Here is a 55,597-nt window from a genome sequence, read left to right as displayed (position 1 = left end):
GACGGCGGCGCGGTACTCCATGCCGGTGCCGACCAGCGGCGCCTCGCTGCGCAGCAGCGGGACGGACTGGCGCTGCATGTTGGAGCCCATGAGCGCGCGGTTGGCGTCGTCGTGCTCCAGGAACGGGATCATCGCGGTGGCGACCGAGGTCATCTGACGCGCGGAGACGTCCATGTAGTCGACCTCGGACGCGCGGGACAGTTCGGTCTCGCCGCCCTTGGTGCGGACCAGGACGCGCGCCTCGGCGAAGGTGCCGTCGGGGTTGAGCAGCGAGTTGGCCTGCGCCTTGACGAACCTGTCCTCCTCGTCGGCGGTCAGGTAGTCGATCTGGTCGGTGACCTTGCCGTCGATGACCTTGCGGTACGGCGTCTCGATGAATCCGAACGGGTTCACCCGGCCGAACGCCGCGAGCGAGCCGATGAGGCCGATGTTCGGGCCTTCCGGCGTCTCGATCGGGCACATGCGGCCGTAGTGCGACGGGTGGACGTCACGGACCTCCATGCCGGCGCGCTCACGCGACAGACCGCCGGGACCCAGCGCGTTCAGGCGCCGCTTGTGGGTCAGGCCCGCGAGCGGGTTGGTCTGGTCCATGAACTGCGACAGCTGCGAGGTGCCGAAGAACTCCTTGATCGACGCCACGACCGGGCGGATGTTGATCAGGGTCTGCGGGGTGATCGCCTCGACGTCCTGGGTGGTCATCCGCTCGCGGACGACGCGCTCCATGCGGGCCAGGCCCAGGCGGACCTGGTTCTGGATGAGCTCGCCGACCGGGCGGATGCGCCGGTTGCCGAAGTGGTCGATGTCGTCGACCTCGACCGGCAGGGTCCGGCCGTTCGCCGCCGTGCACTCCTCCTCGCCCGCGTGCAGGCGGACCAGGTACTCGATGGTGGCGACGATGTCGTCCTCGGTCAGGGTGCCCTGGTTCATCCCCAGGTCCAGGCCGAGCTTCTTGTTCACCTTGTAGCGGCCGACCTTCGCCAGGTCGTAGCGCTTCGGGTTGAAGTACAGGTTGTTCAGCAGCGTCTGCGCCGACTCCTTGGTCGGGGGCTCGCCCGGCCGGAGCTTGCGGTAGATGTCGAGAAGGGCCTCGTCCTGCCCGGAGGTGTGGTCCTTCTCGAGGGTGATGTTCATGGACTCGTAGGAGCCGAAGCGCTCGCGGATGCGGGCTTCGTCCCAGCCGAGCGCCTTCAGCAGGACCGTGACGCCCTGCTTGCGCTTGCGGTCGATGCGAACGCCGACGTTGTCGCGCTTGTCGATCTCGAACTCGAGCCATGCGCCCCGGGACGGGATGACCTTGCAGCCATAGATGTCCTTGTCGGACGTCTTGTCCAGCTGGCGGTCGAAATAGACACCGGGGGAGCGCACGAGCTGCGACACGACGACGCGCTCGGTCCCGTTGATGATGAAGGTGCCCCTTGGCGTCATGAGCGGGAAATCGCCCATGAACACCGTCTGGCTCTTGATCTCACCGGTGGTGTTGTTGATGAACTCCGCCGTGACGAACATGGGGGCGGAGTAGGTCATGTCCTTGTCCTTGCACTCGTCAACCGAGTACTTGGGCGGCTCGAACCGGTGATCCCGGAACGAGAGGGACATGGTCCCGGAGAAGTCCTCAATGGGACTGATCTCTTCGAAGATCTCTTCGAGACCCGACTGGGTGGGAACGTCCCTACGACCCGCATCCTGAGCCGCCTTGACCCGGGACTTCCACCGCTCGTTGCCGAGCAGAGTGTCGAAAGACTCTGTCTGGAGAGCGAGGAGATCGGGTACTTCAAGCGGTTCGTTGATGCGCGCGAAGGAGACGCGGTTCGGACCGGTCAGGGTCTTCGAGGCGTTGCGCGAGGCTGCCAAGAGTGGTCCTTCCGAGGGCTCGCGGCGGACTGTCGACGTGCACGCCAATGCATCCCCGAAAAACCCGTGAGACCTGGTTTCCAACTGGCTCTGGAACTACTGGAGACCGGCTCTTCAAACCAAGATCACGGCATGGTTGCACGGAGGATAGCTAAAGGGCAGCGCAAAGGGGCAGTGTAGCCCAGAGCTACACCGCTTGCAAGCTTACGTTCGCTATGCACATCACAGTTGCCTCGCAGCATCGCCCCTCCGGGCGGCCAAGTCAAGGCCGCACAGGGACTTTTCGGGCCCTGAGCAGCAGTGACAAGGCTCATAGTTTCGAGACGAGCATCACATGGAATAACCATAAATCCGCCCGAAAATCAGATAGGGCCACCCCTCCTCTCGGAAGGGCGGCCCAAGGACCACTAAAAAGATCTTGACCGGGGTCGGTGCGGCCTCAGCCCAGGATGTCCAGCTTGGACACCAGCCATTCCCCGTCTTTCTGCACCATAGTCAGACGAAGCCGGTGCTGCTCGATGTGCGCGTCGGCGTCTTTCTTGGTGGTCTGCTGGTTGAGAAAGACCAGAACCTTGACCTGACCCTTGTTCACGGACTCCACGCCGGCCTTGCTCGTCAGGCCGACGGTGACGGCCTGCTGGGCCGGAGCGTCCGCCAGCAGCTTGGCGGCGCTCTTCTCGTACGCCTCGCGGAAGTCCCCGGTCGACTCGCCCAGCACCTGCTTGGTGTCGCTCTCGATCGTCCGGTAGTCCCAGGACGAGATGTGCTGGGCGGTGGCCGCGGCCGTGCGCACCGCCTTGTCGACCTCGTCCTTGGAGAGCCTCTCCCCCGAGCCGCCGCGCAGCACGAAGGTGCCGACGGCCAGGGCGACGACCACGACCGCCATGACGATCACGGACCACAGCGGGGCGCCGGTGCGGACCTTCGGGGGCTTGAGGGACTTCTTCCGCCCTCCCTGCCCGCTCTTCTTCGCCAGGCCGACCTTCCGGGGCTTCCGGTCCTTCTTCGCCCCGGGCGCCTCGTCGATCTCCGTCTCGGAGTCCTCAGCGTCCTCGGCGTCCTCGAGGGCTGCGGAGTCTTCCGAGTCTTCGGAAGCCTCGTCGGCGCCGTCGGACTTCTCGGACTCCGCCGGGGCCTCCTCGTCGCCGATCAGCGAGAGCTGGCCGTCGATCTCCTCGACCGTCTCAGCGGTCTCAGCCGGCCTGTCCTCACCGGTCTCCGGGAGGTCCTTCTTCTCGGCCTTGTCGAGCTTCACTGGATCACTCCGAATTTCGAGGCCAGCCATTTCCCGTCGACCTTGCTCATCTCGATCAGGAAACGCATGTTGCGGGGAGCGCCGTTGGGCACGGCCGGGCTGGTGACGACCGCCGAGACGGCCACGATCACCTCGGCGGAGTCCTCGTCGTAGTCGGTGACTCCGGAGCCGAGGACCTGCGCCTGCGAGGTCGCCTGGTTCTTGGTGATCTCGTCGATGAACGTCTTGGTCTGCGCCGCGTACTGGTCCTTGAACGTCCCGGTGCTCCCGCTGAGGACGCGCTGGGTGTCCTTCTCGATCGTCCGGTGGTCCATGGACATCAGGTTCAGCCCGACCTGGCGGGCCGCCTGGAGGATCTCGTCCCGGGTGTCGGCCTCGTTCGCCGAGGCGATCGCCTTGGAGACCGGCGGGTAGACCCCGGCGCCGAGCAGCCCGAGGGCGACCACGGTGAGCACCGCCACCGTGATCGTCCGCCAGAGGCCGCCCTTCACGACAGCGGGCCCAGAAGCAGCCACTTCCACGAATCATCCCCCAACAGGTTCTCGGCTCCTCCGGAGGAACCGACGGTGTAGGTCACGCCGTTCGGTCCGACGTACTTGCCGGATGTCGGATCGTAACCGGTGACGAAGACCGATTTGGTCGAGTTCGTCTGGTAAACCAGGCGGCTCTCCGACTCGGTGCCGTCGTCCTCGGCCGAACGGGTGCTGGCCGCGGGCGGCTCGCCGGCACCGTCCAGCGCGCCCGGAGGCAGCTTGATGTAGGGCCGCGGCTCGGGGGCGTTGCGTGCCCCTCGGACCGCGGTCTGGGACTTCTTCGGCGCGGTGCAGCCGACGTCGGTGCGGGCCGGGGTCTCCTTGGTGTTCTGCGGCCAGCGGGGCTTGGTCTTCTCGTAGCCCTCGGTGCAGGGCGCCGGGGTGTCGATGTTCAGCGCCAGGCCCATGTGCTGGTAGCCGTCACCGGGCAGCACGGTCTGGGAGCCCGCCACCGTGAACGGGAGCGAGATCAGCAGTGAGCGGATCCCGTCCTGGTTCGCGGTGAGCATCTGGGTGGTGCTGGTCAGGTTGGCCAGCAGCACCGGCAGGTCGTCCGAGACGTTGTCGATCAGGTCGTCGACCTCCTCCGCCGCGGGGCCCGCGGCGTCGATGGTCTCTCTGATGTTGCCGTCGTTCTCCCGGATGGTGTCGGTGAGATCGGCCAGCTCCCGGGCGAAGGTCCTGATCGACGTCCCCTTGTCCCGCTGGGTGTTCAGCACGATCTTGCTGTTGTCCAGGAGGTCGGCGGTCGTCTCGAAGTTCTCGTCCATGTCCTGGATGAGCTTGCCGCCCTCGTCGATGATCGTCTGGAGGTCGGAGCCCGTTCCGTTGAACGCCTTGTCCAGTTCGTCGACGATCGTCCGCAGGTTCTCGGGGTCGACCGACGCGACCGTCTTGTCGACGTTGAGCAGCAGGTCCGAGGTCTTGACCGGGATCCGGGTGTTGCCGGCGGGGATCGTGTAGGGGGATCCCTCGTCGAGGAAGGGGCCCTGGTCCGAACGCGGCTGCAGGTCGATGTACTGCTCGCCGACCGCGGACCGGTTGGCCACCACCGCGAGGGTGTCCCGGGGGATCTTCGCGCCCTTGTCCAGCTCCATCTCGATCCGCACGCCGTTCTGGACGAGCCTGATCGGGCCGACCCGTCCCACCGTCACGCCGCGGTAGGTCACCTCGGAGTTGGTGAAGGCGCCTCCGGAGTCCGGCAGCTCGACGTAGGCCGTGTAGGTCCGGTCGAGCAGGCTGCCGCCCACCCCGAGATACCGGACGGCCGTGTAGCTGACGCCCAGCACCGTGATGAGCGCGAACACCACCAGCTGGATCTTGGTACCACGAGTGAGGATCATGAAAGGCCTCCCAGCACCACGGAGTCGACGTCCGGGTCGGTGCTCTCCATCCCGATGGTGGGCAGCGGGGAGCTGCCCTGCCCCGACTCGTCCCCGGCGCCCAGGACGCCGGGCGGGGTCTGGGTGATGCTGACGTCGGGAGGCGACAGCAGGTCCCGCAGCGCCTCTCCCTGCTTCTTCGCCGACTTCTTCAGCGCCGGGTCGAGGTCGGTGCCCGTCAGCAGGTTGTGCGCGAGCTCCTCGATGTCCAGAGAGACCGTCATGTTCATGTTCGCGAAGTCGCCCTTCACCGTGTTGGAGAAGTCGTTCGTGAACGGGTAGGTGAACAGGGCGCCGAGGTTCTCCGGCAACCTGTCACCGGCCTTGTTGAGGTTCTTCAGGATCGGCTGGAGGTTCTTCAGGTTCGTCAGCAGGTCCTTCTTGGAGCGCTGGACGACGTTGGTGGTCACGTCGCCGAACTTCGCCAGGCTGACCAGCATCTTGGTCAGGTCCTGCCGGTTCTCCTCCAGGATCGCCAGGGCCGGCTCGCTCTGCTCGATCGTGTCGGCGATCGTGCCCTTCTCCGCCTCCAGCTTGACCATCAGCCGGTCGATCTTGTCGAGCGCTTCGGTGATGGTGTGCCGCTGCCGGTCCAGGGTGCCCACGAAGACGTCGATCCGCCGCAGGACCGACTTGATCGACTCCTCGCGGCCGGACATCGCCGCGTTGAGCTCCTTGGTGATGGTGGAGATCTGCTCGATGCCGCCTCCGTTGAGGAGCAGCGACATCGCCGACAGCACCTCCTCGACCTCGGTGTTGCGGTTGGTCTGGCCGATCGGGATCACGTCGCCGTCGCCGAGCTCGCCGCTCGGCCCCTCCATCGGGGGCGCGAGGGAGACGTACTTCTCGCCCAGGAGGCTGGTCTGGGCGATGGTCGCCAGCGCGTTGTCCGGGAGCCGGGCCTCTTTGTTGATCTTGATGGTGACCTCGGCCTGCCAGCCGTCCAGTTCGATCTTCTCGACCCGGCCGACGGACACGTCGTTGACCTTCACCGTCGACTGGGGGACCAGGTCCAGCACGTTGGCGAAGTGGATCTTCACCTCGTGGGGGTCGTCCCCCAGGTCGGGCCCGCCCGGCAGCGGGATGGAGGAGACTCCCTGGAAACCGCACCCGGTGAGGAGCAGGCTTCCGGCGAGCGCGAGTGCCAGCCGCTTCATGAGGTACCTCCCAGCAGGAGGCCGCCGAGGGTCTTGTCGGCAGGACCGGAGTTGTTCGAGGTGGTCGTCTTCTTGTCGGACTTCTTCGCGTTCTTCTTGGGCTTGTTCGGGCCGTAGGCGTCCGGGGGCAGCGGCTCGGGGTTGTAGGTGGTGGTCAGAGCCGTGATCCACGAGATGTCCAGGTGCAGGTTCAGGCCCAGACCGCCGGAGATCGGCTTCAGCGTCTCCAGGCACTCGGCCGCCGGGGTGCCCAGCGAGTAGGCCAGCGAGCAGATCCAGTCGGCCGGGTTCTTGAACTGCAGGAAGTTGGTGCGGGTGTGGATCGTGCCGGAGATCGGATCGTAGGCGCGGGTCATGTTGCTGATGGCCACCGGGGCGGTGCCGGCGAAATCCTCCAGCTCGTCCTGGCGCTTGACCAGGATCGCGGTGACCTCGGCCAGGTCGCTGACGTTCTTGGACAGCGACTTGCGGTTGTCCTTGACGAAGGAGGTGACGTTGCGCAGCGTCGGGCCGAGGATCTGGAGCACCTGGTTGAGCTCCTCCTTCTCCCCGTTCAGCTGCGCGGACACCTGACCCAGGTGGTCGGTGAACTGCCGCACCGTGGCGTCGTTGTCGGCCAGGGCCTGGGTGATGCCCTCGAGGTTCTCGATCGAGGCGGTGATGTTGTCGCTGTTGTCGCCCAGCGTCGACAGCACCTCGGCGCCGTCCTCGATGGCCCCGCGGAGCTCCTCGCCGTTGCCGTCGAGGTTGCGGGCGGCGACCTCCAGCATCTTGGAGAGCGAGCCGTCGGCGTTGGCGCCCTCGGGGCCGAGCGCCTTGCTCAGCTCGTTGAGGCTGTTGGCGACCTCGTCGACCTCGACGGGGACCGCGGTGCGGGCGACGTCCAGCGTCGCCTTGTCCTGCAGGACGGCGCCGTTGGTGAACACCGGGGTGAGCTGGACGAACCGGTCGGACACCAGCGACTGCGAGACGATGACGGCCTGGGCGTCCGCGGGGATCTTGTACTTGGCCTCGTAGTGCAGTTCGACGCGCACGGCCTGGCCCGCCGGGGTGATCTTGTCGACCTCCCCCACCGGGATGCCCAGGATGGTGACGTCCGCGCCCTCGTAGAGGCCGACTGTGTTGGTGAAGTAAGCGGTGAGCCGCTTGACGGGGGCGCTCGGCCAGAACACCACCACGGCGGCGACGGCCAGTGCCACCACCACGAGCGGCACCAAGGCTTTGAAGAAAGTTCGCACTGGTGACCTCACGGAAGCAGCGGGAGGGAGCCGTTGCCGGACGACTTCTCGGTGGAGGTGGACTTCTTCTTCTTGTCCTTCGACGAGGCCGCCGGCTTGTCCTTGGAGGGGTCGCCGACGCTCATCGGGAGCGGGATGAAGTTCTGGATGTAGCTGTCGAACCACCGGCCGGAACCGGTGACGTCGGCGAACTGCCGCCCGTAGGAGGCCATCAGCTGCAACGACCTGTCCAGGTTGTCCCGGTTGTCGAGCAGGACCTTGGTGACCTTCTGCAGGTTGGCCAGCAGGGGCTTGATCTCGTCTTCGTTCTCGTCGATCAGCGCGTTCAGCTGCTGGGCGAGCTGGTAGGTGTTCACCAGCAGCTGGTGGATCACGTTGCGCCGGTTCTGCACCGCCACGAGCAGCTTGTCGCCGTCCTGGAGGAGCTTGACGAGTTCACCCCTGCGGTCGTTGAGGACCCCGGTGACCTCCTTCGCGCGGACGAGCAGCTCGTTCAGCTCGTCGTCGCGCTTGGAGATCGTCTGGGAGATCCGGCGCAGACCGCGCAGCGAGGCCTTGATCTCCTCGGGCGAGTTCTCGAACGTGGTCGCCAGGGTGTCGAAGGACTCCGCGAGCTGCTTCGTGTCGATCGCGTCGATGTTCGTGCTCAGGTCGGCGATCGCCGGCACCACCTCGTACGGGGTGGAGGTCCGGGAGACCGGGATCGGCCTGCCCGGGTCCTGGCGGCCGGAACCGCGCGGGTCCACCGCGAGGAAGTGCGAGCCGAGCAGAGTCTTGATCTTGATGTCGACCTTGGTCTCGTTGCCGATCCGCACCTCCTTGTCGATGCGGAAGTCGACGCGCACCCGGCCGCCGTCCAGTTCCATGCCGGTCACCTTGCCGACCTTGACCCCGGCGATGCGCACCTCCTCGCCCTCGCGCAGGCCCGCCGCCTCGGCGAAGTGAGCGCGGTAGGTCGTCCCGCCGTTGATCAGCGGGAGGGAGTCGATGTTGAGCGCGACGGTCAGTCCCACCGCGATGCCCGTCAGCGCGAGGACGCCCAGGACGGTCGGGTTCTGTTCTCTGAACGGGACCTTCACTGCTTGCACCTCGCGTTCTCGTTGACGAGCTTCGGCGTGTAGTACGCCGGGGCGCCGGGCAACACGATCCGCGCGTCCATGCTGCAGAGGTAGTAGTTGAACCAGGAGCCGTACGACGAGATCCGGTTCAGTTTCTCCAGCCGATCGCTGGTCTGCTCGATCGTGGTGTCGATCGTCTTGCTCTTGTCGCCCAGGGTGCGGGTCAGCTCGCTCAGGCCGTCGATGTCGCTCTTGAGGGAGGGACGGGCGTCCTTGAGCAGATCGGCGGTCACACCGCTCAGCGTGTTCAGCGACTCCAGCGAGTCGAAGATCGCCTCGCGGTCGCCGGCGACCCCGCTGACGAAGCCCTGCAGCTCCTTGATCATCCGGCTGGTCTGGTCGGTGCGGTCGGCGACCGTGCCCAGCACCTCGCTGAGGTTGGTGATGACCCGGCCGATGACCTCGTCGCGGTCGGCGAGCGTGTTGGTCAGCGACGCCACGTGGGTGAGCAGGCTGTTGATCGTCCCGCCCTCGCCCTGCAGCACCTTGATGATCTCGTAGGAGAGCTGGTTGACGTCCTCGGCGTCCAGCGCCTTGAACAACGGGCGGAAGCCGTTGAACAGGACGGTCAGGTCAAGCGACGGCTCGGTCTGCTCGACCGGCAGGAGCTCGCCCGCCCCCAGCATCTCGTTGGAGGCGCCGGGGCCCTCCGACAGCGCCAGGTAGCGCTGGCCGACCAGGTTCCGGTAGCGGATCTGGGCCAGGGTCCCCTTGGGCAGGCCGGAGACGAACGGACCCGACCGGTCCAGCTCGAACCGCACCTGGGCCAGGCTGCCCTTGTACAGCTCGACCGAGGTGACCTTGCCCAGCCGGACGCCGGCCACCCGCACCTCGTCGCCCTCCAGCAGGCCGGTCGCGTCGGTGAAGACCGCGCCGTACTCGCGGGAGTCGGTGAACCGCACGTTGGCGATGGTCACCGCCAGGACGCCGGTGAGCAGCGACGTGAAGAGCACGAACACCAGCAGTTTGATGCCAGAGGAGGCGGTGCGCCTGTTCTCGCTCACTTGATGGTCACCACCGATCCGGTCGCGAGGGGGCCGAACAGCAGGGTCGCGAAGTCGGGGACGTCGGAGACGTCCTCCCGCAGCACGGGCGCCACGAGCGACTTCACCGTGTCGTTCTGGGACGCGTCCTCACCGGGCTGGACGAAGAGGCCGGACATGCCGCGCTTCTTCCACCAGACGTCGTCCTCGGTGCCGTCCAGCGCGACGTAGTCGGGGAAGGGCACCTTGGGGTTGGGCAGGCCGTAGCAGCGCGGCTTGCGGTAGTCGTTCGCCTCCGGCAGGTCCAGCGGGTTCTTGTACGCCGGACGCGGCTTCACGATCTCGATGTACAGGTTGGACGCCGGCTTCCGGCCGTTGCCGAACGCCTCGTTGGCGCGCGGGATCATGATCCCCATGCCGTCCAGGACGCAGGGGAACGACGGCGCGTAGGTGGCCAGCAGCTTCACCACGTCCCTGCTGGCCAGGTTCACGCCGATGATCTTGTTGCCGTTGTCCAGCATGAACCGGTGGGCCTTCTCCGACGTGGAGGTGACCGCGGGGATGAGCGCCTCGATGGCCTCCTCCTTCTCCACGATCGTGGTGCTGGTGACGTTGATGTTCTTCAGCACCCGCACCAGGTCGGGCGTCGCGTCGGCGTAGATGTCGGAGACCTCGCCGAGGGCCTTGATGTCGGAGACCAGGAGGTTCAGCTTGGGGTTGAACTTGCCCAGCAGCCGGTCCAGCTGCTCCAGGTTCTCGCCGAGCTGGTCGCCCCGGCCGTCCAGGGCGGTGGCGACCGCGGTGAGCGTGGCGTTCAGCTTCTCCGGCTGGACCGCCTGCAGCAGCGGCATCAGGTTGTTGAGCACCTGGTCGATCTCGATGGACTCGGCGGACTTGTCCTGGTGCAGGACCGCGCCGTTGCGGATCGGCTGGGACGGCTGCGCCGGGGCGGCCAGGTCGATGTACTTCTCACCGAAGAGCGTCTTGGGCAGCAGCCTGCCGGTCGCGTTCGCCGGGATGAAGCCGGCCTTGTCCTTCTGGATCGCCAGGTCCATCACCGCGCCCTCGTCGGTGACGCTGATCTTGCGCACCTCGCCGACGATCAGGCCGCGGATCTTCACGTCCGAGTGCTCCAGCAGCTGGAGCCCGGCCTTGTCGCTCATGAAGCGCACCTTGACCACCGGGGTGAAGGCCCGCTGGTAGAAGGCCAGGCACGCCACCACGAACACGGCGCAGACGACGATGAAGGCGATGCCGTACAGGCGGGAGCGGAGTTTGGCTCCCGTTCCAGGGGATGCATGTGTCATCGGTTATCCCGCCACTCTCACACTCGTGCCGGCGCCCCAGATCGCCAGGCCCAGCAGCAGGTCGAGCACGTTGACCATGATGATGCTGGTGCGGACCGCGCGGCCGACCGCGACGCCGACGCCGGCCGGACCGCCGCTGGCGTTGTATCCGTAGTAGCAGTGGATCAGCATGACCAGCGTGGCGAAGATCAGCACCTTCCCGAACGACCAGAGGATGTCCTCCGGCAGCAGGAAGAGGCTGAAGTAGTGGTCGTAGGTCCCGGTCGACTGGCCGTAGACGAAGGTGACCATCAGCCGGGTGCCCAGGTAGGACGCCAGCAGGCCGATCACGTACAGCGGAATGACCGCGATCAGGCCGGCGATCAGCCGGGTGGACACCAGGAACGGGATCGTGGGAACCGCCATGACCTCCAGCGCGTCGATCTCATCGGAGATGCGCATCGCGCCGAGCTGGGCGGTGAAGCCGCATCCGACCGTCGCCGACAACGCCAGGGCGCTGACCAGCGGGGCCAGCTCCCGGGTGTTGAAGTAGGAGGAGATGAAGCCGGTGAAGGCCTCCGACCCGATCTGGTTGAGGGCGTTGAATCCCTGCAGGCCGACCTCGGTGCCGGTGAAGAAGGTCATGAAGCCGACGATCGCCGCCGAGCCGCCGACCACGGCCAGGCCGCCGGTGCCCAGGGACACCTCGGCCAGCAGCCGCATCACCTCGGTCCGGTAGCGGGTGGCCGCCCGGAAGAACCAGGCGAAGACCCGTGCGTAGAAGGACAGCTGCTGGCCGAGGTCGTCCAGATGGTCCACGGGCTTGCGCAGAATGGACACCGTCACGAGCCCTTCGCCGGGACGAACTCGAAGTAGATGGTGCTGATCAAGAAGTTCTCCAGGAACAGCAGCACGAACGTGATGACGACGGTCTGGTTCACCGCGTCGCCCACGCCCTTGGGACCGCCCTTGGCGTTGAGTCCCTTGTAGGCCGCGACCAGGCCGGCCGTGATACCGAAGACGAAGGCCTTGAACTCCGCCTGGTACAGGTCCGGCAGCTGCGCCATGCCGCTGAAGGAGGCCAGATACGCACCCGGCGTACCGCCCTGCAGCATGACGTTGAAGACGTAGCCGCCCATGATGCCGACGACGCTCACCATTCCGTTGAGGAACAGGGCGACGAAGGCGCAGGCGAGCATGCGGGGCACGACGAGCCGGTGCAGGGGGTTGATGCCCAGCACCTCCATCGCGTCGATCTCCTCGCGGATCTTGCGGGCGCCCAGGTCGGCGCACATCGCCGAACCCGCCGCGCCGGCGATGAGCAGCGCGGTCACGATGGGGCTGGCCTCGCGCACGATCGCGATGACACTGGTGGCGCCCATGTAGGACTGGGCGCCCAGCTGGCGGATCAGCCCGCCCATCTGCAGCGCGAGCACCGCGCCGAAGGGGATCGCCACGAGGGCGGTCGGGATCACGGTGACCCCGACGATGAACCAGGCCTGCTGGATGAACTCGCGCCACTGGAAGGGCCACTTGAACATGGCCCTGAAGACGTCGAGTACCAGGCCGAAGAACCGGCCCGGTTCCTTGATGAGAATGTTGACCGCGCCGTCGGCGACGGGGCGCAGCCTGCTGGAGGCTGCGCCGGGTCCTGCCGTCGTCATTACCGGATGCCCCCGGCGGGGGTCGCGCCCATGCTCGCGACGTAACGGGGCCACTCGTCGACCCAGTTGCGGCCCAGGTCGTCGATGAACGAGCCGGGCGGCGGGGTGACGCCGTGGGCGCGCAGCCAGGAGCCGGGCGCGTGCTGGGTCGGCCGGACCCTGCCGTCGGAGGGCATCAGCTGCGGCGGGATGGGCGGCAGCTTGCCGGGGTCGTTGCCCGCGGCGGCCTCGGCCTCGAGCTCGCTCACGTCCTTCTCCTCGGACATGCCGATCGGACCGACGCGGCGGGCGTTGAGGAACTGGCGCACGACCGGCTCCTCGGAGGACAGCAGCATCTCGCGCTGGCCGAACATGATCAGTTCGCGGCGGAAGAGCAGGCCGATGTTGTCCGGCACCGTCCGCGCGGTGTTGATGTCGTGGGTGACGATGAGGAACGTCGCGCCGATCTGGGCGTTCAGGTCCACGATCAGCTGGTTCAGGTACGCGGTGCGGACCGGGTCCAGACCGGAGTCCGGCTCGTCGAAGAGGATGATCTCCGGGTCCAGCACCAGGGCGCGGGCCAGGCCGGCACGCTTGCGCATACCGCCGGAGATCTCGCCCGGGAGCTTGCTCTCCGCGCCGATCAGGCCCACCATGTCCATCTTCTCGAGGACGATGCGCTTGACCTCGGACTCGCTCTTCTTCGTGTGCTCGCGCAGGGGGAAGGCGATGTTGTCGAAAAGGCTCATCGAGCCGAACAGCGCGCCGTCCTGGAACAGGACGCCGAACAACTTCCGGGTCTCGTAGAGCAGGTCCTCCGGCAGTTGCGGGAGGTTGCGGTCACCGATCCACACGTTTCCGTGCTCCGGCTTGAGCAGGCCCACCAGGGTCTTCAGGAACACGGACTTGCCCGTGCCCGAAGGGCCCAGGAGGACCGAGATCTCACCTGTGGGAAGTGTCAGGGAGACATCCTCCCAAATGGTCTGTCGGCCAAAGCGTTTGGTCAGTCCTTCGACCCGAATCTCGACGCCCACTCGTCACCTCTCGTCCAGCCGGGGGGATTCCGGATCCATGAGCGAGTAGAAGCTCCACGTCACTCAGCGCGTCCGCCTCGTGGCTACCGGCCGGTAGCTTCCAAGCCGGATCCCCCTAACTTAGTGCTCTCACCACAAAAGGGAAGAGGCCGGAACCAAGTTCTGGGGGCGAAAGCGACGCTGTAAGTTAATCGTTACTTATGCCACATCTGAGACTACTGGGGTGTTGACCAGCACTTCAAGGTGGTAGGGCGGCCCTCGCGAAAGCACCCGGCAACGACAGTTGAGGCGGGAAGCACTACTTATCAGTCAGGTGATAAACGCGTTCGACGTTTCTGGTGGCGGCGGCGACAAAGCGAACGGCCGGCCGCCCCCGGAGGGGTGACCGGCCGTTCGACCGAGGTAAAAGGTGTTACTTGACCGTAACAGAAGCGCCGGCAGCCTCGAGGGCGGCCTTGGCCTTCTCGGCGGTCTCCTTGTTGACCTTCTCCAGCAGCGCCTTCGGCGCGCCGTCCACCAGGTCCTTGGCCTCCTTGAGGCCGAGGCTGGTCAGGGAGCGGACCTCCTTGATGACCTGGATCTTCTTGTCGCCGGCACCCTCGAGGATGACGTCGAACTCGTCCTGCTCCTCAGCGGCCTCGGCCGGGGCGCCGGGACCGGCGACACCGGGGGCGGCAACCGCGACCGGCGCGGCGGCCTTGACGTCGAAGACCTCTTCGAACTGCTTCACGAACTCAGAGAGCTCGAGAAGGGTCATCTCCTTGAAAGCGTCGAGCAGCTCGTCGGTGCTGAGCTTCGCCATGATTTTCCTCCGTCTGGCTTCTTACTTCAGTCTTACGACCACGGGATGGGGACCCGGCCTATTCGGCCGAGGCCTCCTCGGTGACGGTCTCGCCGGCCTCGGCGCGCTTGGCGCGCAGGGCCTCGGAGAGCTGTGCCATCTGCACCGGCAGCGCGTTGAACACCGCAGCCGCGGCACTCTGCTTGGCCTTCAGCGCGCCCGCGAGCTTCGCGAGGAGAACCTCGCGCGGCTCGAGGTCGGCCAGCTTGGTGACCTGGTCGGCGTCCAGCGACTTGCCGTCGAGGTAACCGCCCTTGATCACGAGCAGAGGGTTCGCCTTGGAGAACTCGCGCAGGCCCTTGGCGGCCTCGACCACGTCGCCCTTGACGAACGCGATCGCCGAAGGGCCCTGGAGCAGCGTGTCCAGGCCCTCGACGCCGGCGTCCTTCGCGGCGATCTTGGTCAGCGTGTTCTTCACGACGGCGAAGTTCGCCGTGTCACCGAGGCTGCGGCGCAGCTCCTTGAGCTGAGCCACAGTGAGCCCGCGGTACTCGGTCAGAACGGCGGCGCTGGAGCTCTCGAATTCACCCTTGAGCTCAGCGACGACCGCTGCCTTGTCCGCCCTCGCCATGGGACTCCTTCCAACTGGGACCATCTCCGCGTGTGTGCGGAGAGAAGTCTGATCCGCCGGACAAAGTCCCTGAAACACACAAAACGCCCCGGCGCAGATGCACACGGGACGTCACAGAACGGGAAATCACTGTGAAGCTCGGGTTCACCTACGCGGGCCGCCCTGAGTGTCTCAGGATCCTTCGGCTGCCATGCGGCAGCAACCAGCGGTCTTCGGCAAGCAACAGAGTACGGCATGTCGAGCACACGTACCAAATCCACTGGCGCATGCCGTCGGCATGCGCCAGTGGATCCTGATGTCAGGAGAGCTCGATGTCAGAAGAGCTCGATGTCAGAAGAGCTCGATGTCAGGGGAGCTTGATGTCGCCGACCTGGTCGGCCGGGGGCGCCTCCACCGAGACGGGCTTGCCGTAGTCGCGGAAGACGACCGTCACGTTGAACTGCTTGGCCTCCGACGTGGTCACCTTCGTGAGGATCTTGCGCGGAAGCTCCTTGCCGTCCACCCAGACGTCGAACCCGAGGCTCTCCGAGCCGTTGCTCAGCTGCTCGGCGGTCTGGCGGAGCCCGGGGTCGTAGTCGACCATCGCCTTCTTGACGTCGACCGTGCCCTGGTAGTGCGTGGTCTCCACCCCGTCGATCTCCTCGGAGCCGACCTTCTTCACGTCGGTCGAGGAGGAGAGGATCTTGGTCAGCTTGGCCGGATCGGCCTGGTCGACCTGCTTCAGCAGGTCCTGGGGGTTGAAGCCCGCCGCGTCCGCGGCCTGCCCCAGCGTGATCTTCATCCAGGGCTTGCCGGAGTTCAGGAACTGGCTCAGCTGGGGGTTCTGCACGTAGACGGTCTCGTCCAGCAGGACCACCCGGGTGCCCCCGGTCCCCACCGTCACCCCGCCGAAGGACAGCTGCTCCAGGTTCACCGAGAAGGCCGGCGACGGCTTCGTCCGGAACGACCCGGTGCCGCGCACCGAACCCGACCCGTCGACCGTGAGGTCCGCGGTGAACGTCTCGACCTCCGCCGACCTGGTGGCCGTGCGGTCCAGTACCTGGGAGGCGCTCAGATTGACCGTGTTGTCCGGGCCGCTGGAAGCGGTCGTCTCCCCGTCGCACGCGGTGAGGGACAGCAGGAGGAGGGTGCCTGCCGCGGCACCTGACGCGATCTTCATCATGTTCCCAGTCTCCTCGCCGACGGACTCCGCCACATCCCCCGGCGGAACCAACCTCACCTCCGGGGCTATCAGACCTTAGACGGACAAAGGCCCCCGGGGAATCCCCCGGGGGCCTTCGTTCTCGCGGAGCGTGTTACGCGTTCGCCTCGTCCAGCTCGGCGGTGAAGCCGCGGACCACGGTCGGGTCGACCGGGATGCCGGGCGCCATCGTCGAGGTGACCGTCACCTTCTTGAGGTAGCGGCCCTTGGCGGCGGACGGCTTGAGCCGCATGATCTCCTCGATCGCGGCGGCGTAGTTCTCCACCAGCTGGCGCTCGTCGAAGGACGCCTTGCCGATGATGAAGTGCAGGTTCGCGTGACGGTCCACGCGGAACTCGATCTTGCCGCCCTTGATCTCGGTGACCGCCTTGGCCACGTCCATCGTCACGGTGCCGGTCTTGGGGTTGGGCATCAGGCCGCGCGGGCCGAGCACCCGGCCCAGACGGCCGACCTTGCCCATCATGTCCGGAGTCGCGACGACCGCGTCGAAGTCCAGGAAACCGCCGGAGATCTTCTCGATCATGTCGTCGGAGCCCACGAGGTCGGCGCCGGCCGCACGGGCCTCGTCCGCCTTCGCGCCACCGGCGATGACCAGCACGCGGGCGGTCTTACCGGTGCCGTGCGGCAGGTTCACGGTGCCGCGGACCATCTGGTCGGCCTTGCGCGGGTCGACGCCGAGGCGGGTGTTCACCTCGATGGTCGCGTCGAACTTGGTGACCGTGGTCTCCTTGGCGAGACGGACCGCCTGCAGCGGCGCGTACAGCGCGTCCTTGTCGATCTTCTCCGCTGCGGCGCGGTAGCTCTTGCTGCGCTTCATGCTGCTCCCCTTTCACGGGAGTTCGTGGTCCGGGCCGCGCGGGCCCTTCCACTGAACGGGTGTGTTACTTGACCTCGATGCCCATGGAGCGGGCGGTGCCAGCGATGATCTTCGCCGCGGCGTCGATGTCGTTGGCGTTGAGGTCCTTCATCTTGAACTCGGCGATCTCGCGGAGCTGGGCCTGGGAGATCGAGCCGACCTTGGTCTTGTGCGGGACCGCGGAGCCCTTGTCGATCCCGGCGGCCTTGAGGATCATCTGCGGGGCCGGCGGGGTCTTGGTGACGAAGGTGAACGAGCGGTCCTCGTAGATCGTGATCTCGACCGGGATCACGTTGCCGCGCTGGGCCTCCGTGGCGGCGTTGTACTGCTTGCAGAAGTCCATGATGTTGACGCCGTGCGGACCGAGGGCGGTACCGACGGGCGGCGCGGGGGTCGCGGCACCGGCGTTCAGCTGGACTTTGACGAGGGCTGAGATCTTCTTCTTCTTCGGAGGCATGATCGCCTACCTTCCGTTCCAGATTGTTTCGGCTCCGACTCCTGCACTCACAGGCAACATCCCCGGCTGGAACGTGAGCCGGGGATGTTGGAGCCCTGAACCCCCACCTGCGTGGGGAAGATTGAACCTTGACGACCGCGGAATCCGCGCCGGTCCGCCCCGCCCGAGCGGGGACTCGTCAAGGATACCCGTTAAAGCTTCGAGACCTGGTTGAACGAGAGCTCGACCGGGGTCTCGCGGCCGAAGATGGAGACGAGCACCTTGAGCTTCTGGGTGTCGAGGTTGATCTCGTTGACCGTGGCGGGCAGCGTGGCGAAGGGGCCGTCCATGACGGTGACGGACTCGCCGACCTCGAAGTCGACGGTCGCGGCGAGCTTGGTGCTGGCGGCCTTCGCGGCCGGGGTCTGCTCGGCGGGCACGGGGGCCAGCAGCTTGGCGACCTCGTCGAGGCTGAGCGGGGAGGGCTTGTTCGACAGGCCCACGAAGCCGGTGACGCCCGGGGTGTTGCGGACCGCGCCCCAGGACTCGTCGGTCAGGTCCATGCGCACCAGGATGTAACCGGGCAGGACCTTCTCGTTGACCTTCTGCCGCTTGCCGCCCTTGATCTCGGTGACCTCGTGCTGGGGCACCTCGATCTGGAAGATGTAGTCCTCCATGTTGAGGGTGACGGTGCGGGTCTCGATGTTGCTCTTGACCCGGTTCTCGTAGCCCGCGTAGGTGTGGACGACGTACCACTCGCCCACCTGCATGCGCAGCTCGCGCATGAACTCCTCGTGCGGGTCGACGACGGGCTCGGCCTCCGCCTCCTCGGCGGACTCGACCTGCTCGGCCTCCTCGGCCTGAGCCTCTGCGCCTTCGAGGCCCTCGACGGGCTCGGCGGGCGCGTTCTCGGAGGTCTCCTCCGCCTCCTCGGCCACCTGATCCGACAGCGGCTCCGGCTGGAGCTCGTCGTGGAACTGCGACGACTCGGACACGGCAGTGACTCTCTCTCTAGGTGAAAACCTGGGTCGGAACGGTATGCGCTCTGCCCGCTGCGGGTCCGCTGGGACTCAGCCGGCGAAGAGGGCGTAGATACCCTTCTGAATTCCCCAGTCGAGCAGAGTGACGATACCGATCATGAACAGCACGAAGACCAGCGACACGATGGTGTAGTTGACCAGTTCCCCGCGGGTCGGCCAGATGACCTTGCGGAGCTCACCGACGACCTGACGGATGAAGAGAAGGGGGCTGGTGCGCTTGCGCTTCTCCGGCTTTCCCTTGTCCTCGGTCGCGGCGTCGCGAGTCTCAGTCGCCATCTCACCCTCGTTCGGATTGATCGTCCGACACGGCACGTTCCGCCGCGCGTGGTACTCACCCTATGCGTGCTCACGTGCAGCTGGGAACGTGAAGCTGCTCCGCAGGGCAAGAGGGACTCGAACCCCCAACCGCCGGTTTTGGAGACCGGAGCGCTACCAATTGCGCCATTGCCCTTCAGCAGGCGTGCTCGAGACACGCGCCACTAGAAAGAGAAGCATACGTGCCCGGACGCCTCACGTCGAACTGGAATCCCCGCGCCTGGTCACGGGTAGTCCTTCCGGGTGGCTTCCGGGTGGTTCGTGAGCAGGTCAACAGAGTGAACGGAGCCTGACCGGGCAGGATTACCTGATGGATCGTTCAGCGCGCACCGGCACGCGTTCAGCTGCGGGCAGTGCGCCGTCAGGCGCACGTCCACTCGCGGAGCGCCGGGATCTGTCCCAACTGCCGAAAGCACACCTCCACCTGCACTTCACCGGGTCGATGCGGCACTCGACGCTGGTCGAGCTGGCCCTGCGGCACCGGGTCCAGCTGCCCGAGTCGCTGGTCTCCGAGTGGCCGCCGGCCCTGCGCGCCACCGACGAGCGCGGCTGGTTCCGCTTCCAGCGCCTGTACGACCTGGCCAGGTCGGTGCTGCAGACCCCCGCGGACCTGCGCAGGCTGGTGCGCGAGACCGCCGAGGACGAGGCCTCCGAGGGCTCGGGCTGGCTGGAGATCCAGGTGGACCCGTCCGGGTACGCCCACCGCTTCGGCGGGCTGACCCCGACCCTCGAGCTGGTGCTGGACGCGGTCCGGGAGGCCGAGCGGGCCACCGGGGTGGGCATCGGCGTGATCGTCGCGGCCAACCGCACCCGGCACCCCCTGGACGCCCGGACGCTGGCCCGGCTGGCGGTCCGGTACGCCGGGCGCGGCGTGGTCGGTTTCGGGCTCTCCAACGACGAGCGGCGCGGCCGCCCGTACGAGTTCGAGCGCGCGTTCCGCATCGCCAGGCGCGGCGGGCTGCTCTCGGCGCCGCACGGAGGGGAGCTGCAGGGCCCCGAGTCCGTGCGCCCCTGCATCGACCTGCTGGGCGCCGAGCGGATCGGTCACGGGGTGCGCTCGGTGGAGGATCCGCGGCTCGTGGAGAAGATCGCGGAGCGCGGCGTCACCCTGGAGGTCTGCCCCGCCTCGAACGTCTCGCTGGGGGTCGCCAGGAGCGTCGGGGAGGTGCCGGTCCGGCGGTTGTTCGAGGCGGGCGTGCCGATCGCGCTGGGGGCCGACGACCCGCTGCTGTTCGGCTCGCGGCTGACCGCCCAGTACGAGCTGGCCCGCAGCGAGCACGGGTTCACCGACGAGGAGCTGGCCGAGCTGGCGCGCTGCTCGATCCGGGGCTCGGCCGCGCCTCCGGGGGTGCGCAAGCAGCTCCTGGAGGGCGTCGACGACTGGCTGGCGAAGGTCCCCGGGCCCCGCGCCGCGGCGGACGCCTCAGCCCGGTAGGCCCTCGGCCCCGGCGGTCTCCTCCAGCGAGAGCCCCACGAAGACGGGCTCGTTGACGAGAGTGACGCCGAACGCCTCGCGGACCCCTTCCCGGATCTCGCGGGCGAGGGCCAGCAGGTCCCTGGCGGTGCCCTCGGGACCGGGGTTGGTCAGGGCCAGGGTGTGCTTGGTGGACAGCCGGACCGGGCCCCTGGCGTGGCCCTTGGCGAAACCCGCCCGGTCGATCAGCCAGGCGGCGGAGGTCTTGGTGCGGCCGCCGGGCTCGGGGAAGGCGGGGAAGCCCTCGGCCCGCTCGGACAGGAGCCTCAGCTCCTCCTCGGTGAGGACGGGGTTGGTGAAGAAGCTTCCGGCGCTGCGGGTGTCGGGGTCGTCGGGGTCGAGGACCATGCCCTTGCCCCGGCGCAGGGCGAGGACGGCGTCCCTGGCGTCCTGGAGGGGGACGGCGCCGCCGGGCTCCACGCCGAGCCTCCGTGCGAGTTCGGCGTACTTGACCGGGCGCGACTCCCCGGTCTCCTCCAGCTGGAAGGAGACCGAGAGGACCACGTAGCGGTCGTCTCCCTTGAAGACGCTGTGCCGGTAGGTGAAGGCGCACTCCGCGGGGGTGAAGGCGCGGACGCGCCGCTCCCTCCGGTCGTAGACGCGGACCCCGGCGATGGTCTCGCTGACGTCCTGCCCGTAGGCGCCGACGTTCTGGATGGGTGTGGCGCCGACCCGCCCGGGGATCCCCGACAGGCACTCGATCCCGCTGAGCCCTTCGGCGACGGTGCGGGCGACGAGGGCGTCCCACTCCTCGCCGGCCTGGGCCGTCACCAGGCCGTTCGAGATCGTCACGCCGCGGGTGGAGACGCGGACGACGGTCCCGGGGAACCCCTCGTCGCAGACCACGAGGTTGCTCCCGCCGCCCAGGACGAGGACCGGCTCCCCCGCCTCGTCGGCGGCGCGGACCTGTTCGACCAGGGCGTCCTCGGTGCTCGCCTCGATGAAGGTGCGGGCCGGCCCGCCCAGCCTCAGCGTGGTGTATCCGGCGAGCAGCACATCCTGGCAACGCACGTTCATTCGGGCTCCGTCCCTCCGGTCCGCGTGGCCGTCCGGTACATCCTCTCCAAAGTCGCGCGCGCCCGCCCCGGCGGGGCGGACGCGCGCGGGGTCCTTCCGGTCTCAGGCGAGCCGGACGACCGCCTTGGCCTGGCTGAGCACCTTCTGGCCGCCGGCCTCGCGGGCGGTGAGGCCGACCACGACCTTGTTGTCCTCGAGCTTCTGCTCCACGACGCCGCTGATCTCCACGACGTTGCCGGTCTCGTAGGACACCGGGACCATGCCGGAGAAGCGCACGCCGTAGTCGAGGACGGCGCCGGGGTCGCCGACCCAGTCGGTGACGAACCGGCCGCCCTGGGCCATGGTGAACATGCCGTGGGCGATCACGTCGGGCAGGCCGACGGCCTTGGCGAACTTCTCGTCCCAGTGGATGGTGTTGAAGTCGCCGGACGCGCCCGCGTACATCACCAGGTTGAGGCGCTTGACGGGGTAGGACTGGGCCGGGATCTCGGTCCCGACCTCGACCTCGTCGTACTTCACGGTCGCCGCCATGTCAGGCCCCCCGTTCCACGATGGTGTTGTAGGAGGTCACGACGAGTTCGCCGCCGGCGTCCTTGACCTCGGTGACGATCTTGAGCAGGTGGTTGCCGCCCGCCTTGCGGATGTCGCTGATGGACGCCTCGCAGGTGAGGACGTCGCCGGCGACGACCGGGCGGACGTACTCGAAGCGCTGCTCGCCGTGCACGACCATGGCGTAGTTCAGGCCCAGCTCGGGATCGGCCAGGGCGTCGCCGCCCAGCGCGATCACGATGGGGAAGGTCGGGGGCGCCACCACGTCCGGGTGCCCCGCGGCCTTGGCGGCCTCGGGGTCGCGGTAGATCGGGTTCCGGTCCCCGATGGCGTCGGCGAACTCGCGGATCTTCACCCGGGAGACCTCGTACGGGGGGCTGGGCGGGAACTTGCGCCCGATGAAATCTGTGTTCAGTGCCATGCCGATTCCTTCCAAGGGGAACTGCGGGCTCCTCCTGATTACCTCGGGCAGAAGGTAACAGAACGACGTTCGGCCCGCTCCCGGCAGTACCGGTGAGCGGGCCGAACGGTGCAGGCGCGAGTTTCTAGCGGGTCTCGCGGTGAGCCTGGTGGCACCTGCAGTTGGGGCAGTACTTCTTCAGCTCCAGGCGATCCGGGTCGTTGCGCCGGTTCTTCCGCGTGATGTAGTTGCGGTGCTTGCACTCCTGGCAGGCCAGCGTGATCTTCGGCCGAACGTCGGTGGCAGCCACGATGGAGTGCCTTTCTGCTAGGTATCGGGACGAACATCCTGCGCCAAGTCCCCGGGGGGGACCTGGTGAGCAGGTTGAGTAGCGAGGGCCGGACTTGAACCGGCGACACAGCGATTATGAGCCGCTTGCTCTGCCTGACTGAGCTACCCCGCCATGACAAGCCTCTGACGGCCTCGTTAAGAGTACCTGAAGCAGGCCGCCAGAAGAAACAAAGAACGCCCGAGCCCGATCGCGGGCCGGGCGTTCCTTCGTTTCCAGAGCCCCTTTACGGAATCGAACCGTAGACCTTCTCCTTACCATGGAGACGCTCTGCCGACTGAGCTAAAGGGGCTTGCGTCGTGCTCGCAGGGAAAACCATACACGGTCCTCGACCACTGCGCGAACCGGTCAGGTCCCGCCCCCGTCCGGCGCGCTCGCGTGGTCCTCGCAGAGGGTCCCGGGGTCGGGCATGACCCCTTCGACCAGGAACCGGTCCACGATCCGGCGCGTGCACTCCCCCATCGGGTAGAAGCCGTGCCCCCCGGAGTCGTTGAGCACCAGGACGCTGCCCGGCAGCTCCCCGTACGCGCTCCTGGCCCAGTGGACGGGCGTCGCGGCGTCGTGCCGGTTGTGCACCAGCAGGAGGGGCGGGGAGCCGTCGGCCCGCACCGCCATGCCCGCCTCGGGCAGCGAGGGGACGGGCCACCGCGCGCAGGCCCGCCGCTGCGCCTCGACCTGCCGCCCGAACAGCGGGGCGGCCCGCAGCGCGGCGCGACCCGAGTCGCGGGCGGCCCGCGCGGTGCGCTCCTCGGGGCGCAGGTGGGGGCACACGACCGCCTGGTAACTGCCGGAGAGCGACTCCCGGTTCGGAGCGGCGCCGGAGACCTCCGCGGCCAGCGTGCGCAGGGGGCCGCCGTCGCCGCGCAGCGCGGCGGCGAGCGCCTCGGTGACCGGCGGCCAGGCCTCCTCCCGGTAGGTGGCCAGCTGGATCACCCGCAGCACCTCGCGGCCGGTCAAGACGGTGCCCGCGCCGGCCTTCATGGGGCTGTCCTCGGTCCGGGCGATCAGCCTCCCCACCCTGGCCACGGCCCCGGCGGGGTCGTGGCCGAGCGGGCAGCGGGGCCGTTGCGCGCAGCGGCCGACCATCACCCGGAAGGCGGTCTCGAAGCCGACGGCCTGGGCGGTGGGGTCTCCGGGCCAGCCGGTGGGGTCGACCACGGAGTCGAGGGCCATCCGGCCCACCCGGGCCGGGAACAGGTGGGCGTAGAACCGGCCGAGGAGGGTGCCGTAGGAGGCTCCGTAGAAATGCAGGAGTTCCTGGCCGAGGACGGCGCGCACCAGGTCGAGGTCCCTGGCGACCGAGGGAGTGCGGACATTGGGGAGCAGTTCTCCGGAGGCTTCGGCGCAGCTTTCGGCGAAAAGCGCCGCGTAGTCGTCGGGATTCTCCGCCCCTTCGATTTCGGCGGCCCGCCGAGGGCTGGAAGTGCGGCAGACGACGGGGGTGCTGGATCCGACGCCGCGCGGGTCCATTCCGATGACGTCGTACCGGGCGCGCAACGCCTTGCTGAAGTAGGCGTGCGCCCCGAAGACGAATTCCAGTCCCGAGGATCCGGGCCCTCCCGGGTTGGTGAGCAGCGTGCCGACGCGGTGGGACGGGTCGGCCGCGGGCAGCCGGTTGAGCGCGATCCGGATGGCCCCTCCGGCCGGATTCGCGTAGTCCAGCGGGGCGCTGAGCACCGCGCAGGAGAATCTCCGGTCCACGGCGCAGGGTTTCCAGGCCGGTTTCTGGGTGTAGAAGCCGTAAAGCGGATCGTGGTGTGCGACGGCGTGCGAAAGGACGGGCGGAACCGCGTGGACGGCCGGGGTGTAGGCGGCCGCCAACCCAGTCATCACCAGCCATAGCCGTATTCCCATGGGTTTTTCCTTCAACAGCCGATCGTGTGTGGATCGGTCGTTGAAGGAATGATTCCCCGGGATATTAGGGAAAGGTCCTGGCGCACGGCCGGGACCGGTAGATCATCCTTCTTCCCGGCCCCCGGAGGACTCCGGGAAGAAGTGGACGGCCTCCCGGGTGGCGGCCGCCACGTCGCCGGCCCTGATCGCCTCGACCAGCCCGTCGTGGTCGACCTTCCGCGCGGAGTAGAGACCTTCGGTGAAGTGGTCGCGCAGCTCGTCGCGCAGCACCTCGCCGAGGTCGGCGTACAGGCCGGTCAGCGCCGCGTTGTGGGAGGCGGCGACGACGGCGTGGTGGAAGGCCGCGTCGGTCTGGACGAACCGTTCGGTGTCGCCCTCGTCCCAGGCGCGGTCGCGCTGGTCGAGCGCCTCCTGGAGCAGGGCGAGGTCCGCCTCGGTGCGGCGGGCGGCGGCGAGCGCGGCGGCGGACGCCTCCAAGGTCATGCGCAGCTCCCGGATGTCGGCGTGGCCGATCCCGGCGAAGCGGCGGCGCATCACGCCGGCGAGCTCGCTGGTGGCCGACACGTAGGTGCCCGAGCCCTGCCGGATGTCCAGGAGCCCGTTGTGGGCCAGCGCCCGGACGGCCTCGCGCACGGTGCCGCGGGCCACGCCGAGCTGTTCGGCCAGTTCGGGTTCGATCGGGATGCGGGAGCCCACCGGCCAGCGGCCGGAGGTGATCTGTTCGCGGAGCTGCCCCACCACCTGCTCGAACAGCGGGGTGCGTCGTGCGGCCGACAACGTCATGTCGCCATCGTCTCACTTCCCTAATTCATCCAATGATTTTATGATCCGTCCTATGACCCCCCGTCGGCTACCGCGCGCGCTCCCCCTCGTCCTGCTGGTCCTGCTCACCTCGCTGAACCTGCGCCCGATCGCCACCACGGTCGGCCCGCTGCTGGCGGAGATCCAGCCCTCGCTGGGCATGGACGGCGTGCTCAGCGGGGTGCTGACCGCCCTGCCGAACCTCTGCTTCGCCCTGATCGGCCCGCTGGCGCCCCTCCTGTCCCGCCGGTTCGGGCCGATGTCCGTGCTCATGGCGGGCATGGCCGTCCTGACCGCCGGGCTCGCGGCCCGGGCGCTGGCCCCCGGCGCCTGGACCTTCCTGCTGTTCACCGTGCTCGCGATGAGCGGGGTCGCGGTGGCGAACGTGCTGCTGCCCGCGGTCGTCAGGCACTCCTTCCCCGGCCGGGTCGAGCGGATGACCGCGCTGTACTCGACGGTGCTCACCGGCGGCGCCACCGTCGCCGCCGCGGCGGCGGTCCCGCTGGCCGCCGCGCTGGGCTCCTGGCGGTGGGGCCTGGGGATCTGGGCGCTGCTCTCGGCGGCGGCCCTGCTGAGCGCGGCCCGCGCCCGGGTCTCCCAGCCCGTCCACACCCCCGCGCCGCACCGGCTGCCTCCGCTGCGGCACAGCCGGATCGCCCGCGGCATGGCCGTCTACCTGGCGGTGAACGCGACGACCGCCTACGCCGTCATGGGGTGGCTGCCGCAGATCTACCGGGACGCCGGGATCCCGGCGGACACCGCCGGAGTGATGCTGGCCGTGGCGCTGGGCCTGGTCGTGCCGCTCACCCCGTTCCTGCCCGCGCTGATCGCCCGGCTGCCCGACCAGCGGCCGCTGGTGTGGGTGTTCTGCCTGAGCTCGCTGGCCGCCTACGCCGGGCTGCTCCTGGCCCCCGGCGCGCTGGCCTGGCCGTGCGCGGTCCTGCTGGGACTGGGCGGGGCGGGCTTCCCGCTGGCCCTGACCATGATCGGGCTGCGGTCCCGCTCCCAGGAGGGGGTGGCCCGGCTGTCGTCCTTCGCCCAGAGCCTGGGCTACCTGTTCTCCATCCCCGGGCCGCTGCTGATGGGTGTCCTCCACCAGCGGACCGGAGGCTGGGACGCCCCGGTCTGGTTCCTGGCCGTGCTCGTCCTGCCGCAGCTCGTCCTGGGCCTGCACGCCGCCAGGAGGGGCACGGTCGAGGACGAGCTGATCGGACGGGAGGACGCCGGCGAGGGCGGGGCTCCGGTCACCGGCCGCGTCTGACCGCCCGCAGGAGGACGAACTTGGGGTTGCTCGCGACGGTCGCGCAGTTGCCGAAGAGGCGTCGGAGCTTCACGTGGTAGCCCAGGTGCCGGTTGCCGACGACCCACAGTTCCCCGCCCGGGGCCAGGGCCCGGCGGGCCTCCCGGAACATCCGCCAGGCCGTGGCGTCGGTGGTGGCCTGGTGCGAGTGGAACGGCGGGTTGTTGAGGATGAGGTCGGCCGAGCCCTCCCCGACGCCTTCGAGCGCGTCCGCGGCGGTGAACACCGCCCTGCCGGCCACCCCGTTGGCGCGGAAGGTGTCCTCCGCGGACGCGACGGCCTGGTAGGACTCGTCGGTGCAGACGACCTCGGCGTCGGGGTGGGTCAGCGCGGCCGCCAGCCCGAGCACGCCGTTGCCGCAGCCCAGGTCCACGATCCGGGAGGCTCCCGGCAGCTCGGGCAGGTGCTCGAGGAAGAACCTCGTGCCGATGTCGAGCCTGTCCGCGCAGAAGACCCCGGCGTGGTTGACGACGGTGCGTCCCGAGACCGCGCCGAGCCCTTCGGGAAGGACATAGCTCAACGGCCAGGGGCCGGGCCCCGGGTCGAGCGACGGGTCGGGCGTCGCGAAGACGAGCCGGGCCTTCTTCACCGCCCGCGACGTCCGGGTGGGTCCGATGATCTCCTCGAACAGCCGCAGCGTGGAGGTGTGGATCTCCTTGGCCATTCCCGTCCCCACCACCGCGGCGCCCGCGTGCAGGGCGGGGCGCAGCCTGCGGAGCTGGTCCTCCAGCAGCGCCAGGCTCTTGGGCACCCGCACCACCAGGGTGCCCGCCTTCTCCGGCGGAGCGTCCCGGGTGGTCAGCAGGGACGCCGCCGTCTCCTCGAACCCGGCTCTCAGCAGGTTCTCCCGCGTGGCGGAACGTCCCAGGAAGGACTCGGAGATCTGCACGGGCCGGTGGGCGGCCAGCGCCGTCGTCAGCGCTCCCCAGCGGTCTCCCAGGACGACCAGCGGCCCCCGGGGCCCGCCCGTCTCGTCGAGGTGGCGCAGCAGATACTCGTCCGCCGCGTCCCAGGCGCGCAGGGGATCCTGGGGTCGGTGGGGGAAGCGCGTGAGCTCCCACTCCCCCGAGGCGGTCACCAGCCGGTTCATTCCCAGGAGGTTAGTCGTTCCCAGCTCAACGACCGACACGTAAGATTCACCCCGATTGCCTGCTTTACCCCTATTGGCATTGATGATCAGTAAGGTGGCCGCCTTGCATCCGTTCCGTACCGCAGTGGAGAAGCAGGACCTGGACGCGGTCCGCGACCTGCTCGCCGAGGACGCGACCTTCCTCAGCCCCGTGGCCTTCAAGCCATACGAGGGCAAGGAGATGGTCTTCGCGATCCTCAAGGGGGCCATGCGGGTCTTCGAGGACTTCCACTACGTCCAGGAGATCGGGGAGGGCAGGGAGCACGCGCTGGTCTTCAAGGCGCGGATAGACAACACCCAGATCCACGGGTGCGACTTCGTGACGACGAACGAGGACGGGCTCATCCAGGAGTTCTGCGTGATGCTCCGCCCCATGTCGGCGGTCCACGCGATGTCCGAGGCCATGCGCGCCCAGTTCGAGATCATCGAGCAGGAGATGCGCGGCTGCTGACGCCGAACGGCCGGAGGCGCCTCCCCCGAGGCTCCGTCCGGCCGTCTCCGCGGGGGCAGGGCCCCTCCGGGTCTACTCCCGCACGTAGGGGCGGGCCAGGTACCTGCCCGCGGGGTCGCCCACGACCTTGCCGTCCTCCAGGATCCGGGTGCCGCGCAGGAAGGTGTCGGTGACCTTCGCGGTGAGCTCGAAGCCCTCGAACGGCGTGTACCCCTGGGTGGACTCGGAGTCCTCCGCGCGGACCGTCCAGGTGGCGTTCGGGTCGACCAGGACGATGTCGGCGTCGTACCCGGCGGCCAGGGCGCCCTTGCCGCGCAGGCCGTACCGGGCGGCCGGGTTGTAGGAGCTCAGCGCGGCCACTCGGCCCATCGACACCCCGCGCTTGCGGGCCTCGGTCACCAGGCCGGGCAGCAGGTACTCCGCGCCGCCGAAACCCGACTTGGCGAGGAAGACGTCCTCGCGATCGGAGCCGAACTTCGCCTCGTCCCGGCAGCAGGCGTGGTCGCTGACGACCCAGTCGACGGTGCCGTCGGCCACGTACTCCCACAGGGCCTCGACGTCCTCGCGCGGGCGCAGCGGCGGGTTGACCTTGCCGCCAATGCCGCTGGCCGTGTCGATGTCGGCCAGCAGGTGCCCGACGGTGACCTCGCGGCGGAAGTCGATGTGCGGGAACGCCTTGGACATGCGCACCGCGGCGTCGACGGCCTTGCGGCCCGACAGGTGCAGCAGGTTGATGGTCGGCAGGCCGGTCTCGTGCGCCAGGTAGGAGGCGATCGAGACGGCCAGGCCCTCGGAGTGCGGCGGCCGGGACGCGCTGTAGGCGGCCAGGCCCGACAGTTCCCCGGCGTCCTCCACCATCTTGGTGTAGGCGGTCATGATCTCGGCGGTCTCGCAGTGCAGCGACAGCGAGATCTCATCGGCCAGGTGGGGGAACTTCTCCCGGGCGGCCTGGACGCCCCGCATGACGAACTCGAAGTGCGCGTAGTCGTAGCGCTCGCCCTCGGGGATCATCAGGAACGAGTTCTGGTCGGCAGAACGGCCGTGGAGCCCGTGGCTGCCGTAGAACATGAAGACCTTGAACGAGGTGACGCCGAACTTCTCCACCAGGTCCGGGATCTCCGCGATGTGCCCCTGGGACATCGGGGCGAGGTGGAAGGCGTAGTCGACGTACGCGCGGCCCTCGGAGGCGGCCAGGACCTCGGGGAAGAAGTCGGCGTAGGGGCCTCCCTTGTTGAGGTAGTACTGGCCGGTGCGCATGTAGTTCAGCGCGGTCGTGACGCCGCCCTGCGCGCTGGCGCGGCTCTCGCTGACGGTGTCCTCCGCCAACGGGTTGTAGATGCCCCAGTGCTGGTGGGCGTCGACGACGCCGGGGAAGGCGAGCTTGCCCTTGCCGTCCACCACCTGCGGCACGCCGGTCACGTCGATACCGGGCGCCACCTGCACGATCCTGCCGTCGCGCACCGCGATGTCCGCGGCGACCGGCTCGTCCTGGTCGTGGTCTACGACCAGGACGTTCTTGACGACGAGCTCGAATCCGCTCACGTTCTGCTCCTGTCCTAGGGGGATCCGCCGGGTCAGCTGATGATCTTCTTCTCGCGCAGGGCCGCCACCTCCGCGGCGTCGTACCCGAGCTCCTCGACCAGGACGGAGTCGGTGTCCGCGCCGTGCGCGCGGCCGGTGAACCGGATCCGCCCCGGGGTCTCCGACATCCGCCACATGACGTTGTGCATGAGCAGCTCCCCCAGGTCGGGGTCGGGGACGCGGGTGAGCATCTCCGTCTCCCGGACGTGCGGGTCCTCCACCAGGTCCCTGGCGTCGTAGACGGGCGCGACGGCGGCGCCGGCCTCGGTGAAGGCGTCGACCACCTCGGCCCGGGTCCGCTCGCCGATCCAGCCGCCGACGAGTTCGTCGAGCAGGTCGACGTGCTCGACGCGGCCCCGCCCGCTGGCGAACCAGGGCTCGTCGACGAGTTCGGGGTGCCCGACCAGCCGGATGACGCGCTCGGCGATCGCCTGGGCGCTGGTGGACACCGCCAGCCAGTACCCGTCGGAGGTCCGGTAGGTGTTGCGCGGCGCGTTGTTGGTGGAGCGGTTGCCGTGCCGCGTCTCCACGACCCCGAGCTGGTCGTAGACGGTCGGGGACGGCCCGACGGCCGTCATCAGCGGTTCCAGCAGGCTCATGTCGACGACCTGGCCGCGCCCGTCCTCGGACCTCTCGCGGTGGAACAGCGCCATCATCGCCGCCGAGGACGCCGCGATCCCGCAGACGCTGTCGGCCAGCCCGAACGCGGGGAGCGTCGGCGGCCCGTCCGGGTCTCCGGTGAGGTGGGCGAACCCGCTCATCGCCTCGGCGAGCGTCCCGAACCCGGCGCGTCCCGCGTACGGGCCCTTCTGCCCGAACCCGGTGACCCGCACGATGACCAGCCCGGGGTTCACCTCGTGCAGCCGCTCCGGCCCCAGGCCCCACTTCTCCAGCGTGCCCGGCCGGAAGTTCTCGATCAGGACGTCGGAGCGCTCCGCCAGCCGCAGCAGCACCTCGGCCCCTTCGGGCGCCGACAGGGTGAGACCGATCGTCCGCTTGTTGCGGGAGATCTCCTTCCACCACAGCGCGTGCCCGTCCTTGGACTTGCCGTGCCCGCGCATCCCGTCGGGCTTGGCGGAGTGCTCCACCTTCAGCACCTCGGCCCCGAAGTCCCCGAGGATCTGCGCGCACAGCGGCCCTGCGAGGATGGTCGAGACGTCCAGCACCCGCAGCCCCTGCAGTGGCCCGTCCGGCATCTGAGCCCCCCTGCCGCCCGGGGCCCGCCCCGGACGTTCGTTCCGTCTATGGATACGTCGTTATCTTGAGCGAAACGATAGGGAGCGGCTGCGGCGTAGTCAATGGCGGGCCGGAAAATCCGGACGTCAGGCGGGTTCGGTGAGGTTGGCGCCCGTGTCAGGATCGAAGAGGTGGATCCGGGCGGGGTCGTAGGCGAGTTCCAGGGGCTCGCCCTCGCGGACGGGGGACTCGGCGGACAGGCGGGCCACCAATTGGGAGGAGCCGGGGTCGTCGAGGTCGAGGTAGGCGTATTTCTCGGCGCCCGGGGACTCCACGATGTCGGTGCGGGCGGTGAAGGTGAGACGGCCGCCCTTCTCGCCCGTCGCCTGGAGGAGGCGGGCGTCCTCGAAGGCCTCGGGGCGCAGGCCCATGACGACCTTTCGGGGCGGGTCGCGCCGCAGGGCCGCGGACAGGCGGGGGGTGGGCGGGATGAGACCCAAAGAGGTGCGCAGGCCGTCGGAGGTGAGCTCGGCGGGGAGGAGGTTCATCGACGGGGAGCCGATGAAACCCGCGACGAAGAGGTTACGGGGACGGCCGTAGAGGTCTTCCGGAGGGCCCACCTGCTGGATCACGCCGTCTTTCATGAGGACTATGCGGTCGCCCAGGGTCATCGCCTCGGTCTGGTCGTGGGTGACGTAGACGGTGGTGGTGCGCAGGCGGTTCTGAAGGCGGGAGATCATCGTGCGCATCTGGACGCGGAGTTTCGCGTCCAGATTCGACAGGGGCTCGTCCATGAGGAACGCCTTGGGGTCGCGGACGATGGCGCGGCCCATCGCGACGCGCTGGCGCTGGCCGCCGGAGAGGTTGGCCGGGCGGCGGTCCAGGAGGTCCGTCAGGTCCAGGATGCGGGCGGCGTCCTCGATCTTGGCGTCCGCGCCGGCCTTGTCCATTCTGGCGAGCTTCAGGGGGAAGCCGATGTTCTGGCGGACCGTCATGTGCGGATACAGAGCGTATGACTGGAAGACCATCGCGATGTCGCGGTCCTTGGGCGCCTTCTCGTTGACGCGCTCGCCGTCGACGCGCAGTTCGCCGGACGAGATCTCCTCCAGGCCGGCGATCATGTTGAGGGTCGTGGACTTCCCGCAGCCGGACGGGCCGACGAGGATCACGAACTCGCCGTCGGCGATGGTCAGGTCGAACTCCGCGACGGCGACGGTGCCGTCCGGGAAGCGCTTGGTCACGCCGTCGAGCACGATCTCAGCCATCGCTCATCCCTTCACCGCGCCCGACGTCAGGCCGGAGACGATCCGGCGCTGGAAGAACAGCACGAACACCACGATCGGGATCGTGATGACCACGGCCGCCGCCGCGATCGAACCGGTCGGGTCCTCGAACTGGGAGGCGCCCGTGAAGAACGAGATCGTCGCCGGGGCCGTCCGGGCCGCGCTGGAGGACGTCAGCGAGATCGCGAACAGGAAGTCGTTCCAGCAGACGATGAACGCCAGGATCGCGGTGGTCACCACGCCCGGCGCGGCCAGCGGCACGATGACCAGGCGGAAGGCCTGCAGCGGGGTGGCGCCGTCCATCTTCGCGGCCTTCTCCAGCTCCCACGGGATCTCCTCGAAGAAATTGGCCAGCGTGTAGATCGTCAGCGGGAGCGCGAAGGTGATGTACGGCAGGATCAGCCCCGGCCAGGTGTCGAACAGGCCCAGCGCCCGCTCGATCTGGAACAGCGGGGTCACCAGCGAGATCTGCGGGAACATCGCGATCAGCAGCGAGACGCCCAGGATCGCCGAGCGGCCGGGGAAGCGCAGCCGGGCGATCGCGTAGGCGGCCATCGTGCCGACCACCACCGCGATGAGCGTGGAGATGAGCCCGATCCCGATCGAGTTGACCAGGCCGCGCAGGAAGTCGTCGTTCTGGAAGATGCCCCGGTAGTTCTGGAAGGTCCACTCGCGCGGGACGAACGCGCCGTCGGTGACGCCCGCCGGGGTCTTGACGGACAGCGAGGCGAGCCACAGCACGGGGATCAGCGCGTACAGCAGGACGATCAGGTCGACCAGGGCCCAGCGGGCGCGTCGCGCGGTGCTCACGGCCATCAGCGCCGCCCTCCCGAGCCCGGGGTCCCGGTGCCGAGGACCTTGACGAAGAGGAACGCGACGAACGCCGTGACCAGGAAGATCAGCACCGACATGGTGGAGCCGATGCCGAGGTTCAGCCCGCCGATCAGGTTGTGGTACGCGGTGATCGACACCGAGGCGGTGCCCTGCGCCCCGTTCGTCAGCACGTAGACGTTGTCGAAGATCCGGAAGGCGTCCAGCGTCCGGAACAGCAGCGCGGCCAGGATCGTCGGCCGCATCAACGGCAGCGTGATCATCGTGAACCGCTGCCAGGCGCTCGCGCCGTCCATGGACGCGGCCTTCAGCGCGTCCTCCGGCACCAGCGCCAGACCCGCCATGAGCAGCAGCGCCATGAACGGGGTCGTCTTCCACACCTCGGCCAGGATGATGATCGCGATGGCCGGCCAGTGCTCGGTGAGCGGCGCCTGCCCCGGCGGCAGCAGCCCGGCCAGCCAGCCGGTGCCGGGCGTCCAGGCGTACTTCCAGCCGAACGCCGCCGCGACCGTGACGATGCCGTACGGGATGAGGACGACCGTGCGGACGAGCCCGCGTCCCACCAGCGTGCGGTACATCACCGTCGCCAGCGCCATGCCGAGCACCAGTTCGATGAGCACGCTCACCACGGTGATCAGGAGGGTCACCCACAGGGCGCTCCACCAGAATCCGCTGGTGAGGACCGTCCCGTAGTTGGTCAGGCCGATCCACTCGCGGCCGTCGGGGAAGCGCAGGTCGTAGCGCTGGAAGGACAGCAGCACCGAGTAGAGGATCGGCCAGGCCGTCACCAGCAGCATGACGAGCACGGCGGGCGCGCACAGCCACCAGGCGAGCCGGCGTTCGGACCTCTCCCCCTCGGCGAGGCGTCTCTTCACGGCAGCACCCCCCTGCTCCGGAGCGCGTCGGAGATCAGTTCGCGCAGTGTCCTGAGCGTGCTCGGCGGGTCGATCGAGGACGGCGGCGACAGTGTCACCGCCGTGACGGTCGAGACGTTCTGGTAGGTGGGCGTCTGGGGACGCGGTGCCGCGGTCTTGAGGGCTTGGAGGATGGCGTCGCGCATCGGGTACGCCTCCTCCATGCCTTCGGCGGAGTAGACCGATTCGATGGTCGGCGGCAGCCCGTCCCTGGTGGCCGCGATGCGCTGGCTCTCGGCGTCACGCAGGCACAGGGCGGCCTGGAAGGCCTGTTCGGGATGCTCGGAGTACCGGCTGACGGCGAGGTTCGCCCCGCCCAGCGGAGAACGTCCGTCCCCGGTGATGCCCGGGTAGGGGGCCCACTTGAAGTCCTTGACGAGATCCGGCCGGTTGGCGGCCATGGAGGCGTACACGAACGGCCAGTTGACCTCGTACGCGGCGCGTCCCGACTCGACGGCCAGGCGCGCGTCGTCCTCCCTGGTGTTGGACAGCGACGGGTCCGCCGCCTGCGAGCGGGCGAAGTCCCGCATCACCTGCAAGGCCTGGAGGGCGGGCGGCCCGAGCACGACCTGCTCGCCGTCCGGGCTGAGGATCTGCCCTCCCGCAGAGGCGACGAGGCTGTTGAACCAGACGACGATGCCCTCGTACTGCGCGCCCGTCACCTCGCCGTAGTGCGGCTTGCCCTCGGCGGCGAGCCCTGCCGAGGCGTCCATCAGCCCGGACCACGTCGACGGCGGCTCCGGGATCAGGTCCGAGCGGTACCAGAGGAGCTGGACGTTGGTGTTGTACGGCGCCGCGTACAGCCTCCCCCGCCACGTCGCGGTGCCGAGCGGCTGAGGAAGCGTCCCTTCCTTCGCCTTGCGCGCGTGCTCGCCCGTCCACTCCCTGATCCATTCGGCCTCGGCGAGCTCCGCCGTCCAGGTGACGTCCAAGCCCAGCACGTCCAGTCCGGAGTCCTCGGCCGCCAGCCTCCGGACGAGCTGCTCCCGCTGGTCGTCCGCCCCTCGCGGCAGCGTGTTGAGCACGATGCGGTAAGCGCCCTTCGCCAGCCCGTTGCACCGTTCGACGATCCGCGCCAGGTTCTCCTGCGGCGCGTTGTACAGGTTGACCACGGGCGTCCGGCCGCTCTCCTGCTCTCCGCATCCGGCCGTGACGGCCAGCGTCAGCCCCGCGAGCGCGCCCGCCAGGTACCTCCGCCCCAGCCGCACGCTCCGCATCGACCGCCCCCAACACCCGCTTCCCCGGCACGCCGTCCCCCGCCCTTACCCGTGCCTTTCCGCCGTTCACGGCGAGCACCTCTTCGATGACCCGCCTTGGGCATGGTTTTACCTCCGCCCGGACGACGCGGCCGAAGGGAGTGACCTTCGTCCCTAAGGTCCAGTGCCGGCCGGAAGCATGATGGAAGGTGACCCTCGACATGCGCCGCGGTCAGCCGCAACGGACGGTGAAGAGATGAGCAAGGTCATCCCTCTGGGCAGGGTCTCCGGCATCAGGATCGGGGCCCAGTGGTCCGCCCTGTTCATCGTGGGGCTGGTGGGGCTGATCCTGGCGACCGGTGTGCTGCCCAGGGCCGACGCGGGCCGTCCGGCGGAGGTCTACTGGGCGGTCGCCGTACCGGTGGCGGTGGTGTTCTTCGCCTGCCTGCTGGTGCACGAGCTCGCGCACAGCCTGGTCGCGCTGCGGCGCGGGGTGCGGGTGCACTCGATCACCCTGTGGATGCTCGGCGGGGTGTCGGAGCTGGAGGACGACGCGCCCACCCCGCAGGCCGACCTGGCGATCGCGGCGGCCGGGCCGCTGGCCAGCTTCGCGCTGGGCGTGCTGTTCGGCGTCGGCGCCTTCGTCTCGCTGGCCCTGGACGCGCCCGCGCTGCTGGTCCAGCCGCTGATATGGCTGGCGCTCATGAACGTGCTGCTGGGCGTGTTCAACCTGCTGCCCGGCGCTCCCCTGGACGGCGGGCGGGTGCTGCGGGCGATCCTGTGGCGCCGCTACCACGACCTGACGCGCGCCGACCTGGCCGCCGCCCGCGCGGGGCGTTCGGTCGGGCTGGCGCTGGTGGTCCTGGGCGCCGCGCAGGTGGTCTTCACCCGGTCCGGCGGCGGGCTGTGGACGATGCTCGTCGGCTGGTTCCTCATGGTCTCCGCCAAGGCCGAGGGCACCGCGCGCCTGGTCCGCGACACGCTCAAGGACGTCCGGGTCGGCGAGGTCATGAACCCCTCGCCCGACTGCGCCCCCGCGTGGCAGGAGGTCGGCGCCTTCCTCCGCGAGACCGTCGCCTTCTCCCGCCAGAACGTGTTCCCCGTCGTGGACGTCGACGGCCGGCCCGTCGGCGTCGTCCACGCCGACCTGCTCACCCGTGTTCCCGAGGACCGGCACGGCACCCCGGTCCGCGATCACATGACCGAGCTCCCCGACCGTAACCTCCGGCCGCCGGACGCCCCGGCCGACGACCTCCTCACCACCCGGCCGGTGGAACGCGAGCTGGTCGCGGTGGTCACCGACGGGCGGAGCGTCCTCGGCATGGTCACCACCGCCGACCTGTCCGTCATCTACCGGCGGGGCCTGCTCCTCCACCCGGAGGCCCGCCGCTCCCTCGGCGGCTGATCAGCTCAGGGTGGCCAGGCGGGCGACCTCGCGTTCCAGGGCGGCCAGCCGGTCCAGGAGGGGCTCGTCCTGCAGGAGCTGGGCCAGGGAGTCTGCCTCGTCCCGGTCCAGGCGGATGGTCTGGACGGGGGTGTCGAGGTCCTCTCCGGCGTAGAAGGCCAGTTCGCGGCGGCCGTCGTGGGTCTCGGTGACGCTCAGCAGGTGGCCGCCGCGGGTGCGGGCGTGGTGGATGTGGCCGTAGCCGGGCAGGGTGGTGCGGGTCAGTTCCAAGATGCTTCCTCCGGGTCGGGGTCCGGGACGGGGCTGCGGACCGGCTGGTGTCTCAGGGGGATCTCCAGGTCGAGGAGCTCCAGGTCGACGGCGGTCAGTCCCGCCGTCTCGGGGACGCGGGCGGCCAGGGTCCGGCTCTGGCCGCCGGGCCAGCTCAGGTCGCCCAGCTCCCGGGAGGCGATGTGGCCGCACAGGACCTGTTCCGCGGCGCGGCAGGCCCGGGCCAGGGCCGCGTCCGGGTCGGAGGCGTACCGCCGGGGGTCGCTCACCGTGAAGGTCACCCGGCCCTGGGCCAGCGCGAAGACGTCGTCGCGGGATCCGGTGCGGCACCACAGGTCCGCCTGGAGCGGGCGGACCGAGACCCTGGTGGCGCGGTCGAGGAGGGGGATGATCAACCTGAGGCCGGGGCCGGTCACCGCGCGGATCCGTCCGGAGCGGCGGACGACGAGCCGCTCCTCGGGACCGACCCGCCAGACCGCGGCGACCAGGGCCAGGAGCGCCAGGAGCGCGCCCGCCACCAGGGAGCCGGTCAGGTAGTCGGGTTCGTCGGACATATTGTCCTCCTTCCATGTCAAGAGTCTCCCTTCGGCACGGAAAAGGCCATCGGGTCTGACCCCCAACCTCGCCCCGTTCCGCCCCCCACCCCCCGTGGGTGCCGTCACGCATCGACAAGAGGCCTGGTGAGGGGTCACCCTGGCGGTATGACGGCACGCAACGCCCCGGCGGGGAGAGCTGGAAGACGCAGCCCGGTGAACAGCCTCTTCCGGCGTCTGCTCGTGATCAACGGGTTGATCTTCGCGGTGGGGACCACCGTGCTCGCCCTGTCCCCCGCGACCGTGTCCTCGCCCGTCCTGCTCACCGAACTGCCGGTGCTGACCGTCGGGCTGGCGCTCATGGTCACCGCGAACGCGTTCCTGCTGCGGGCCAGCCTCGCCCCGCTGGACGGCCTCACCACGCTGATGGAGCGGTTCGACTCGCTGCGTTCGGGCGACCGGCTGCAGATCAGCGGCAACGGGGACCTCAGCCATCTGATCAGGACCTTCAACGCCATGCTCGACAGACTCGAAGCCGACCGCAGCGCCAGCACCGCCCGGGTGCTGGCCGCGCAGGAGGCCGAACGGCAGCGCATCGCCCGGGAACTGCACGACGAGATCGGGCAGAGCCTGACCGTGGTGCTGCTGCAGCTCAAACGGGTGGTGGACCGGGTCCCCGACGACCTCACCGAGGACATGCGGGCGGTCCGCGAGAGCGTCCGCTCCTGCCTGGACGAGGTCCGCGGGGTGGCCCGGCGGCTGCGCCCCGGCGTCCTGGAGGACCTGGGCCTGCTCAGCGCCCTCAGCGCCCTGGTCTCGGAGTTCGACCACGTCGAGGGCCTGGAGCTGGACAGGAGCCTGGAGGCTCCCCCGGACCTCGACCCCGACACCGAGCTGGTGATCTACCGGATCGCCCAGGAGAGCCTCACGAACGTGGCCCGCCATTCCCGCGCCGGACACGCCTGCCTGTCCCTGAGCCGCGAACCGGGCCTGATCGTCCTGGAGGTCACCGACGACGGCTGCGGGCCGCCGAGCACCGACGGGACGGGCATCCTCGGCATGCGCGAGCGCGCCCTGCTGATCGGGGCCAGGCTCTCGATCACGGGCGGCCCCGCCGGGGGCACCCGGGTCCGCCTGGCCGTCCCGATCGGCGGGGAGCGCGGCGCCGCGGCGGGTTAGCGGCTAGCCCCCGCCCGCGTTCAGGGACTCCACGATGGAGGCCCCGGCCGCCCGCCGGGCGGGCAGGACCGCGGCGAGCAGCCCGGCCGCCACCGCCAGCACGAGGTACAGCAGGAGCTGCCCGTAGGGGAGGCTGAAGACGAAGTTGGAGAAGAGCGAGCGGATCGCGGCCCAGCCGAACAGCGTGCCGAGCAGCACGCCCACCACCGCCCCGAGCAGCGACATGATCACGGCCTCGGCGGACAGCATTCCGCGCAGCTGTCCGCGGCTGACGCCCAGCGCCCGCAGCAGCGCGGTCTCCCGGGTCCGCTCGAGCACCGAGAGGGTCAGCGTGTTGACGATCCCGAACAGCGCGATGAGGACGGCCAGCCCGAGCAGCCCGGCGAAGATCCCGATCAGCGTGTCGATCGCCTTGGCGAATTCCGCCTTCATCGCGGCGCCTGTGGAGACCTTCACCAGCGGGTGGGCCCGCACGGCCGCGTCGACGGCGGCGTTCGCCTCGGCCACCGGGGCGCCCTTCCGGAGGTTGACGTAGACGGAGGTGTCGTCCACCTCCCCGAAGTACCGGGTGAAGTCCGCTTCGGGCAGGACGATGTCGGGGATCATCGCGGCCTCGCCCGCGTAGACGGCGGAGACCTTCACCCGCGCCGTCCCGCGCCCGGTCCGGACCGGCACCACGTCTCCCGGGGCGAGCCCCTCGCGGGCGGCGAACGCCTCGCTGACCAGGACGGTGCCTTCTCGCAGGTCCGACAGGGATCCGTGCTTCATCTCGGGTCTCGCCACGGTTCCCAGCGACGCCTGCGTGACGGACGCCACCGGTTGCTCGTCCGAGCCGAACCTCGTCTCGACCGAACGGATCCGGGTGACCGAGGAGAACATCCCGGTCTGCCCGCGCAGCTCCTCGGCCACCGAGCGCGGGATCGTGTGCCCGGTGGCCGCCGTGTGCAGCCGGTAGTCGACGGGGAACTGCTCGAACATCTTGCGGTCGGCCGTCTCCTTGCTGCTGGCCCCCACCACGGCGAACAGACTCATCAGGCCGACCCCGACGGTCAGCGCGACGGTCGTGGCGGCGGTACGGCGCGGCGTCCGCCGCACGTTCTGGACGGCGAGCCGCCCCGGCAGCCCGGTGAGCCGGCCTCCCGCGGGCAGGCCGAGCGCCCGCACCAGCAGCGGCATCACCGCGACGACCGCGAGGAACGCCAGCGCGCCTCCGCCCGCGACGGTGAACATCGCGTTCTCTCCCGGCGTCATCCTCAGCCCGAGGACGGTCAGCGCCAGGCTCCCGCACGCGGACGGGACCGCGAGCGCCCAGCGGGCGCGTCCCAGCCGGAAGGACCGTTCACCGGGCTCCGGTTCGGCGCGGAGCGCGGCCAGCGGCGCCACCCTGGTGGCGCGGAACGCGGGCGGCAGCGCCGACAGCACCGTCACGGCCGTCCCGGCCGACAGCGCGACGACGACCGTCCGGAGGCTGAGCGACACCCCCACCGGGACCTCCATGCCCAGGGCGTTCACCGCCGCCGCCCCTCCCGCGCCCAGCCCGAGCCCCACGGCCAGCCCGGCCAGCGAGCCGACGGCTCCGACCAGCGCGGCCTCGGCGACGACCGCGCCGAAGACCTGCCGCCGGGTGGCGCCCAGGCAGCGCAGCAGCGCCAGCTCCCGCGCCCGCTGCGCCACCAGGATCGTGAACGTGTTGGCGATGACCAGCCCGGCGACCAGCAGCGAGATCAGCCCGAAGGCCAGCACTCCGGCGGTGATCGCCTCGATGTCGGCCCCGGCCGCCGTCGACAGCCGCCGGCCCAGCTCCTCCCCGGTGATCGCCTCGACGCCGGAACCGGCGCCGCCGAGGGCGGCCCGCACCTGCTCGGGCGTCACCCGGCCCGCCACGTCGATCTCGACGTAGCCCTTCCGGCCGGTCATCCGGGCCGCGGCGTCCTCGGTGAAGCCCACCCCGCCCCGCGAGGTGAGCTTCCCGTCGATGCCGACGTCGACGACGCCCACCAGCCGGAAGGAGCGCACGGTCCCGTCCGGGCCGAGCACACCGATCCGCTCCCCCGGCCGGAATCCGGTGTCCTCGGCCAGGCTCTCGTTCAGCACCGCCTCGTCCGGCGCGGCCGGAATCCGGCCCTCCAGCACGGTGTAGCGCCGCAGCGGGCCGTCGGCCGGCAGCGAGAAGCCGAGCGTCGTCGCGTTCCCGTGGCTGCGGCCGTCCCTGCCCACCAGCGGGGCCTCGCCCCGGACGACGCCCCGAGCGTCGGCCACCCCCGGCAGTGCGCGGACCTTCTCCAGCAGCCCGGCGGGGAGCTCCCCGCCGGAACCGGACGGCAGTACCGCCACGTCGACCTTGTCGGCGGAACCGGCGAACTCCTGGGTGAAACCGGCGCGCATGAGATCGCCGAGCGCGAACGTGCCGGTGATGAACCCCACCCCGAGGATGACGGAGAGCGCGGTGAGAAGCAGCCGCGCGCGCTGGGCGGCCAACCTCGCCAGAACCGTCCTGGTCATGCGCCCCCCAGCCGCTTGAGCCGGTCCAGCACCGCGTCGGGCGTCGGGCCGGTCTGCTCGTCGACGATCAGACCGTCCCGCAGGAAGACCACGCGATCGGCGAAAGAAGCGGCCACCGGGTCGTGGGTGACCATGACGATGGTCTGACCCAGGTCGCGGACCGACCGGCGCAGCAGCCCGAGCACCTCCCGGCCGGTCACCGAGTCCAGGTTCCCGGTCGGCTCGTCGGCGAAGATCACTTCGGGCCGGGACAGCAGCGCCCGCGCGCACGCCACCCGCTGCTGCTGGCCGCCCGACAACTCGGACGGACGGTGGCCGAGCCGCTCCCGCAGCCCCAGGACGTCGACGACCTGGTCGAACCACGGCTTCTCGGGCTTACGGCCGGCCAGCTCCAGGGGGAACAGGATGTTCTGCTCGGCCGTCAGCGTGGGCACCAGATTGAAGGATTGGAAGACGAATCCGACGCGCTCGCGGCGCAGCAGGGTCAACCGCCTGTCGTCCAGCCCGGTGAGGTCGGTGCCGCCGATCAGCACCGAACCGGAGGTGACGGTGTCGAGCCCCGCGAGGCAGTGCATGAGCGTGGACTTGCCGGAGCCGGAAGGCCCCATGATCGCGGTGAACCCGCCCCTGACGAACTCGACGCCGACGCCGCGCAGCGCGTGGACGGCGGCATCGCCGCGGCCGTAGGTCTTGACGACGTCGACGGCCGCCACGGCCGGGCCGGGCGGGCGGGGGTCCCGAAGGGGAGGGCTGGGGGCGAAGCCGGTCACGATGGTGCTCCTAGGCTGGATCAGGTCGGATGAGGACGTGATCAACGCTAGGAATCCGCGGCCTCCCGGCCATCGGTCTCGGGTCTCGCGCCTCCGTGCTCTTCCGTCTGATCCGCGCGGCCGGGGTGCGACCGGGGTCGTACTACCCCGGAGGGAGGGGCGGTCAGCCGCGCGGCACCAGGCCCGTCTCGTAGGCGTACACCACGATCTGAACCCGGTCGCGCAGGTCCAGCTTGGTCAGGATGCGCCCGACGTGCGTCTTGACCGTCGCCTCCGCCACGTACAGCCGCTTGCCGATCTCGACGTTCGACAGCCCCTTGGCCACCAGGAGGAGGACCTCCCGCTCCCGATCGGTCAGCGTCTCGGTGCCCGGCGCGGCGGCACGGGCGCCGCCCTCCTCGGGCAGGTGGCCGGCGAAGCGCTCCAGCAGACGGCGCGTCGTGCTGGGGGCCACCACAGCGTCGCCCGAGTGCACCGCGTGGATCGCCTCGATGAGCTGGGCGGGCCTGGCGTCCTTCAGCAGGAACCCGGCGGCCCCCGCCTTGATCGCGGCGAAGGCGTACTCGTCCAGGTCGAAGGTGGTCAGGATGATCACCTTCGTCCCGGCGGGCCCGGGGGCGATCCGGCGGGTGGCCTCGATGCCGTCCATCCGGGGCATCCGCACGTCCATGAGGACGACGTCCGCCCGGGTCGCGCGCAGCAGTTCGAGCGCCTGGAGGCCGTCCCCCGCCTCGCCCACGACCTCCAGACCGGGCTGGGCGTCCAGAACCATGCGAAAACCGGCTCTGACCAGCTCCTGATCGTCGACGAGCACCACTTTGATCATCGGACCGCCTCTCCGGCGGGAAGCCGCACGGCCACCTCGAACCCGCCGCCCGGGACGGGTCGCGCCCGTACCGTCCCCCCGTACAGCGCCGCGCGTTCGCGCATCCCTGCCAATCCATGCCCCTTCCCGTCGTTCTCGGCCTCGGCGGTTCCGTGACCGTCGTCTCGGACGTGGATCTCCACTCCGCCGTCTTCATAGCGGAGCCGCACGGACGCGCTCGCGCCCGGCCCCGCGTGCTTCAGGGTGTTGGTGAGGGCTTCCTGGACGATGCGGAAGACCGAGAGCTGAAGCCCTTGCGGCAGTTCCTTCTGCTCGCCCTCGACCGTGAACTCCAGGGGAAGGCCGGCCTCACGCACCTGTTCGACCAGCTCGCCGAGCTGGCCGACCCCCGGCTGCGGGGTGTAGGAGCCGGTGTCGTCGCTTTCCCGCAGCACCCCGAGCAGCCGCCGCATCTCGCCCAGCGCCAGCCTGCCGGTGGTGGAGATCGTCTCCAGCGCGTTCCTGGCCCGCTCCACGTCGGTGTCGATGGCATACGCGGCCCCGTCCGCCTGCACGACCATGACGCTGACGTTGTGGGCGATGACATCGTGCAGTTCGCGCGCGATCCTGGCCCGTTCCGCCGCCATCGCCATCCGCACCTGGGTGTCGCGCTCCTGTTCGGCCTGCAGGGCGCGTTCCTCCAGGCTCTGCAGGTAGGCGCGCCGGGTGCGGAGGTAGATGCCGAAGATGAGGATCGCCACGACGAACACGGTGACCGTCGCCATCGCGTTCAGGGCGCTCTTGAAGCTCTGGCCCCCGTCGAAGGCGGGCAGGGCGAACCCGAACACGCTGACGGCCGCCGCGGCCAGCGCCCACCGGAGCGTCGAGCGGGACGCGACCGTGTACAGCGCGACCAGCACGGACACGTTGGCCACGTGCGGATCCACCCCGGCCAGCCACTGCGCGAACGAGACCAGGCCGATGACCGCGAACACGCCGCGCGGCCATCTCCTGCGCCAGATCAGAGGGGTCAGGAGCCCGAAGACCATCGCCAGGAGGAACGGGTCCGGCGGCAGCCCTGCGGCGGCGGGACCGAGCGAGGTCGGCATGAAGACCAGCGCGTAGGCGAACAGCGGAAGGGTCCACAGCAGGTCCACGAGCCGAGGGTGCCGCCGCAGCCGCTCCAGCGTCTTCACGGTCATCACCGCAGCGTACGCACACTCCGGCCGCCGCGGATCAGCCCGGCGGCGGACCTCCGTACGACCTCGGGATGACGGGCCGGCGGGCGCTCAGGGTTCGACGAGCCCGGTGCGGATCGCGTACTTGGTGAGGTCCAGCCTGTCCCTCATGCCGAGTTTGGCGAGGATGTTGGCCCGGTGCCGCTCCACGGTCTTCACGCTGATCGTCAGGGTCTCGGCGATCTCCTTGGAGGAGTGGCCTTCGGCGACCAGCTTGATCACCTCCTCTTCCCGCGGGGTGAGGACGCTGTCGGGCGCGTCCTCCTCGCGGCCGAGGTACTCGCGGATCAGGGCGGCCACCGCGCCCGGGTACAGGAAGGGCTCCCCCCGCATCGCGGACCGGCAGGCCTCGATGAGGTCGCGGTCGACGACCGACTTCAGGACGTAGCCGCTGGCGCCGGCCTTGAGCGCGGCGAAGAAGTACTGCTCGTTGTCGTACATGGACAGGAACAGGATCCGGACGCCCGGGGCGCGTCTGGAAATCTCGCGGGCGGCCTGGAGTCCGGTCATCCGGGGCATCGCGATGTCCAGAATGGCCAGGTCCACCTGTTCCGGATCGCAGGCCCGCACCGCCTCCGCCCCGTCGGACGCCTCCGCCACCACCTTCAGGTCGGGCTCGGCGTCGATGATCAGCCGAAGTCCCTGCCTGACCAGCGCGTGGTCGTCGGCCAGCAGAATCCGGACAGGTGACTCCACCATGTTCTCCGTTCTCCCTCCGTCGCTCCCTGCCTTACAGAGTCCACCCTGCGTGACCGGGTGTCCATGCGGGCCCACCCCCATCACCGGGTTCTCCGGCCGGTCTCCGCCCCTCCCGTCTACAGGGTGTCCCCAAGAGAAATGGGGGTCTGTACGGATAGTCACCAAGTGTCCGGTTTTTACACACTTGAGAATGACGCTTTTGCCTGCCCGAAAACCCCGTACGGCAGGAAGAACTGGATGGAGGGTACGTGATCCATGCAAGCACGTGACATCGCCGTACAGGTCCCGACCGTCACACTCGAGGACTCGGTCGCGACCGCGGTGCGGGTGATGGCACTGGGCAGACTCCCGGGCCTGATCGTCGTGGACGGTCAACGGCGGCCGCGGCTGGTGCTCCCGGGCACCCAGGTACTGAGGATGGCCGTACCGCGCGCCTACCAGGACGACCCGGCCCTGGCCCGTGCGGTCGACGAGGCGCACGCGGACCTCTTCTGGGAGGAACTGAACGGCCTGACCGTGGGCGACTGCGTGGTCCGGGGAGTGGGACGGCTGACGTCCGTCCGCCCCGACGCCACCCTCCTGGAGGTGGCGGCGCTGATGGCCAGACTGCGCAGCCCGCTGGTGGCAGTAGTCGAGGACCACGCCCTGCTGGGGGCCGTCACCCTGGACCGACTGGTCGGCAGCCTCGCGCTCGCCGGCCCGCCGGGCGAGTGACGGGAGACCTCACCTCATGACCGGAATCCTGGCGCTCTCCCTCTTCGTCGTCGCTATCTCTTTCATTGCTACCGAAAAAGTAGACAAAGTCAAGGTCGTGCTGGTCACGGCCGGAATCATGATCGTCCTGGGGCTCGCCCCGGGCTCCGAGGTGTTCTTCTCCGAACACGAGGGCATCGACTGGAACGTCATCTTCCTGCTCCTCGGAATGATGATCATCGTCGGCATCGTCAAGCAGACCGGCATCTTCGACTACCTGGCCATCTGGGCGGCCAAACGCTCCCAGGGGCGACCATACCGGCTGATGGTCATGCTGATGGCCATCACCGCGATCGCCTCGCCCTTCCTGGACAACGTGACCACGATCATGCTGGTCGTCCCGGTCACCGTCGTGGTCTGCAAGCGGCTGGGCATCCCCGCGCAGCCTTACATCATCGCCGAGGTCCTGGCGTCCAACATCGGCGGCGCCTCGACCCTGATCGGCGACCCGCCCAACATCATCATCGGCAGCAGGGCCGGTCTGAGCTTCAACGACTTCCTCGTCCACATGACGCCGATCGTCGTCATCACGTTCGTCGCCTTCGTGCTGCTCACCCGGGTGATGTTCCGCAAGTCCTTCCAGTACAACCCCGAACGCGCGGCCGAGATCATGGCACTGCAGGAACGCCGTGCCATCACCGACACCAAGCTGCTCTTCCGCTGCCTGACCGTCCTCGCCCTGGTGATCCTGGCCTTCTCCCTGCACTCCGTGCTGCACCTGGAGCCCTCGATCGTCGCGCTGGTCGGCGCGGGCGTCATGCTGCTGGTGACCAAGGCCGACGTCCACGACGTCCTCGAAGAGGTCGAGTGGCCCACGCTGGTCTTCTTCGCCGGCCTGTTCGTCATGGTCGCGGGCCTGGCCAACACCGGGGTGATCGAGACCGCCGGCTCCTGGGCCATCGAGACCTTCAGCGACAGCCCCCTGGCCGCGGCGACCTCGCTGCTGTTCGGGTCGGCCGTCCTCGGGGCGTTCTTCGACAACATCCCCTACACCGCGACCATGGCCCCGATCGTCGAGGAGGTCGTCGCCCAGATGCCGGACGCCGACACCGGGCAGGCGCTGTGGTGGGCCTTCGCCCTGGGCGCCGACTTCGGCGGCAACGGCACCGCGATCGCGGCCAGCGCGAACGTGGTCGCCCTGGGCATCGCCGCCCAGACCGGCCAGCGCATCTCCTTCTGGGAGTTCACCCGCTACGGCATCATCGTGACGGTCCTGAGCACCCTGATGGCCTGGGTCTACGTCTACCTGCGCTACTTCACCTGACCGGCGTCACTCGCCGCGGGCGCCGCGGGAGCCCTGGTAGGCCAGGCGGCGCACGGTCTGGAAAGGGCCTGTGGGGTGGAGTTCCGGAACATTGTGCAGTTCGGGATCGAAAGCCCCCAGGTCCTCTCCGGACCAGGGCGTGTGGACGCGCAGGGTGCCGTGGGGCCGCCAGGAGCCGGCCGGCGAGGCGCTCGCCACTCGGAAGGCGAGCGGCGCCTCGGTGACGGCGCGGTCGAACTCGTCCAGCCGGGCCGGGATCCGCCGCCCGCGCAGCGGGAACAGGCCCAGGACGGCGGTCCTGCCCTTGATCGAGTAGGGCATCAGGGTGGTGTAGACGCCGGAGGTGAACGAACGGCGGGGCACCAGGACGTGGCGCAGCCCCACCCGGCGGCCGGTCGTGGCGAACAGCAGGTCGAGCAGCCCCTCCGAGGTGGGGACGTGCAGGGCGATCCCCAGGAAGTCCGGCAGGCCGCGGGGCAGGGACAGCGCCTTGGAGACCCGGACCACCGCCTCGTACGTCCTGTGCTCGCTGGCGCCCCGCAGGAAGTCCCCGTGGTCGATCGTCAGGGTCGCCGCGTACATGGCGCCCGCCGGGTGGAAGACGTGCCCGCCGCGCAGCCTGCTGGCGGCGCCGAACACCGCGCGCACGGACCCCGCCCAGAAGGGCTCGCGCACGACCGGCGGCGATTCGGCGGCGTACCGCGTGGGTTCCACCCGCCCGCGTGGTTCGGTGCTCGTCATCGTCTTCCGCTCCCCCGAGAGTCTCGTCCGGAATATCCCCTACCCCTCGGCCCCCGCGAGCGAACGCCGCCCGCTCGGGACCTTGGGCCCATGGCCCTCCCCGCCGCTCCGCCCTAGCCTTGGGGCACAGCAGAAGAGGCGGAGGTACCGGGTGACGGACGCGGCTATCAGGACCGAACGGCTGACCAAGCGCTTCGGGCGCGTGACCGCCCTGGAGGGCCTCGACCTGGAGGTCCCCCGAGGGGAGGTCTTCGGCTTCCTCGGCCCCAACGGGGCGGGAAAATCCACGACCATCAGGCTGCTGCTCAACCTCATCCGGCCCACGTCCGGGCAGGCGTGGATCATGGGCGTGCCGGTCGGCGACGTGCGGGCCGCCCACCGCCGCCTGGGCTACGTGCCCGGCGACGTGTCGCTGTGGCCGCAGCTCACCGGCATGGAGATCCTCACCTACCTGGGACGGCTGTCCGGCCGGGTGGACACCGCCTACCGGGACGAGCTCATCGAACGGCTCCGGCTGGACCCCGGCCTGCGGGCCCGCTCCTACTCCAAGGGCAACCGGCAGAAGGTCGCGCTGGTCGCGGCGTTCATGACCCGCCCGGACGTCCTGCTGCTGGACGAGCCCACCGCCGGACTCGACCCGCTCATGGAGGCCGAGTTCCAGGCGCTGACCCGGGAGGCCGCCGCACAGGGCCAGACGGTCTTCCTGTCCTCGCACATCCTGGACGAGGTCGAGGACGTCTGCGAGCGCGTGGCGATCCTGCGGGACGGCAGGCTGGTCGAGGTCGCGACCCTCGCCGACCTGCGCGGGTTGGGCTCCACCGTTTACGACGCCGCCTTCGACGGGCCCGCGCCCGACCTCTCGGCGGTGCCCGGGGTGACCTCCGTCGAGCCCCTCGCCGACGGGGTCAGGGTGACGGTCTCCGGCTCCCCCGTCCCGTTGCTGGAGCGGCTCACCGGCGCGGGGCTGACCAGGCTGCGCAGCCACGAGCCCAGCCTGGAGGAGATCTTCATGGCCTACTACGAGACGCCCGCGGCGCGGGAAGCCGGGCCCGCGGCCCGCCTCGACGGACAGGGCGGCCGATGACGGTCCTCGAAGCCGAGGCCGGTTCCGCCGCGACCACCGGCGCGTCCGCCGGCCGCGCCGTCCTCGGGCTGACGGTCCGCCTGGTCCGGCGCGGCGCCCTGCTGCTGGCGCTCGGGCTCGCGTTCTTCGCCGCCGTCGAGGCCCTCAGCTACCTCGCCACCTACCCGGACGCCGCCTCCCGCTCCACTCTCGCCCAGTTCCAGGACAGCCCGGCCGTCCGGATGATGCAGGGCTTCCCGCACGCCGTCGACACCGTGGGCGGGTTCGTCGTCTGGGACGCCGGCTGGTTCATGCAGTCGATCGCCGCGATCTGGGCGCTGCTCGTCACCGGGCGGCTGCTGCGCGGTGAGGAGGAGTCCGGCCGGGCGGAGTTCGTCCTCACCGGGCCGGTCGGCGCGGGCCGGGTCCTGCTGGCGCAGACGCTGGTGATCGGCTCCGCCCTCCTGCTGGCCGGCGCCGCCGTCGCGGTGACGCTGACCGCGACCGGCGCGCACGCCGGAGGGGCGGTGCTCTTCGGGCTGGGCCTGGCCGGGTTCGGGGGCGCCTTCGCCGGGGTCGCCGCCGTCCTCTCCCAGTTGTTCCTCATCCGCCGGCGCACCACCGCGATCGCCGCGGTGGCGCTCGGCGCGGCCTACCTCGTACGGGTGGTCGCCAACAGCGACGAGGCCCTCGGCGGGCTGCGCTGGCTCACCCCCTACGGCTGGATGGACGAGCTCCACGCCTTCAGGGAGCCGAGCTGGACGGCGCTGACCCTGCTGCTCCTGGCTCCGCTCGTCCTCGCGGCGGCCGCGGCCCGGTTGCGCCGCCTGCGCGACACCGGCGGGTCGCTGCTGGCCGAGCGCGACGGCCGGCCGCCCCGCGACCGGCTGCTGGGCGGGCCCACCGCGTTCGCCTGGCGCGCCACCCGGGGCATGCTGGCCGGGTGGACGGCCGGCATCGGGCTCTACGCGCTGGTGATGGGACTGCTGGTCGAGGCCGTCATGGACTTCATCGCCGACGACCCCTCCTACCGGGAGGTGCTGGCGTCCATCGGCTGGAACGTCGACCAGGTGGTCTCGTCGTTCGTCGGGATGATGGGCACGCTGGTCGGGATGCTGGTCTCGCTCCACGCGTGCTGGCGGATCGGCGCGGCCCGGGCCGAAGAGTCCTCCGGGCGGCTGGACGCCGTCCTCACCCGTCCGGTCACCCGCTCGCGCTGGCTCGGCGGCCACCTCGCCCTGACCCTCGCGGGGGCCGTCGTCATCACCTGTGCCGCCGGTCTGCTGATGTGGACGGGCGCCCGCCTGTCGGACTCCGGCATCCCCCTGGCGGACGTGCTGGGCGCGGCGTTCAACAGCCTTCCCGTCACGGTCTTCTTCACCGGCCTGGCCGTGCTCGTCTACGCCCTGGCGCCGCGGGCCGCCGTCGTGCTCCCCGCCGCCCTCGTCTTCACCGCCTACCTGATGGAGACGATCGGCCCCGGCCTCGACTGGCCGGAGCCGGTGCTGTGGCTCTCGCCCTTCCACCATCTGGCGATCGTCCCCACCGAGCCCTTCGCGGCCGTCTCCGCCGCCGTCCTCACCGTGCTCGGGCTCGCCCTGGCGGGGCTGGGACTGCTCGCCTTCGAGCGGCGCGACCTGGCCGGGGACTGACTCTGACGGCCGGAGCCGCCGACTCCCGCTCCCGAGTGGAGTCGGCGGCTCCGGCCGTCGGGGGCATCGGCTACGCGCGCAGCCGGTCGACCGGGTGCGGGCCCTCGGTCTCCAGGCGGTAGTCGCCGCCCATGCGGTCGCGGTGCTCGGTGATGACCTCCTCGCTGGCCGGCGGGCGGCCGCCCATGAGCTGCTGCTGCATCTTCTCGAAGCGCTCGTGCGCCTCCCAGACGTAGCCGGTGCCGAGCTTGGTGAGGTCCACCTGGTTGGCCAGCAGGTCGCGGATGTACTGCTTGTTCGGCTCGAAGGTGACGGGGGCGGGCAGTTCGGGGGCCAGGACGCTCTCCGGCTCGCGCCCGTCGTAGGTGCGCATCAGGTCGCACGCGGCGTGCAGGTGCGCGAGCTCCATGTTGAGGTGCAGCTCCCAGATCGCCTTGATCCTGGGGTCGCTCTCGGTCTCCATGAACGAGTGGTACAGGTAGCACTCGTTGTACTCGTGGTTGACGAGCCGCTCCCACCAGGTCTCACCGGGGTCGACGAGCGACTCGTAGTGGGTGACGTGCTCCTCCTCGACCATCCCGATCTCCTGGTAGAGCTGCCGGGCGATCGGTTCCATGTACTGCGGGCCGACGTTCATGTAGAAGTTCATCGTCTGCTGCTCGGCGGCCATGATGGTCAGCGCGTGCAGCTTGGAGATCGGGGCCGCGGAGTTGCGGTCGTAGGGCTCGTTCAGGTTGTCGGCGGGGTGCCGGTGGTGCTGGATGGTGGGGCGGCCCGGCATGACCTCGGTGAGACCGTCGACGATCTCCTCGGCCTTGCGGTGCTCGATCATCTCGAAGAGGTTGGCGTACCGGTAGAGGTGGTCGAAGTCCTCCAGCACCCCGAACTCGTACGCCTGCTTCAGGTACGGGTCGGGCTCCATGCGGGCGACCCAGCCGGTCAGGTCCACCGCCACCTGCTCGTAGGCGATCGTGGTCTCCAGCACCGAGGCCTGGCCGGGGAGCAGCCAGTTCACGGCCTTCTGCTGCTGCTGCTCGATGTAGCGGATCTCGGCGAGCTTCTGCTTGACCTCCATGTCGGCGCAGACCCGGTTCAGGTGGTGGCTGAACATGACGGCCTCCACCTCGATGCCGTTCATCGTGATGACGCGGCACCGGGTGTAGGGGTCCGCGTTGTCGGGGTCGAGCGGTTCGACGTTCAGCTCGCGCCAGCTGCGCACCTGCTTCTCCAGAGGGATTCCGCGGTGCTCGAGAGGATTGAACGCCATATGACCGGTCCTTTCAGGGTGAGGATTTCGGTACGGATCAACAGACCCATCCCGCCCTTACCCGCATCAACTGCATCTCACAACAGTAAAAATTTCATTACTTTTTCCGCCCCACAACGGGTCATGCGCGGTCGGAAGCCGGGTAAGGGCCACAACATCCGCATCTTGGAAGGAACCGACATGGCTCAAACCTCCGCCACGCACACCGACGTCATCGACCTGCTCGTCGAGCAGCACGCGCAGATCCGGCACCTGTTCATGCAGACGCTGATGAGCGCCGGCGAGGAGAGGAAGCAGTCCTTCGCGCAGCTGGTGCGCCTGCTCGCCATTCACGAGACCGCCGAGGAGGAGATCGTCCATCCGATGGCGCGGAAGTCGCTGCCCCACGGCGACGCGCTCATCGAAGACCGGCTCGAGGAGGAGCGCAAGGCCAAGGAGCTGCTGTCCACCCTGGAGAAGATGGACACCGACGACCCGAACTTCATGTCGATGCTGGACCGGCTGCGCATGGCCGTCCTCAACCACGCCCGCGCCGAGGAGCGCTACGAGTTCCCGCAGCTGCGCAGCCACCTCGGCCCGAGCCAGCTGCGCACCCTGGTCACCGCGGTCAAGGCCGCCGAGGCCACCGCCCCCACCCACCCGCACCCGGGCACCGAGTCGGCCACCAAGAACCTGCTGGTCGGCCCCGTCGCCGCCCTCACCGACCGGATCCGCGACGCCATCCGCTCCAACAAGAGCTGACCGCCGGGAGCCTCCCGCGAGCGGCACAGTGAGATAAATCCGGTTTTGACCAGGGCAGACACGGGGCAGCAAAAGTTTCATGACCCTCCCCGTCTGCTCCCTGTGCGAGATGCCGGACAGCCAGTGGCTGCTCTCCTATACCGAGGCCGACCCGACCGACGAGTCGACCCGGGAGGCGCTGCTGACTCTCGGCAACGGCTACTTCGCCACCCGGGGGGCGGTTCCCGAGGCGTCCGCGGACGGCGTCCACTACCCCGCCACCTACATCGCCGGCGTCTACAACCGGCTCGCCTCGGAGGTGCACGGGCACGTCAGGGAGGACGAGAGCATAGTCAACGTCACGAACTGGCTGCCCGTCACCTTCCGCCCCGAGGGCGGGTCGTGGTTCACCCCCGGCGGCTACGAGGTCGAGCACCGGCACGAGGTGCTGGACATGCAGCACGGGATCCTCCTCCGGGAGTCGTTCGTCCGCGATCCGGAGCAGCGGCGCACCCGCATCCAACAGGAGCGGCTGATCTCGATGAACCGGTTTCACGTGGCGGCCCTGCGCACCACCATCACCCCTTTGGACTGGGAGGGGACGATCCACGTCCGCAGCGTGCTGGACGGAGGAGTCCGCAACGACAACGTGGCCGAGTTCGCAGAGCTCGCCAAGGAGCACCTCAGCGAACCCGCCAAGGGCCGGCACGGCGACACCTACTGGCTCGCCTGCGAGACCGTGCAGTCCGACGTCTGCGTCGCCCAGGCCGCCCGGACCCTTCTGCACCGCGATCACCGGCCCGCCCTCGCGGCCTCCCTGCCCGTCGAAGGCCCCCGCTCCGTAGGGAACGAACTGAGTTTCGCCGTCTCGCCGTCCGTCCCCGCGACGGTCGACAAGACCGTCACCGTCTTCACCTCCCGGGACAGGGCCATCTCCGAGCCCCTCGACGCCACCCGCGACGAACTCGCCGACACCCCCGGCTTCGAGACGCTGCGCGACGAGCACTTCCTCGCCTGGGAGCACCTCTGGAAGCGCTTCCACCTGTCCTTCCAGGGCGACGACGGGACGGTCGAGCGGCGCGCCCTCAACCTTCACGTCTTCCACCTCGCGCAGACCCTGTCCAAGCACACCGCCGACCTCGACGTGGGGGTCCCGGCGCGGGGCCTCCACGGCGAGGGCTACCGGGGCCACATCTTCTGGGACGAGCTCTTCGTCTTCCCGATCCTCAACCTGCGGGTGCCGGAGCTGACCAGGGCCCTGCTGCTGTACCGCTACCGCAGGCTCCCCCATGCCCGGCGCCTGGCCCGCGAGACGGGCGCCACCGGAGCCCTCTTCCCCTGGCAGAGCGGGAGCGACGGGCAGGAGGAGACCCCGCGGCAGTTCTACAACCCCCGCTCCAAGCGCTGGATGGCCGACAACTCGCGGCGGCAGTACCACGTCGACCACGCGGTGGCCTACAACATCTGGCTCTACTACCAGGTCACCGGCGACATCGACTTCCTCGCCGCCTACGGCGCCGAACTCCTCGTCGAGATCGCCCGCTTCTGGGTGTCCATCGCCGAACACGACCCCGAGGACGGCCGCTACCACCTGCGCGGTGTGATGGGGCCGGACGAGTTCCACGACGGCTACCCCGACCGCCCCGGGGAAGGCCTGGACGACAACGCCTACGTCAACATCATGGCCGCCTGGACGCTCGCCCGGGTCCTGGAGGCGCACGAGGTCCTCGGCGGGCACCACACCGAGGACCTGTGGCAGCGGCTCGGCGTCACACCGGGCGAGCTGGAGCAGTGGGACCGCGTCAGCCGCAGGCTGCACGTGCCGTTCCTGCCGGGCGGCCTGATCGGGCAGTTCGAGGGCTACGCCGAACTGGAGGAGCTGGACTGGGACGGCTACCGCGCCCGGTACGGGAACATCGGCCGCCTCGACCTCATCCTGGAGGCCGAGGACGACACCACCAACCGCTACAAGGCCTCCAAGCAGGCCGACGTGCTCATGCTCTTCTACCTGCTGAGCGCCGAGGAGCTCGGCGCGGTCCTGGAGCGGCTCGGCTACGACTTCGACCCCGCGTCCATCCCCGAGACCGTGGACTACTACCGGTCCCGCACCACCCACGGCTCGACGCTCAGCAGTGTCGTGTACTCCTGGGTGATGTCCCGCGGCAACCGCGAGGGCTCATGGGAGCTGCTGCGCGAGGCGCTCGCCGCCGACCTCTCCGACACCCAGGGCGGCACCACGCGGGAGGGGATCCACCTGGGGGCGATGGCCGGGACCATCGACATCTTCCAGCGCTGCTACACCGGCCTGGAGACCCGGGCCGACGCGCTGCGGCTGCACCCCTGCCTGCCCGACGACCTCAAGTGGCTGGACTTCGACCTGCGCTACCGGGGGCACTGGCTGCACTTCCAGATCAGCCACGAGCAGGTGCTGGTGCGGGCGAGGCCGGGCGCCGCCGCCCCCATCGCCGTCGTCGTGGAGGGACAGAGGCACATGCTGGGCGGCGGCGACCGGCTCGTGCACCGGCTGGCGCAGAAACCCGGTCACTCCTCCTTCTTCTCCTGAGGCCGGCCCGGGGCGCGGCTCACCACCACGACGCTGCCCGAGTGGGCCCGCGCCGACGGGTCGCGGCGGATCTTGACGAGGCTCGCCACGACCGTGACGGTCAGGATCACGGCGATGACGGCCAGGGAGAACGGCGTCGTGACGACGGGCACCGCGTCGCTGAGGTCGTGGGCCCAGTGCAGGATCAGCTTCACGCCGATGAACGCCAGGATCAGGGCCAGGCCCGTCGACAGGTACACCAGCCGGTCCAGCAGGCCCGTCACGAGGAAGAACAGCGCCCTCAGGCCGAGCAGCGCGAACGCGTTCGCCACGAAGACGATGTAGGCCTCCTGCGTCACGCCGAACACGGCCGGAATGGAGTCGAGCGCGAACAGGATGTCCGTCCCGCCGATGGCGAGCAGGACGATGAACAGCGGTGTCACCACCCGCCGTCCGTCCACCCTGGTCACCATGTGGCCGTCCATGTACTCGTCGGTGACGGGCAGGAACCGGCGGGCGGCCCGGACCAGCAGGTTGTCCTCCACGTTGGCGTCCTCGTTGCGGTGCCGGAAGAGCTGCACGGCCGTCCAGATCAGCAGCAGCCCGAACAGCAGGAACATGAAGGAGAACAGCGCCAGGAGCGTGGCGCCCAGCGCGATGAGGATCGCGCGCAGCACCAGCGCCAGCAGGATCCCGAACGTCAGGACCTCCTGCTGGTACTTGTCGGGCACCGCGAACGTCGACATGATGATCACGAAGACGAAGAGGTTGTCCACGGACAGGCTCTTCTCCACGAGGTAACCGGCGTAGTACTCCCCGCCGTACCCCCAGCCGAACTGCGTCCCCACCACCAGCCCGAACGCGAGCGCCACCAGGACGTAGAACGTCGACCAGGCCGCGGCCTCCTTGAACCCCACATGGTGCGGCCTCAGCACGCCCAGTCCCAGATCCAGGGCGAACAGAACGGCGATGAAGCCGAGCGTCAATCCCCACCCGAGTACCGAAATCTCCATCCCAGCCTCCTACCCGTTTTGCCTGCTCCGGCGACCACCCAACGAGCGAGGCGTCGTCGTAGATCCCTTCTCTCCCGAAAATCCCGATACATACCTCACCAGGAGTGATCCCCTCCCGATGGGAGTGAGATCACGT

General features: G+C 69.4%; 53 protein-coding genes and 3 tRNA genes (1 of these 56 cut by a window edge). 11 read left to right on the top strand and 45 right to left on the bottom strand.

Annotation, left to right across the window (positions count from 1 at the left end):
* From rpoB to ABD327_RS05170, 20 genes are all read right to left on the bottom strand, one after another.
* Nucleotides 1-1,851, bottom strand: the 5' portion of a protein-coding gene (gene rpoB / locus ABD327_RS05265) for a DNA-directed RNA polymerase subunit beta (RefSeq protein ID WP_344448991.1). 1,620 nt of this gene lie to the left of the window's left edge; the window shows 1,851 of its 3,471 coding nt (coding positions 1-1,851); its start codon is at nt 1,849-1,851; the stop codon falls past the left edge of the window.
* A 439-nt stretch (nt 1,852-2,290) separates the two neighbouring features.
* The gene (locus ABD327_RS05260) at nt 2,291-3,106 is read right to left on the bottom strand and encodes a hypothetical protein (RefSeq protein ID WP_344448990.1); all 816 of its coding nucleotides are present in this window, start codon (nt 3,104-3,106) and stop codon (nt 2,291-2,293) included.
* Complete coding sequence (locus ABD327_RS05255; protein WP_344448989.1) at nt 3,103-3,621, bottom strand: hypothetical protein; 519 nt, start codon at nt 3,619-3,621, stop codon at nt 3,103-3,105. Before ABD327_RS05255 ends, ABD327_RS05260 begins: the two co-directional genes overlap by 4 nt.
* The gene (locus ABD327_RS05250) at nt 3,594-4,982 is read right to left on the bottom strand and encodes an MCE family protein (protein ID WP_344448988.1); all 1,389 of its coding nucleotides are present in this window, start codon (nt 4,980-4,982) and stop codon (nt 3,594-3,596) included. Before ABD327_RS05250 ends, ABD327_RS05255 begins: the two co-directional genes overlap by 28 nt.
* Nucleotides 4,979-6,178, bottom strand: coding sequence for an MCE family protein (locus ABD327_RS05245; protein WP_344448987.1), 1,200 nt, complete (start codon nt 6,176-6,178; stop codon nt 4,979-4,981). The genes ABD327_RS05250 and ABD327_RS05245 overlap by 4 nt, the downstream gene beginning before the upstream one ends.
* A complete protein-coding gene (locus ABD327_RS05240) occupies nt 6,175-7,392 on the bottom strand; it encodes an MCE family protein (RefSeq protein WP_344449086.1) in 1,218 nt (405 codons plus the stop codon). Before ABD327_RS05240 ends, ABD327_RS05245 begins: the two co-directional genes overlap by 4 nt.
* A 32-nt stretch (nt 7,393-7,424) precedes the next feature.
* Nucleotides 7,425-8,495, bottom strand: coding sequence for an MCE family protein (locus tag ABD327_RS05235; RefSeq protein ID WP_344448986.1), 1,071 nt, complete (start codon nt 8,493-8,495; stop codon nt 7,425-7,427).
* A complete protein-coding gene (locus ABD327_RS05230) occupies nt 8,492-9,538 on the bottom strand; it encodes an MCE family protein (protein ID WP_344448985.1) in 1,047 nt (348 codons plus the stop codon). Before ABD327_RS05230 ends, ABD327_RS05235 begins: the two co-directional genes overlap by 4 nt.
* Nucleotides 9,535-10,824, bottom strand: a complete 1,290-nt coding sequence (locus ABD327_RS05225; RefSeq protein WP_344448984.1) for an MCE family protein — start codon at nt 10,822-10,824, stop codon at nt 9,535-9,537. The genes ABD327_RS05230 and ABD327_RS05225 overlap by 4 nt, the downstream gene beginning before the upstream one ends.
* A gap of 3 nt (nt 10,825-10,827) precedes the next feature.
* Nucleotides 10,828-11,649: an MlaE family ABC transporter permease gene (locus tag ABD327_RS05220; RefSeq protein ID WP_425547064.1), complete on the bottom strand. Its 822-nt coding sequence runs from the start codon at nt 11,647-11,649 to the stop codon at nt 10,828-10,830.
* On the bottom strand, nt 11,646-12,467 hold the full coding sequence (locus ABD327_RS05215; protein WP_344448983.1) for an MlaE family ABC transporter permease: 822 nt from the start codon (nt 12,465-12,467) through the stop codon (nt 11,646-11,648). Before ABD327_RS05215 ends, ABD327_RS05220 begins: the two co-directional genes overlap by 4 nt.
* Complete coding sequence (locus ABD327_RS05210) at nt 12,467-13,480, bottom strand: ABC transporter ATP-binding protein (protein ID WP_344448982.1); 1,014 nt, start codon at nt 13,478-13,480, stop codon at nt 12,467-12,469. Before ABD327_RS05210 ends, ABD327_RS05215 begins: the two co-directional genes overlap by 1 nt.
* Nucleotides 13,481-13,892: 412 nt before the next feature.
* Complete coding sequence (rplL, locus tag ABD327_RS05205; RefSeq protein ID WP_344448981.1) at nt 13,893-14,282, bottom strand: 50S ribosomal protein L7/L12; 390 nt, start codon at nt 14,280-14,282, stop codon at nt 13,893-13,895.
* A gap of 58 nt (nt 14,283-14,340) precedes the next feature.
* Nucleotides 14,341-14,892 carry a 50S ribosomal protein L10 gene (rplJ, locus tag ABD327_RS05200; RefSeq protein ID WP_344448980.1) on the bottom strand — a complete coding sequence of 184 codons (552 nt, stop codon included), beginning with the start codon at nt 14,890-14,892 and terminating at the stop codon, nt 14,341-14,343.
* Between the two features lie 346 nt (nt 14,893-15,238).
* Entirely contained in the window at nt 15,239-16,054 is an 816-nt protein-coding gene (locus tag ABD327_RS05195) for an SCO4651 family lipoprotein (protein ID WP_344448979.1), read from the bottom strand.
* Between the two features lie 133 nt (nt 16,055-16,187).
* Nucleotides 16,188-16,910: a 50S ribosomal protein L1 gene (gene rplA / locus ABD327_RS05190; protein ID WP_344448978.1), complete on the bottom strand. Its 723-nt coding sequence runs from the start codon at nt 16,908-16,910 to the stop codon at nt 16,188-16,190.
* A 64-nt stretch (nt 16,911-16,974) separates the two neighbouring features.
* Nucleotides 16,975-17,406 (bottom strand): 50S ribosomal protein L11, encoded by a 432-nt coding sequence (gene rplK / locus ABD327_RS05185; RefSeq protein ID WP_344448977.1) that lies wholly within the window; start codon nt 17,404-17,406, stop codon nt 16,975-16,977.
* A 191-nt stretch (nt 17,407-17,597) separates the two neighbouring features.
* Complete coding sequence (nusG, locus tag ABD327_RS05180) at nt 17,598-18,380, bottom strand: transcription termination/antitermination protein NusG (protein WP_344448976.1); 783 nt, start codon at nt 18,378-18,380, stop codon at nt 17,598-17,600.
* A 75-nt stretch (nt 18,381-18,455) separates the two neighbouring features.
* Complete coding sequence (secE, locus tag ABD327_RS05175; RefSeq protein WP_344448975.1) at nt 18,456-18,701, bottom strand: preprotein translocase subunit SecE; 246 nt, start codon at nt 18,699-18,701, stop codon at nt 18,456-18,458.
* 102 nt (nt 18,702-18,803) lie between these two features.
* Nucleotides 18,804-18,876: transfer RNA gene (locus ABD327_RS05170), tRNA-Trp, on the bottom strand.
* A gap of 174 nt (nt 18,877-19,050) precedes the next feature.
* Between ABD327_RS05170 and ABD327_RS05165 the strand changes: the two genes are divergently transcribed.
* Nucleotides 19,051-20,175 (top strand): adenosine deaminase, encoded by a 1,125-nt coding sequence (locus ABD327_RS05165; RefSeq protein ID WP_425547062.1) that lies wholly within the window; start codon nt 19,051-19,053, stop codon nt 20,173-20,175.
* Here ABD327_RS05165 and ABD327_RS05160 read toward each other — a convergent pair.
* The 8 genes from ABD327_RS05160 to ABD327_RS05125 form a co-directional block, all read right to left on the bottom strand.
* Nucleotides 20,164-21,231, bottom strand: coding sequence for a UDP-N-acetylmuramate dehydrogenase (locus ABD327_RS05160; protein WP_344448974.1), 1,068 nt, complete (start codon nt 21,229-21,231; stop codon nt 20,164-20,166). The two genes, ABD327_RS05165 and ABD327_RS05160, sit on opposite strands and share 12 nt — an antisense overlap.
* Nucleotides 21,232-21,333: 102 nt before the next feature.
* Nucleotides 21,334-21,762: a MaoC family dehydratase gene (locus ABD327_RS05155; RefSeq protein WP_344448973.1), complete on the bottom strand. Its 429-nt coding sequence runs from the start codon at nt 21,760-21,762 to the stop codon at nt 21,334-21,336.
* 1 nt (nt 21,763) lies between these two features.
* Complete coding sequence (locus tag ABD327_RS05150; protein ID WP_344448972.1) at nt 21,764-22,201, bottom strand: MaoC family dehydratase N-terminal domain-containing protein; 438 nt, start codon at nt 22,199-22,201, stop codon at nt 21,764-21,766.
* A 124-nt stretch (nt 22,202-22,325) separates the two neighbouring features.
* Nucleotides 22,326-22,490 (bottom strand): 50S ribosomal protein L33, encoded by a 165-nt coding sequence (gene rpmG, locus ABD327_RS05145; protein WP_106397297.1) that lies wholly within the window; start codon nt 22,488-22,490, stop codon nt 22,326-22,328.
* A 79-nt stretch (nt 22,491-22,569) separates the two neighbouring features.
* Nucleotides 22,570-22,643: transfer RNA gene (locus tag ABD327_RS05140), tRNA-Met, on the bottom strand.
* 105 nt (nt 22,644-22,748) lie between these two features.
* Nucleotides 22,749-22,821 (bottom strand) — tRNA-Thr (locus tag ABD327_RS05135).
* Between the two features lie 56 nt (nt 22,822-22,877).
* A complete protein-coding gene (locus ABD327_RS05130; protein WP_344448971.1) occupies nt 22,878-24,383 on the bottom strand; it encodes an alpha/beta hydrolase in 1,506 nt (501 codons plus the stop codon).
* 102 nt (nt 24,384-24,485) lie between these two features.
* Entirely contained in the window at nt 24,486-25,166 is a 681-nt protein-coding gene (locus ABD327_RS05125; protein ID WP_344448970.1) for a FadR/GntR family transcriptional regulator, read from the bottom strand.
* A gap of 52 nt (nt 25,167-25,218) precedes the next feature.
* Between ABD327_RS05125 and ABD327_RS05120 the strand changes: the two genes are divergently transcribed.
* The gene (locus tag ABD327_RS05120; protein WP_344448969.1) at nt 25,219-26,445 is read left to right on the top strand and encodes an MFS transporter; all 1,227 of its coding nucleotides are present in this window, start codon (nt 25,219-25,221) and stop codon (nt 26,443-26,445) included.
* Here ABD327_RS05120 and ABD327_RS05115 read toward each other — a convergent pair.
* Nucleotides 26,429-27,574 carry a methyltransferase gene (locus ABD327_RS05115; protein WP_344448968.1) on the bottom strand — a complete coding sequence of 382 codons (1,146 nt, stop codon included), beginning with the start codon at nt 27,572-27,574 and terminating at the stop codon, nt 26,429-26,431. The two genes, ABD327_RS05120 and ABD327_RS05115, sit on opposite strands and share 17 nt — an antisense overlap.
* 94 nt (nt 27,575-27,668) lie before the next feature.
* Between ABD327_RS05115 and ABD327_RS05110 the strand changes: the two genes are divergently transcribed.
* Nucleotides 27,669-28,064 carry a nuclear transport factor 2 family protein gene (locus tag ABD327_RS05110; protein ID WP_344448967.1) on the top strand — a complete coding sequence of 132 codons (396 nt, stop codon included), beginning with the start codon at nt 27,669-27,671 and terminating at the stop codon, nt 28,062-28,064.
* Between the two features lie 72 nt (nt 28,065-28,136).
* Here ABD327_RS05110 and ABD327_RS05105 read toward each other — a convergent pair whose 3' ends face one another.
* From ABD327_RS05105 to ABD327_RS05080, 6 genes are all read right to left on the bottom strand, one after another.
* Nucleotides 28,137-29,606, bottom strand: coding sequence for a dihydroorotase (locus tag ABD327_RS05105; protein ID WP_344448966.1), 1,470 nt, complete (start codon nt 29,604-29,606; stop codon nt 28,137-28,139).
* A 32-nt stretch (nt 29,607-29,638) separates the two neighbouring features.
* The gene (locus ABD327_RS05100) at nt 29,639-30,841 is read right to left on the bottom strand and encodes a CaiB/BaiF CoA transferase family protein (protein WP_344448965.1); all 1,203 of its coding nucleotides are present in this window, start codon (nt 30,839-30,841) and stop codon (nt 29,639-29,641) included.
* A gap of 126 nt (nt 30,842-30,967) precedes the next feature.
* Complete coding sequence (locus ABD327_RS05095) at nt 30,968-32,086, bottom strand: ABC transporter ATP-binding protein (RefSeq protein WP_344448964.1); 1,119 nt, start codon at nt 32,084-32,086, stop codon at nt 30,968-30,970.
* Nucleotides 32,087-32,089: 3 nt separating this feature from the next.
* Entirely contained in the window at nt 32,090-32,920 is an 831-nt protein-coding gene (locus ABD327_RS05090) for a carbohydrate ABC transporter permease (protein WP_344448963.1), read from the bottom strand.
* Complete coding sequence (locus ABD327_RS05085; protein ID WP_344448961.1) at nt 32,920-33,810, bottom strand: carbohydrate ABC transporter permease; 891 nt, start codon at nt 33,808-33,810, stop codon at nt 32,920-32,922. The genes ABD327_RS05090 and ABD327_RS05085 overlap by 1 nt, the downstream gene beginning before the upstream one ends.
* The gene (locus ABD327_RS05080; protein ID WP_344448960.1) at nt 33,807-35,066 is read right to left on the bottom strand and encodes an ABC transporter substrate-binding protein; all 1,260 of its coding nucleotides are present in this window, start codon (nt 35,064-35,066) and stop codon (nt 33,807-33,809) included. Before ABD327_RS05080 ends, ABD327_RS05085 begins: the two co-directional genes overlap by 4 nt.
* Nucleotides 35,067-35,301: 235 nt before the next feature.
* On the opposite strand from ABD327_RS05080, the gene ABD327_RS05075 reads away from it, so the two are divergent.
* Nucleotides 35,302-36,450 carry a site-2 protease family protein gene (locus ABD327_RS05075; RefSeq protein ID WP_344448959.1) on the top strand — a complete coding sequence of 383 codons (1,149 nt, stop codon included), beginning with the start codon at nt 35,302-35,304 and terminating at the stop codon, nt 36,448-36,450.
* On the opposite strand, the gene ABD327_RS05070 is transcribed toward ABD327_RS05075, so the two are convergent.
* Nucleotides 36,451-36,720 carry a cation:proton antiporter regulatory subunit gene (locus ABD327_RS05070; RefSeq protein ID WP_344448958.1) on the bottom strand — a complete coding sequence of 90 codons (270 nt, stop codon included), beginning with the start codon at nt 36,718-36,720 and terminating at the stop codon, nt 36,451-36,453.
* Complete coding sequence (locus ABD327_RS05065) at nt 36,711-37,274, bottom strand: SPFH domain-containing protein (RefSeq protein ID WP_344448957.1); 564 nt, start codon at nt 37,272-37,274, stop codon at nt 36,711-36,713. Before ABD327_RS05065 ends, ABD327_RS05070 begins: the two co-directional genes overlap by 10 nt.
* Nucleotides 37,275-37,421: 147 nt before the next feature.
* Between ABD327_RS05065 and ABD327_RS05060 the strand changes: the two genes are divergently transcribed.
* A complete protein-coding gene (locus tag ABD327_RS05060; RefSeq protein ID WP_344448956.1) occupies nt 37,422-38,432 on the top strand; it encodes a HAMP domain-containing sensor histidine kinase in 1,011 nt (336 codons plus the stop codon).
* 3 nt (nt 38,433-38,435) lie between these two features.
* Here the strand turns inward: ABD327_RS05060 and ABD327_RS05055 are convergent, their stop codons facing one another.
* The 5 genes from ABD327_RS05055 to ABD327_RS05035 all read right to left on the bottom strand — a co-directional run bounded on the left by ABD327_RS05055 (nt 38,436) and on the right by ABD327_RS05035 (nt 44,446).
* On the bottom strand, nt 38,436-40,934 hold the full coding sequence (locus ABD327_RS05055; RefSeq protein ID WP_344448955.1) for an ABC transporter permease: 2,499 nt from the start codon (nt 40,932-40,934) through the stop codon (nt 38,436-38,438).
* A complete protein-coding gene (locus tag ABD327_RS05050) occupies nt 40,931-41,704 on the bottom strand; it encodes an ABC transporter ATP-binding protein (RefSeq protein WP_425547061.1) in 774 nt (257 codons plus the stop codon). Before ABD327_RS05050 ends, ABD327_RS05055 begins: the two co-directional genes overlap by 4 nt.
* A 163-nt stretch (nt 41,705-41,867) precedes the next feature.
* On the bottom strand, nt 41,868-42,530 hold the full coding sequence (locus ABD327_RS05045; protein WP_344448954.1) for a response regulator: 663 nt from the start codon (nt 42,528-42,530) through the stop codon (nt 41,868-41,870).
* Nucleotides 42,527-43,711: a sensor histidine kinase gene (locus tag ABD327_RS05040; RefSeq protein WP_344448953.1), complete on the bottom strand. Its 1,185-nt coding sequence runs from the start codon at nt 43,709-43,711 to the stop codon at nt 42,527-42,529. The genes ABD327_RS05045 and ABD327_RS05040 overlap by 4 nt, the downstream gene beginning before the upstream one ends.
* A gap of 87 nt (nt 43,712-43,798) precedes the next feature.
* A complete protein-coding gene (locus tag ABD327_RS05035; RefSeq protein ID WP_344448952.1) occupies nt 43,799-44,446 on the bottom strand; it encodes a response regulator in 648 nt (215 codons plus the stop codon).
* A 255-nt stretch (nt 44,447-44,701) separates the two neighbouring features.
* Here ABD327_RS05035 and ABD327_RS05030 point away from each other — a divergent pair, with 255 nt between their 5' ends.
* Nucleotides 44,702-45,160 carry a CBS domain-containing protein gene (locus tag ABD327_RS05030; RefSeq protein WP_344448951.1) on the top strand — a complete coding sequence of 153 codons (459 nt, stop codon included), beginning with the start codon at nt 44,702-44,704 and terminating at the stop codon, nt 45,158-45,160.
* Between the two features lie 16 nt (nt 45,161-45,176).
* The gene (locus ABD327_RS05025; RefSeq protein ID WP_344448950.1) at nt 45,177-46,463 is read left to right on the top strand and encodes an ArsB/NhaD family transporter; all 1,287 of its coding nucleotides are present in this window, start codon (nt 45,177-45,179) and stop codon (nt 46,461-46,463) included.
* 6 nt (nt 46,464-46,469) lie between these two features.
* Here ABD327_RS05025 and ABD327_RS05020 read toward each other — a convergent pair whose 3' ends face one another.
* Nucleotides 46,470-47,204, bottom strand: a complete 735-nt coding sequence (locus ABD327_RS05020; protein WP_344448949.1) for a hypothetical protein — start codon at nt 47,202-47,204, stop codon at nt 46,470-46,472.
* A 151-nt stretch (nt 47,205-47,355) separates the two neighbouring features.
* Here ABD327_RS05020 and ABD327_RS05015 point away from each other — a divergent pair, with 151 nt between their 5' ends.
* Both ABD327_RS05015 and ABD327_RS05010 read left to right on the top strand, forming a co-directional pair.
* Nucleotides 47,356-48,288 carry an ABC transporter ATP-binding protein gene (locus ABD327_RS05015; protein WP_344448948.1) on the top strand — a complete coding sequence of 311 codons (933 nt, stop codon included), beginning with the start codon at nt 47,356-47,358 and terminating at the stop codon, nt 48,286-48,288.
* Nucleotides 48,285-49,919, top strand: coding sequence for a hypothetical protein (locus ABD327_RS05010; protein ID WP_344448947.1), 1,635 nt, complete (start codon nt 48,285-48,287; stop codon nt 49,917-49,919). The genes ABD327_RS05015 and ABD327_RS05010 overlap by 4 nt, the downstream gene beginning before the upstream one ends.
* A 70-nt stretch (nt 49,920-49,989) precedes the next feature.
* On the opposite strand, the gene ABD327_RS05005 is transcribed toward ABD327_RS05010, so the two are convergent.
* Nucleotides 49,990-51,186: a hypothetical protein gene (locus ABD327_RS05005; RefSeq protein WP_344448946.1), complete on the bottom strand. Its 1,197-nt coding sequence runs from the start codon at nt 51,184-51,186 to the stop codon at nt 49,990-49,992.
* Nucleotides 51,187-51,366: 180 nt separating this feature from the next.
* Between ABD327_RS05005 and ABD327_RS05000 the strand changes: the two genes are divergently transcribed.
* Both ABD327_RS05000 and ABD327_RS04995 read left to right on the top strand, forming a co-directional pair.
* Nucleotides 51,367-51,927, top strand: a complete 561-nt coding sequence (locus tag ABD327_RS05000; RefSeq protein WP_344448944.1) for a hemerythrin domain-containing protein — start codon at nt 51,367-51,369, stop codon at nt 51,925-51,927.
* 79 nt (nt 51,928-52,006) lie between these two features.
* Complete coding sequence (locus ABD327_RS04995) at nt 52,007-54,469, top strand: glycoside hydrolase family 65 protein (RefSeq protein WP_344448943.1); 2,463 nt, start codon at nt 52,007-52,009, stop codon at nt 54,467-54,469.
* Here ABD327_RS04995 and ABD327_RS04990 read toward each other — a convergent pair.
* Nucleotides 54,448-55,461 carry a TerC/Alx family metal homeostasis membrane protein gene (locus ABD327_RS04990; RefSeq protein ID WP_344448942.1) on the bottom strand — a complete coding sequence of 338 codons (1,014 nt, stop codon included), beginning with the start codon at nt 55,459-55,461 and terminating at the stop codon, nt 54,448-54,450. The genes ABD327_RS04995 and ABD327_RS04990 overlap by 22 nt on opposite strands.
* Nucleotides 55,462-55,597 lie beyond the last annotated feature (136 nt).

This window comes from Actinocorallia aurantiaca, assembly GCF_039533685.1.
GTDB lineage: Bacteria > Actinomycetota > Actinomycetes > Streptosporangiales > Streptosporangiaceae > Actinocorallia > Actinocorallia aurantiaca.
The sequence above is the reverse complement of the archived record's forward strand: the minus strand, read 5'-3'. Positions and strand labels throughout refer to the sequence as shown.

Excerpts from the sequence above, each read along its gene's own strand:
- ABD327_RS05250 (WP_344448988.1), bottom strand. The coding sequence starts at position 4,982 with ATGATCCTCACTCGTGGTACCAAGATCCAGCTGGTGGTGTTCGCGCTC.
- ABD327_RS05245 (WP_344448987.1), bottom strand. The coding sequence starts at position 6,178 with ATGAAGCGGCTGGCACTCGCGCTCGCCGGAAGCCTGCTCCTCACCGGG.
- ABD327_RS05225 (WP_344448984.1), bottom strand. The coding sequence starts at position 10,824 with ATGACACATGCATCCCCTGGAACGGGAGCCAAACTCCGCTCCCGCCTG.
- ABD327_RS05215 (WP_344448983.1), bottom strand. The coding sequence starts at position 12,467 with ATGACGACGGCAGGACCCGGCGCAGCCTCCAGCAGGCTGCGCCCCGTC.
- rplL (WP_344448981.1), bottom strand. The coding sequence starts at position 14,282 with ATGGCGAAGCTCAGCACCGACGAGCTGCTCGACGCTTTCAAGGAGATG.
- rplJ (WP_344448980.1), bottom strand. The coding sequence starts at position 14,892 with ATGGCGAGGGCGGACAAGGCAGCGGTCGTCGCTGAGCTCAAGGGTGAA.
- ABD327_RS05195 (WP_344448979.1), bottom strand. The coding sequence starts at position 16,054 with ATGATGAAGATCGCGTCAGGTGCCGCGGCAGGCACCCTCCTCCTGCTG.
- rplA (WP_344448978.1), bottom strand. The coding sequence starts at position 16,910 with ATGAAGCGCAGCAAGAGCTACCGCGCCGCAGCGGAGAAGATCGACAAG.
- rplK (WP_344448977.1), bottom strand. The coding sequence starts at position 17,406 with ATGCCTCCGAAGAAGAAGAAGATCTCAGCCCTCGTCAAAGTCCAGCTG.
- secE (WP_344448975.1), bottom strand. The coding sequence starts at position 18,701 with ATGGCGACTGAGACTCGCGACGCCGCGACCGAGGACAAGGGAAAGCCG.
- ABD327_RS05165 (WP_425547062.1), top strand. The coding sequence starts at position 19,051 with ATGGATCGTTCAGCGCGCACCGGCACGCGTTCAGCTGCGGGCAGTGCG.
- ABD327_RS05160 (WP_344448974.1), bottom strand. The coding sequence starts at position 21,231 with ATGAACGTGCGTTGCCAGGATGTGCTGCTCGCCGGATACACCACGCTG.
- ABD327_RS05155 (WP_344448973.1), bottom strand. The coding sequence starts at position 21,762 with ATGGCGGCGACCGTGAAGTACGACGAGGTCGAGGTCGGGACCGAGATC.
- ABD327_RS05150 (WP_344448972.1), bottom strand. The coding sequence starts at position 22,201 with ATGGCACTGAACACAGATTTCATCGGGCGCAAGTTCCCGCCCAGCCCC.
- ABD327_RS05130 (WP_344448971.1), bottom strand. The coding sequence starts at position 24,383 with ATGGGAATACGGCTATGGCTGGTGATGACTGGGTTGGCGGCCGCCTAC.
- ABD327_RS05125 (WP_344448970.1), bottom strand. The coding sequence starts at position 25,166 with ATGACGTTGTCGGCCGCACGACGCACCCCGCTGTTCGAGCAGGTGGTG.
- ABD327_RS05120 (WP_344448969.1), top strand. The coding sequence starts at position 25,219 with ATGACCCCCCGTCGGCTACCGCGCGCGCTCCCCCTCGTCCTGCTGGTC.
- ABD327_RS05115 (WP_344448968.1), bottom strand. The coding sequence starts at position 27,574 with ATGAACCGGCTGGTGACCGCCTCGGGGGAGTGGGAGCTCACGCGCTTC.
- ABD327_RS05100 (WP_344448965.1), bottom strand. The coding sequence starts at position 30,841 with ATGCCGGACGGGCCACTGCAGGGGCTGCGGGTGCTGGACGTCTCGACC.
- ABD327_RS05095 (WP_344448964.1), bottom strand. The coding sequence starts at position 32,086 with ATGGCTGAGATCGTGCTCGACGGCGTGACCAAGCGCTTCCCGGACGGC.
- ABD327_RS05090 (WP_344448963.1), bottom strand. The coding sequence starts at position 32,920 with ATGGCCGTGAGCACCGCGCGACGCGCCCGCTGGGCCCTGGTCGACCTG.
- ABD327_RS05080 (WP_344448960.1), bottom strand. The coding sequence starts at position 35,066 with ATGCGGAGCGTGCGGCTGGGGCGGAGGTACCTGGCGGGCGCGCTCGCG.
- ABD327_RS05075 (WP_344448959.1), top strand. The coding sequence starts at position 35,302 with ATGAGCAAGGTCATCCCTCTGGGCAGGGTCTCCGGCATCAGGATCGGG.
- ABD327_RS05065 (WP_344448957.1), bottom strand. The coding sequence starts at position 37,274 with ATGTCCGACGAACCCGACTACCTGACCGGCTCCCTGGTGGCGGGCGCG.
- ABD327_RS05060 (WP_344448956.1), top strand. The coding sequence starts at position 37,422 with ATGACGGCACGCAACGCCCCGGCGGGGAGAGCTGGAAGACGCAGCCCG.
- ABD327_RS05055 (WP_344448955.1), bottom strand. The coding sequence starts at position 40,934 with ATGACCAGGACGGTTCTGGCGAGGTTGGCCGCCCAGCGCGCGCGGCTG.
- ABD327_RS05045 (WP_344448954.1), bottom strand. The coding sequence starts at position 42,530 with ATGATCAAAGTGGTGCTCGTCGACGATCAGGAGCTGGTCAGAGCCGGT.
- ABD327_RS05040 (WP_344448953.1), bottom strand. The coding sequence starts at position 43,711 with ATGACCGTGAAGACGCTGGAGCGGCTGCGGCGGCACCCTCGGCTCGTG.
- ABD327_RS05035 (WP_344448952.1), bottom strand. The coding sequence starts at position 44,446 with ATGGTGGAGTCACCTGTCCGGATTCTGCTGGCCGACGACCACGCGCTG.
- ABD327_RS05030 (WP_344448951.1), top strand. The coding sequence starts at position 44,702 with ATGCAAGCACGTGACATCGCCGTACAGGTCCCGACCGTCACACTCGAG.
- ABD327_RS05025 (WP_344448950.1), top strand. The coding sequence starts at position 45,177 with ATGACCGGAATCCTGGCGCTCTCCCTCTTCGTCGTCGCTATCTCTTTC.
- ABD327_RS05020 (WP_344448949.1), bottom strand. The coding sequence starts at position 47,204 with ATGACGAGCACCGAACCACGCGGGCGGGTGGAACCCACGCGGTACGCC.
- ABD327_RS05010 (WP_344448947.1), top strand. The coding sequence starts at position 48,285 with ATGACGGTCCTCGAAGCCGAGGCCGGTTCCGCCGCGACCACCGGCGCG.
- ABD327_RS05005 (WP_344448946.1), bottom strand. The coding sequence starts at position 51,186 with ATGGCGTTCAATCCTCTCGAGCACCGCGGAATCCCTCTGGAGAAGCAG.
- ABD327_RS05000 (WP_344448944.1), top strand. The coding sequence starts at position 51,367 with ATGGCTCAAACCTCCGCCACGCACACCGACGTCATCGACCTGCTCGTC.
- ABD327_RS04995 (WP_344448943.1), top strand. The coding sequence starts at position 52,007 with ATGACCCTCCCCGTCTGCTCCCTGTGCGAGATGCCGGACAGCCAGTGG.
- ABD327_RS04990 (WP_344448942.1), bottom strand. The coding sequence starts at position 55,461 with ATGGAGATTTCGGTACTCGGGTGGGGATTGACGCTCGGCTTCATCGCC.